Annotated in this window: 52 protein-coding genes (1 of these 52 running past the window's edge); 15 read left to right on the forward strand and 37 right to left on the reverse strand. The window is 40.9% G+C overall.

Translation table 11 applies throughout. From position 1 onward, the window contains the following. Nucleotides 1-340: 340 nt before the first annotated feature. Nucleotides 341-1768, reverse strand: a complete 1428-nt coding sequence (gene ccoG / locus H5181_RS13510) for a cytochrome c oxidase accessory protein CcoG (RefSeq protein ID WP_011639433.1) — start codon at nucleotides 1766-1768, stop codon at nucleotides 341-343. 76 nt (nucleotides 1769-1844) lie between these two features. Here ccoG and H5181_RS13515 point away from each other — a divergent pair, with 76 nt between their 5' ends. The 4 genes from H5181_RS13515 (at nucleotide 1845) to H5181_RS13530 (ending at nucleotide 6005) form a co-directional block, all read left to right on the forward strand. After that, on the forward strand, nucleotides 1845-2192 hold the full coding sequence (locus H5181_RS13515) for a hypothetical protein (RefSeq protein ID WP_011639434.1): 348 nt from the start codon (nucleotides 1845-1847) through the stop codon (nucleotides 2190-2192). Between the two features lie 99 nt (nucleotides 2193-2291). Then, nucleotides 2292-3206, forward strand: a complete 915-nt coding sequence (locus H5181_RS13520) for a 1,4-dihydroxy-2-naphthoyl-CoA synthase (protein WP_011639435.1) — start codon at nucleotides 2292-2294, stop codon at nucleotides 3204-3206. A gap of 197 nt (nucleotides 3207-3403) precedes the next feature. Continuing rightward, nucleotides 3404-3625 (forward strand): DUF2061 domain-containing protein, encoded by a 222-nt coding sequence (locus tag H5181_RS13525; protein ID WP_059746129.1) that lies wholly within the window; start codon nucleotides 3404-3406, stop codon nucleotides 3623-3625. A gap of 778 nt (nucleotides 3626-4403) precedes the next feature. Then, nucleotides 4404-6005, forward strand: coding sequence for a methyl-accepting chemotaxis protein (locus tag H5181_RS13530; RefSeq protein ID WP_182751290.1), 1602 nt, complete (start codon nucleotides 4404-4406; stop codon nucleotides 6003-6005). Nucleotides 6006-6023: 18 nt separating this feature from the next. Here the strand turns inward: H5181_RS13530 and H5181_RS13535 are convergent, their stop codons facing one another. The 3 genes from H5181_RS13535 to H5181_RS13545 all read right to left on the reverse strand — a co-directional run bounded on the left by H5181_RS13535 (nucleotide 6024) and on the right by H5181_RS13545 (nucleotide 8646). Next, nucleotides 6024-6785: a PepSY-associated TM helix domain-containing protein gene (locus tag H5181_RS13535; RefSeq protein WP_182751291.1), complete on the reverse strand. Its 762-nt coding sequence runs from the start codon at nucleotides 6783-6785 to the stop codon at nucleotides 6024-6026. Nucleotides 6786-6825: 40 nt separating this feature from the next. Next, nucleotides 6826-7356: an FMN-binding protein gene (locus H5181_RS13540; RefSeq protein ID WP_011639439.1), complete on the reverse strand. Its 531-nt coding sequence runs from the start codon at nucleotides 7354-7356 to the stop codon at nucleotides 6826-6828. 114 nt (nucleotides 7357-7470) lie between these two features. Next, nucleotides 7471-8646 (reverse strand): porin, encoded by a 1176-nt coding sequence (locus H5181_RS13545; RefSeq protein WP_011639440.1) that lies wholly within the window; start codon nucleotides 8644-8646, stop codon nucleotides 7471-7473. A 548-nt stretch (nucleotides 8647-9194) separates the two neighbouring features. On the opposite strand from H5181_RS13545, the gene H5181_RS13550 reads away from it, so the two are divergent. Both H5181_RS13550 and H5181_RS13555 read left to right on the forward strand, forming a co-directional pair. Next, nucleotides 9195-9860, forward strand: a complete 666-nt coding sequence (locus H5181_RS13550; protein ID WP_011639441.1) for a methyltransferase — start codon at nucleotides 9195-9197, stop codon at nucleotides 9858-9860. Nucleotides 9861-10348: 488 nt separating this feature from the next. Then, the gene (locus tag H5181_RS13555; protein WP_182751292.1) at nucleotides 10349-11542 is read left to right on the forward strand and encodes a class I SAM-dependent rRNA methyltransferase; all 1194 of its coding nucleotides are present in this window, start codon (nucleotides 10349-10351) and stop codon (nucleotides 11540-11542) included. A 148-nt stretch (nucleotides 11543-11690) separates the two neighbouring features. Here H5181_RS13555 and H5181_RS13560 read toward each other — a convergent pair whose 3' ends face one another. After that, nucleotides 11691-12032 carry a hypothetical protein gene (locus H5181_RS13560; RefSeq protein ID WP_182751293.1) on the reverse strand — a complete coding sequence of 114 codons (342 nt, stop codon included), beginning with the start codon at nucleotides 12030-12032 and terminating at the stop codon, nucleotides 11691-11693. A 428-nt stretch (nucleotides 12033-12460) separates the two neighbouring features. On the opposite strand from H5181_RS13560, the gene H5181_RS13565 reads away from it, so the two are divergent. After that, nucleotides 12461-12685 carry a hypothetical protein gene (locus H5181_RS13565; protein ID WP_182751294.1) on the forward strand — a complete coding sequence of 75 codons (225 nt, stop codon included), beginning with the start codon at nucleotides 12461-12463 and terminating at the stop codon, nucleotides 12683-12685. A gap of 5 nt (nucleotides 12686-12690) precedes the next feature. Beyond that, the gene (locus tag H5181_RS13570) at nucleotides 12691-13593 is read left to right on the forward strand and encodes a hypothetical protein (protein WP_182751295.1); all 903 of its coding nucleotides are present in this window, start codon (nucleotides 12691-12693) and stop codon (nucleotides 13591-13593) included. 163 nt (nucleotides 13594-13756) lie between these two features. Here the strand turns inward: H5181_RS13570 and glmS are convergent, their stop codons facing one another. The 20 genes from glmS to H5181_RS13670 all read right to left on the reverse strand — a co-directional run bounded on the left by glmS (nucleotide 13757) and on the right by H5181_RS13670 (nucleotide 35220). Continuing rightward, nucleotides 13757-15586: a glutamine--fructose-6-phosphate transaminase (isomerizing) gene (gene glmS, locus H5181_RS13575; RefSeq protein WP_011639445.1), complete on the reverse strand. Its 1830-nt coding sequence runs from the start codon at nucleotides 15584-15586 to the stop codon at nucleotides 13757-13759. Between the two features lie 37 nt (nucleotides 15587-15623). Further along, nucleotides 15624-16394, reverse strand: a complete 771-nt coding sequence (locus H5181_RS13580) for a DeoR/GlpR family DNA-binding transcription regulator (protein ID WP_102037443.1) — start codon at nucleotides 16392-16394, stop codon at nucleotides 15624-15626. A 187-nt stretch (nucleotides 16395-16581) separates the two neighbouring features. Then, a complete protein-coding gene (locus H5181_RS13585; RefSeq protein WP_182751296.1) occupies nucleotides 16582-18675 on the reverse strand; it encodes a TonB-dependent siderophore receptor in 2094 nt (697 codons plus the stop codon). Nucleotides 18676-18944: 269 nt separating this feature from the next. Further along, on the reverse strand, nucleotides 18945-20309 hold the full coding sequence (glmU, locus tag H5181_RS13590) for a bifunctional UDP-N-acetylglucosamine diphosphorylase/glucosamine-1-phosphate N-acetyltransferase GlmU (RefSeq protein WP_182751297.1): 1365 nt from the start codon (nucleotides 20307-20309) through the stop codon (nucleotides 18945-18947). Between the two features lie 148 nt (nucleotides 20310-20457). Continuing rightward, nucleotides 20458-20886: a F0F1 ATP synthase subunit epsilon gene (locus tag H5181_RS13595; protein WP_011639449.1), complete on the reverse strand. Its 429-nt coding sequence runs from the start codon at nucleotides 20884-20886 to the stop codon at nucleotides 20458-20460. Nucleotides 20887-20922: 36 nt separating this feature from the next. Further along, nucleotides 20923-22314 (reverse strand): F0F1 ATP synthase subunit beta, encoded by a 1392-nt coding sequence (gene atpD / locus H5181_RS13600; protein ID WP_011639450.1) that lies wholly within the window; start codon nucleotides 22312-22314, stop codon nucleotides 20923-20925. 35 nt (nucleotides 22315-22349) lie between these two features. Further along, on the reverse strand, nucleotides 22350-23210 hold the full coding sequence (gene atpG, locus H5181_RS13605) for a F0F1 ATP synthase subunit gamma (RefSeq protein ID WP_011639451.1): 861 nt from the start codon (nucleotides 23208-23210) through the stop codon (nucleotides 22350-22352). A gap of 53 nt (nucleotides 23211-23263) precedes the next feature. Further along, nucleotides 23264-24805 (reverse strand): F0F1 ATP synthase subunit alpha, encoded by a 1542-nt coding sequence (gene atpA, locus H5181_RS13610; protein ID WP_011639452.1) that lies wholly within the window; start codon nucleotides 24803-24805, stop codon nucleotides 23264-23266. 14 nt (nucleotides 24806-24819) lie between these two features. Continuing rightward, nucleotides 24820-25353, reverse strand: coding sequence for a F0F1 ATP synthase subunit delta (gene atpH / locus H5181_RS13615; RefSeq protein WP_011639453.1), 534 nt, complete (start codon nucleotides 25351-25353; stop codon nucleotides 24820-24822). A gap of 16 nt (nucleotides 25354-25369) precedes the next feature. Beyond that, entirely contained in the window at nucleotides 25370-25840 is a 471-nt protein-coding gene (gene atpF, locus H5181_RS13620) for a F0F1 ATP synthase subunit B (protein WP_011639454.1), read from the reverse strand. 37 nt (nucleotides 25841-25877) lie between these two features. Continuing rightward, nucleotides 25878-26129, reverse strand: coding sequence for a F0F1 ATP synthase subunit C (atpE, locus tag H5181_RS13625; RefSeq protein ID WP_011639455.1), 252 nt, complete (start codon nucleotides 26127-26129; stop codon nucleotides 25878-25880). A 65-nt stretch (nucleotides 26130-26194) separates the two neighbouring features. After that, on the reverse strand, nucleotides 26195-26989 hold the full coding sequence (atpB, locus tag H5181_RS13630) for a F0F1 ATP synthase subunit A (RefSeq protein WP_011639456.1): 795 nt from the start codon (nucleotides 26987-26989) through the stop codon (nucleotides 26195-26197). Nucleotides 26990-27001: 12 nt separating this feature from the next. Then, nucleotides 27002-27385, reverse strand: a complete 384-nt coding sequence (locus H5181_RS13635) for an ATP synthase subunit I (protein ID WP_086019818.1) — start codon at nucleotides 27383-27385, stop codon at nucleotides 27002-27004. A gap of 225 nt (nucleotides 27386-27610) precedes the next feature. Continuing rightward, a complete protein-coding gene (locus tag H5181_RS13640) occupies nucleotides 27611-28492 on the reverse strand; it encodes a ParB/RepB/Spo0J family partition protein (RefSeq protein WP_011639458.1) in 882 nt (293 codons plus the stop codon). 9 nt (nucleotides 28493-28501) lie between these two features. Then, nucleotides 28502-29290 (reverse strand): ParA family protein, encoded by a 789-nt coding sequence (locus tag H5181_RS13645; protein WP_182751298.1) that lies wholly within the window; start codon nucleotides 29288-29290, stop codon nucleotides 28502-28504. 62 nt (nucleotides 29291-29352) lie between these two features. After that, on the reverse strand, nucleotides 29353-29973 hold the full coding sequence (rsmG, locus tag H5181_RS13650; RefSeq protein WP_041413262.1) for a 16S rRNA (guanine(527)-N(7))-methyltransferase RsmG: 621 nt from the start codon (nucleotides 29971-29973) through the stop codon (nucleotides 29353-29355). Between the two features lie 112 nt (nucleotides 29974-30085). Further along, complete coding sequence (gene mnmG / locus H5181_RS13655; RefSeq protein WP_182751299.1) at nucleotides 30086-31975, reverse strand: tRNA uridine-5-carboxymethylaminomethyl(34) synthesis enzyme MnmG; 1890 nt, start codon at nucleotides 31973-31975, stop codon at nucleotides 30086-30088. Nucleotides 31976-32446: 471 nt separating this feature from the next. Further along, a complete protein-coding gene (gene mioC / locus H5181_RS13660; protein ID WP_182751300.1) occupies nucleotides 32447-32887 on the reverse strand; it encodes an FMN-binding protein MioC in 441 nt (146 codons plus the stop codon). Nucleotides 32888-33170: 283 nt separating this feature from the next. Continuing rightward, entirely contained in the window at nucleotides 33171-34016 is an 846-nt protein-coding gene (fghA, locus tag H5181_RS13665) for an S-formylglutathione hydrolase (protein WP_182751301.1), read from the reverse strand. Between the two features lie 73 nt (nucleotides 34017-34089). Next, nucleotides 34090-35220: an S-(hydroxymethyl)glutathione dehydrogenase/class III alcohol dehydrogenase gene (locus H5181_RS13670; protein WP_011639464.1), complete on the reverse strand. Its 1131-nt coding sequence runs from the start codon at nucleotides 35218-35220 to the stop codon at nucleotides 34090-34092. A 141-nt stretch (nucleotides 35221-35361) separates the two neighbouring features. Between H5181_RS13670 and H5181_RS13675 the strand changes: the two genes are divergently transcribed. Then, on the forward strand, nucleotides 35362-36228 hold the full coding sequence (locus H5181_RS13675) for a LysR substrate-binding domain-containing protein (protein ID WP_059746112.1): 867 nt from the start codon (nucleotides 35362-35364) through the stop codon (nucleotides 36226-36228). Between the two features lie 51 nt (nucleotides 36229-36279). Here H5181_RS13675 and H5181_RS13680 read toward each other — a convergent pair whose 3' ends face one another. The 6 genes from H5181_RS13680 to rpmH form a co-directional block, all read right to left on the reverse strand. Then, a complete protein-coding gene (locus tag H5181_RS13680; protein WP_059746111.1) occupies nucleotides 36280-36894 on the reverse strand; it encodes a PolC-type DNA polymerase III in 615 nt (204 codons plus the stop codon). Nucleotides 36895-36919: 25 nt separating this feature from the next. Further along, a complete protein-coding gene (gene mnmE / locus H5181_RS13685; RefSeq protein WP_182751302.1) occupies nucleotides 36920-38281 on the reverse strand; it encodes a tRNA uridine-5-carboxymethylaminomethyl(34) synthesis GTPase MnmE in 1362 nt (453 codons plus the stop codon). Nucleotides 38282-38362: 81 nt separating this feature from the next. Next, complete coding sequence (gene yidC, locus H5181_RS13690) at nucleotides 38363-39991, reverse strand: membrane protein insertase YidC (protein ID WP_102036188.1); 1629 nt, start codon at nucleotides 39989-39991, stop codon at nucleotides 38363-38365. A 3-nt stretch (nucleotides 39992-39994) separates the two neighbouring features. Next, nucleotides 39995-40249: a membrane protein insertion efficiency factor YidD gene (yidD, locus tag H5181_RS13695; protein WP_182751303.1), complete on the reverse strand. Its 255-nt coding sequence runs from the start codon at nucleotides 40247-40249 to the stop codon at nucleotides 39995-39997. Then, the gene (gene rnpA, locus H5181_RS13700) at nucleotides 40216-40572 is read right to left on the reverse strand and encodes a ribonuclease P protein component (RefSeq protein WP_011639470.1); all 357 of its coding nucleotides are present in this window, start codon (nucleotides 40570-40572) and stop codon (nucleotides 40216-40218) included. Before rnpA ends, yidD begins: the two co-directional genes overlap by 34 nt. Nucleotides 40573-40584: 12 nt before the next feature. Continuing rightward, nucleotides 40585-40722 carry a 50S ribosomal protein L34 gene (rpmH, locus tag H5181_RS13705; protein WP_006083827.1) on the reverse strand — a complete coding sequence of 46 codons (138 nt, stop codon included), beginning with the start codon at nucleotides 40720-40722 and terminating at the stop codon, nucleotides 40585-40587. A gap of 446 nt (nucleotides 40723-41168) precedes the next feature. On the opposite strand from rpmH, the gene dnaA reads away from it, so the two are divergent. The 5 genes from dnaA (at nucleotide 41169) to H5181_RS13730 (ending at nucleotide 48431) form a co-directional block, all read left to right on the forward strand. Continuing rightward, nucleotides 41169-42554 (forward strand): chromosomal replication initiator protein DnaA, encoded by a 1386-nt coding sequence (dnaA, locus tag H5181_RS13710; RefSeq protein WP_011635493.1) that lies wholly within the window; start codon nucleotides 41169-41171, stop codon nucleotides 42552-42554. Nucleotides 42555-42573: 19 nt separating this feature from the next. Beyond that, nucleotides 42574-43674: a DNA polymerase III subunit beta gene (gene dnaN, locus H5181_RS13715; RefSeq protein WP_182751304.1), complete on the forward strand. Its 1101-nt coding sequence runs from the start codon at nucleotides 42574-42576 to the stop codon at nucleotides 43672-43674. Nucleotides 43675-43762: 88 nt separating this feature from the next. Further along, complete coding sequence (gene recF / locus H5181_RS13720) at nucleotides 43763-44845, forward strand: DNA replication/repair protein RecF (protein WP_123882256.1); 1083 nt, start codon at nucleotides 43763-43765, stop codon at nucleotides 44843-44845. A gap of 15 nt (nucleotides 44846-44860) precedes the next feature. Further along, on the forward strand, nucleotides 44861-47278 hold the full coding sequence (gene gyrB, locus H5181_RS13725; protein ID WP_011635496.1) for a DNA topoisomerase (ATP-hydrolyzing) subunit B: 2418 nt from the start codon (nucleotides 44861-44863) through the stop codon (nucleotides 47276-47278). A gap of 100 nt (nucleotides 47279-47378) precedes the next feature. Beyond that, nucleotides 47379-48431, forward strand: coding sequence for an HDOD domain-containing protein (locus tag H5181_RS13730; protein ID WP_123882253.1), 1053 nt, complete (start codon nucleotides 47379-47381; stop codon nucleotides 48429-48431). Between the two features lie 136 nt (nucleotides 48432-48567). Here H5181_RS13730 and glyS read toward each other — a convergent pair whose 3' ends face one another. Next, nucleotides 48568-50652 (reverse strand): glycine--tRNA ligase subunit beta, encoded by a 2085-nt coding sequence (glyS, locus tag H5181_RS13735; protein ID WP_182751305.1) that lies wholly within the window; start codon nucleotides 50650-50652, stop codon nucleotides 48568-48570. Between the two features lie 9 nt (nucleotides 50653-50661). After that, nucleotides 50662-51567, reverse strand: coding sequence for a glycine--tRNA ligase subunit alpha (glyQ, locus tag H5181_RS13740; RefSeq protein ID WP_011635499.1), 906 nt, complete (start codon nucleotides 51565-51567; stop codon nucleotides 50662-50664). Between the two features lie 112 nt (nucleotides 51568-51679). Between glyQ and H5181_RS13745 the strand changes: the two genes are divergently transcribed. Continuing rightward, nucleotides 51680-52243, forward strand: a complete 564-nt coding sequence (locus tag H5181_RS13745; protein ID WP_011635500.1) for a DNA-3-methyladenine glycosylase I — start codon at nucleotides 51680-51682, stop codon at nucleotides 52241-52243. A 64-nt stretch (nucleotides 52244-52307) separates the two neighbouring features. Here the strand turns inward: H5181_RS13745 and H5181_RS13750 are convergent, their stop codons facing one another. The 4 genes from H5181_RS13750 to fadA form a co-directional block, all read right to left on the reverse strand. After that, nucleotides 52308-55490: an amidohydrolase family protein gene (locus H5181_RS13750; protein ID WP_182751306.1), complete on the reverse strand. Its 3183-nt coding sequence runs from the start codon at nucleotides 55488-55490 to the stop codon at nucleotides 52308-52310. Nucleotides 55491-55782: 292 nt separating this feature from the next. Next, entirely contained in the window at nucleotides 55783-56226 is a 444-nt protein-coding gene (locus H5181_RS13755) for an MOSC domain-containing protein (protein ID WP_102036114.1), read from the reverse strand. A 3-nt stretch (nucleotides 56227-56229) separates the two neighbouring features. Next, nucleotides 56230-56475, reverse strand: coding sequence for a sulfurtransferase TusA (gene tusA, locus H5181_RS13760; protein ID WP_102036113.1), 246 nt, complete (start codon nucleotides 56473-56475; stop codon nucleotides 56230-56232). Nucleotides 56476-56722: 247 nt separating this feature from the next. After that, nucleotides 56723-57671, reverse strand: the 3' portion of a protein-coding gene (fadA, locus tag H5181_RS13765; protein ID WP_011635504.1) for an acetyl-CoA C-acyltransferase FadA. 215 nt of this gene lie beyond the right edge of the window; the window shows 949 of its 1164 coding nt (coding positions 216-1164); its start codon lies off the right edge, out of view — the gene reads right to left on this strand; it ends in the stop codon at nucleotides 56723-56725.

Consider the following 57671-nt stretch of genomic DNA (forward strand, 5'->3'; position numbering starts at 1 on the left):
ACAGATTTCTTGTTTAGATTGTTAAAGAACGTTGATATCAATTTTTCAGACATCACCATAAGACGCTAGGTCGTTGGCTTGGGGTGCGTATTCTACGCTTTCCCGTGTTGGCGTCAAGTGTTTTTTCAAACTTTCTTTTCACCGTTGTAAACTTCAATTTGAACCTTACAACCTGTCAGCGACGTATGCCGTGTCAGTGGTTGCGCATTATAGGGAGCTTAATTATTTGTGCAAGCATAAATAGGCTAAATATTGCAAAAACATGACCGAGAGGTGCTTTTTCAATCGAAAAGAACAAAAAAGGGACTATCCGTCCCTTTTTAGGCTATTTCACTCGGTTCTAATCACCAAAGAATCGAGTTTCCTGTTTTATTTCTATTGGGCTACCATCTATTTGTGCAGTTATTTTGATATCGATTTTGGTGATACTTCTCTTCAACTCAATAGGATCAACTGCAATACTAATTGGCAGGGTTAATACTTCACCAGCTTCTATCGATACATGCTGTGGGCCAATCCATCTGGCATTAGGCAAACCTTCGACGCTTAGTTCGTATTCTTGTGGTTGCTCTGTTTTATTGAGAATTTTAATCGTAAAGGTATTTTCTGTATTGCCCTGGTTATTTTCTCGATAAAGTGAGTTTCTATCTCTAATGACATCCATACGTACCGGAGCAATCGTTGCGCTGGCATAAATGAATATTAATATCATCGCAGTCAGCACCACACCGTAACCAACTAACTTAGGTCGCAGTACCTTTTCTTGCACACCATCAAGTTTGTTTTCTGTTGTGTAACTGATTAACCCTTTATCGTATCCCATTCGTTCCATAGTGTTATCGCATGCATCGATACAAGCACCACAGTTAATACATTCGTATTGCAGACCATTACGAATATCGATTCCAGTTGGGCACACTTGTACACACAAGTCACAGTCAATACAGTCGCCTAAACCCATCTCTTTAGGATCTTGTTTACGTGTACGAGGACCACGGGTTTCACCGCGTTGGGTGTCGTAGCCTACTATATAGGTATTCTTATCAAACATGGCAGCTTGGAAGCGGGCATAGGGACACATGTGAATGCACATGATCTCACGCATCCATCCGGCATTACCGTAAGTAGCAATAGTGAAGAAAACCACCCAAAAATATATCCCGCCACCTGCATTAAGGGTAAAAAAGTCAATATAGAGCTCACGACTTGGAACAAAGTAGGATACAAAGGTAGTAGCTGTTAATAGTGATATTAATAACCAAGAGGTATGTTTTGCTGTTTTACGCCAGAGTTTATTCACACTCCACGGCATTTGGTCAAGCTTGATACGTTTATTACGCGCGCCTTCAAACTTTTCTTCAAACCATATAAAGATGAAGGTCCACACTGTTTGTGGGCATGTATAGCCACACCACACTCGACCGAGATAAGTGGTAACGAAAAACAGCCCAAATGCGGCTATCATAAAGAGTGCGGCAAGCAAGGTGAGATCTTGTGGCCAAATAGTTAAACCAAAGACGTGAAATTTTTGCTCAGCAAGATTAAACCAAACGGCTTGACGGTCTCCCCAGGGTAACCAAGGCAGAAGTAAGAAAAATAACATGGCTATCCAACCCATATAACGTCGTAAGGTTGTCCATAAACCATCGACAGCTCTTACGTAAATACGGTTGCGCGGATTGAAGCGGTCTGCTTTACTAGCATCTGGTTGATGGATTTGAATACGTTGTTGTTTGGAAAAGTCCTTGGAGTTGGATTCTGTCGTCATGTTACAGCCTTACTGCTTTAATATTGAACGATAACTAGCTTGTTATATAGGTAATAACACATTATTGGATAAAAAGATGAGAGGCTGGATAGGATTAGCAATAATCGCGGGGGTTATTTATTATTTCGCGACAGAAACAGACAAGCTTGATAAGCCCATTAATGACATTAAAACGATGTTTACTAAGGCAGATAAAAAGCTTGATTCGATGACAGGTACAAAAATCACTAAAATAGATAAACACATTCCACAAATTAAAACGGAAATTTATGAGCGTTTATCGACAATTGAAATTCGTGAATTAGATGGTGTATTTACCAGTAATGAAGCAATTAGCGAGTTTAAAAGCCAATACTGCCATAGTAGTGCTCGCCACCCTGTTTTTACTAAAGACAATCTGCAATTTATTTGCGATAAAATCTAATAACTCGAGATCGTTAACGATTTTATGGTAACGAATTGACCTAAGTATCAAATAAGCCTAGCCTTTGTGTAATATCTGCAATAGGGGCTAGGTTTTTTTATGACACAATCACAAGCTGAATCGGTATCTGACATCTTTGACCCTGAGCTATGGGATCTTGTCGAAGGATTCAATTTTGAAGACATCACTTACCACCGCGCAAAATCTCAAGGCACGGTGCGTATCGCAATAAACAGGCCTGATTGCCTTAATTCATTTCGCCCTAAAACGGTAGACGAACTCTATACAGCTTTAGACCATGCTAGACAATGGTCCGATGTAGGTTGTGTACTCATTACAGGCAATGGACCATCAGCAAAAGGTCAGTACTCATTTTGCGCAGGCGGCGATCAGCGTATTCGTGGTAAAGATGGCTATAAATATGAAGGTGCTGAAGAAGGTACACCAGATGTCGCTCGCATGGGGCGTCTGCATATATTAGAAGTGCAGCGAATGATCCGCTTCATGCCTAAAGTGGTCATTGCGGTTGTACCTGGCTGGGCTGTGGGTGGTGGACATAGTTTACATGTGGTTTGTGATTTAACGTTGGCGTCAAAAGAACATGCTGTTTTCAAGCAAACCGACCCTGATGTAGGCAGTTTTGACTCCGGATATGGCAGTGCTTATTTAGCCAAGATGATTGGTCAGAAGCGTGCCCGCGAAATCTTCTTTCTTGGGTTTAATTACTCTGCAGAAGAGGCATTTAACATGGGTATGGTAAACCGCGCCATTCCACATGCCGAACTAGAAACAGAAGCCTTAGCCTGGGCCAAAGAGATTAATTCTAAATCCCCCACTGCAATGCGTATGCTTAAATATGGCTTTAATATGGCTGATGATGGTTTGGTTGGCCAACAATTGTTTGCCGGTGAAGCAACACGCTTAGCCTATGCTAGTGAAGAAGCTCAAGAAGGTCGTGATGCCTTTTTAGAAAAACGAGATCAAGACTTTTCACGTTTCCCGTGGCATTACTAATCACAATATCTGTTGTTATCGCCTGAATTAATTCATGTTATTAACTGTAATGGAAGGCCATTTTTAGGGCCTTTATTGTTTTCAATATTAAAAATCACAAACGTAATCGAAATTTTCATTTGCAATAATCGAATCAACCCTCTTTACATGATAATGAGAACTGTTATCATTTAAATAAATCAAACAGGGGATTCATCATGAAAAAGACAATCAGCTTTGCCATTTTACACTTCAGTGTGGCTTTTACGATTACCTACCTATTAACCGGTAGTATTATTATCGGTGGTACCATTGCCCTGCTTGAGCCTGCCGTTAATACAGTTGTGTTCTACTTTCATGACAAAGTGTGGAAAAATATTGAGTTGAAAAAGATGCAACAAACTGAAATAACAACTGAGTCAATACAGCTTGTGAGCTAGAATGATGCTGACATTGATAACCATCATCTGACTAACATATGCTTGTTGCTATACGATGCGAGTTTAACGATAGCAATATCGTAAGCGGCAAGATTTGCCAGCCTAATACGTATTGATCTTATAACTCAATAGGACTGTTTGCGAATAACCTGCATAGTTAAACAGGTAAGCATACAGACCACACTGTACAAGCTGCATATATTTAGACGACTGAACTACGATTAGACCTAATGCTAATATTGTAAAGCTCTCAAATACAAAACATCAAAAGTTAATATCGTAATTAACCAAGATTTGATGACTTGCCACTGCAGGATTACGGCCATGCAGTGTTGAAACGACATGAACGCCACCTTCCAATATCCTTATCACCAGCACTGACTGTCAAACAAATGCAGATGCAGACTACAACCAATAACATGTATGGTTAATTTGAATTTGTAATCGCGATTATGCATCTGTTCAAGCTATTATTTATCTGTTTCAACGTTATTAAGACTATTTATCAATAGAATAATTAATCATGCTTTCCAAGATATAAGCACAACACTAGGCTATTATTGACACGAGTATGTACAAATTAGAGTCGATAGTCCTTTTGGCCACTAATCAGCTTATATTCACAATAAACGCAACTAGCATAATTTAACGATTCCTAATCAAGAATGTTAATACTGTGCCGATATGTTTAACATTAGAATAAAATGAACATAACTTCTCTTGTATCCGGTCTTAGTAACACTGAGATCAAAAAATGACCCGATTAAGGTATTAACCCATGTTTAACGCTTTTAATACTATCAAAGTTCGTATTCTTCTAGGCTATGCAGCTATTTTATTAATGACCCTAGTGGCTGCTGTTTTACTCAATAACAGCAACCAAACCGTAAAACAAGAAGTCGGTGGGTTTGTTGATGGCACATTACCAGCGCTTAACAGCATTACACGGGTGCAAAGCCTTGCCAAAGAATTGGTATTAATGGGTTATTCTTTATATGGCACAACTATCGATGTTACAGAATTTAGCCAGAATAAAGTTAAACTAGAAAAAAACCTTAACGAGCAATATCAACAATTAAATACCGTAACATCTACCCAATTAATGCCACAAATTGACGCGCTTAACGCCGCGTTATCGGCACTTGAAAACACCATGAGCAAATCATCGGTAGATTGGGACAATGCCCGTAATCATTTAAGCACATTAAATAACAGTGCTAACGAGCTCAAAGATCGTCTAGATGTTCTTGCTGAGGAAATCTCAACTCAAGCCAACCTTAATGCGATGAACATTCAAAATGAACTTGGCCATAATACTATGCTTATTTTTGTATTAGTCGGGCTCATGTTGGTTGTGGCTGCTGGGGCTTACTTAGCAGCACAAAAACAAATTGCTACGCCGATTCAGCAACTATCAAACGACCTCACCCGCATTGCCCAAAATCGTAATTTGAAAGCTAAATTGTCTGATGAATGTATCGTTGAAATTAGTAATGTGGCCACCAGTGTTAATGGCCTAATTAACGTATTCCGTTTAGGGATGAATGAAGTACATGATGCCATCGCCAGTATTAGCCAAACCGTTGCCCAATTAAGTAACACTACAGGTAAATCATCAGCATCTGTGGATGAGCTTCAACACACTATTGTGAGTTTAGTGGATGTAATGTCGCAACTTGAGCAACAAATGGAGCAAAGTGTCGAACACTCACAAAGTGCTTCAGACTCTGCTCAGCAGGGTGCGCAGAGTATGGTTGAAGGGCAAAAAGAAGTTAAACAAACAGCAGACAGCATTAGCGTACTGGCTCAAGACATAGAAACAACCGCCAGTATGTTACTAACACTGCAAAATTCAGGTAAACAAGTAGCGACAGTGGTTAAAACCATTGCCGATATTGCCTCACAAACAAATTTATTATCATTGAACGCAGCCATTGAAGCGGCTAGAGCAGGTGAAACCGGAAGAGGTTTTGCGGTTGTTGCAGATGAAGTTAGAACGCTAGCCTTACGCACGCATAATTCAACTGTAGAAATAAATACAATGCTGGCCAATATTGTCGATTCAATTCAATCTGCGGTCGACAATATGGCATCAAACCAACAAAAAGCACAACACTCAGTATCATTAGCAAATCAGTTAGTGATAACGCTTGAACAGAGCCGCCAACTTATTTTGTCTCTTGCTACCGTCAGCCAAGAATCTGCCATGCTAGCACAAGCTTCACAGCAGCAAGCGAATACCGTTAAACTTAAAGTGCAAGATTTCACGCTATTAGGTGAGTCAGTTTCTGAGGGTAATCATCAAATTAGCGAGGCTGGTAATTTGTTGAGTAATTTAGCTGACAAGCTAACCGACACAGTTGAGCAATTTGAACGCTAAACATAGTTATTGAATAGACTATCTCGGTGGTTTTTGTTTTAACCAAATCCAAAAGCCGCTGAGAGATACCATTAACAATGCTAGCGCAAATAAGTCCCACAACCAAACCGTTAAATGACCAAATAAACGTCCACTATGTAAATCGAGTATCACACGTTGCCAATGCAAATTAGCACTGCGAGCAAGATTAACAACCTCTTTGTCTACAACGTCACTTTCACTCAGCCAAGCGACTGGTGTTGTTAACGGCGCAATAGCTTGCCAATCGATGAGTTGTTCGTCGGCTTGATACACGCCATTGTCGGTATTTAACCACACCCGCCCATCTACAATCGCTAGCGCTAACAAACCAGATGGAAGACCAGTGCTGGCATTTTGAGTTTCTTGCAATTGACCAAGATCATTAAACAAATACAATTGCTGTGCATCTATGGCCACCAGCATGTTAACGACATAGCTGGCACTGATTAAGGTCGTATTTGCCTCTAAAATCATATGTTGGTTTTGCCACAACAAATTATCGGTAATATATAATGCAGACGGTGCAACACCAAACTGAGCAACATGAGAAGGTGCAGCAATACCATAATAATCAAGCAACCACGACTGGGTAACTGGTGTTTGGTCTAAACCAAAATCATCGCTGTGGTTTATTGCTACGCCTGTAAGCACTAACAATAAGATAAACAACGCACTCACTAATCCTAAGCGACGATGCCAAGGACGAAGGGCTCGTAAAATCTTAAGTCTAAAACGGTTACGTCGAGATGTTTTAGTCACACTAACCTGCTTGAAATGATCCGCTTGAATTGAACGTGGCTTAGTGCACCACATGCGCATGAAGTAATAATGCAATGCGCGATAACTTAGTTAACGCTCTTACTGATAATGTCGCACCAGTAATCCCGTCTATATGCTTATCAAGCTGATGTTGATCATCTAACTTGGCCAGCTTAAATTGGTCTGTAAAAAAATCATGACGAACCTCGTCACCGCGACTTTCACGATAAACCAACACTTTAGTCCGCACAATTTGATGGTCTTTAATATGAATAGCGACCGTAATCGGCGACTCTTTGCCTATTTCGTCCATTATCCAAACGGTTTCATCATTGTGTTGCCAGTAGCGCATACGCATTTTATTAAAACGATGGGCTAAAATAGCTTCTATGGCTTGCTTTAGATCATCGTCTAACCACAACACTTTAGACTCGCCAGCATTGCCATTAAATGCTTGGTTAATAAAGGCGTCATTTGACTGATACTGTGTTGCTACAGCACTAAACGCCGACGAATAAACAGCTAATCCCATCATAAATAGCATCAAATATGATCGTAATATTGCCTGCATATCAATCCTTAGCCAAGAGTAAAAATAAGGGTGCCGACAATATACACTGTTGGCACCCATAATTTTACCGATAATCTGTTTTATCGGAGTGTCTTTTTACTGAATGCTCAGCAATTAGAACTGGTAACCAACACCTAGGTTGAAACCGTCTGAATCTGCAGCTCCACCAATGTTTTCGTAATCAGCTTTAAACACTACGTTTTCGTGTAACCAGTAGTTAACACCCACGTTGGTTTGTTTTTTCTTGGTGTCAGCGCTATCACCGGCATTGTTGTCCCACTCGTTATAACGAGCAAACACACCAAACTGTTCATTAATGCGGTAAGAAGGCTCAATATAGAAACCATTTTGCTTATCGCGACCTAATGCTTCAGCTTCTTTACCATCAATATCCCACTGGGCGAATAAAGCCTTAACAGTAAAGTTTTCAATGCTGTAAATAGCGTGTGCGGTTAACAATGTAGCAGAAGCGCTATCAACACCAGCAGTACCTTGAGTTAAGTCAGACTGGTACTGAACCGTGGCAGCTAATTCTAAACCCGGTACTGCAGTGTATTTTACACGACCGGTATAAGCTAAATCTTCGCCTTTTGCTTCAGATACTTTTTGACGACCGTTACGGATTTTATAGCCTGAGCTTTCATCCAAATACAAACCAGATGTCACTGCAGTGTCAAACGCTAAACCTGGAGCCGCTTTAATATTAAGGTTTAAACCACCTTCCCACCATGTTGCAGGAATAATGTCTTTTTCTACTGGGTTACGCTCAACACCGTAAAATACTGTTGGTTCGTGAGTTTCGTTGATAATACCCACTGGCATTAAAAATAAACCTGCTTTAGCGGTAAGCATCTCATTAAAGTCGTGCTCGATATAAGCTTGCTCTAGCTCAACTTCGCCTTTTTTACTCTCACCGGCAATTGAGTGCTCAACTTCTAGTTCAGAGAAAAAACGAGTAGTGCTGTTAAACTCGTGACCTACAAATAAAACGAAACGGTGGAAGTCGAATTCTTTCTTGTCGGTACCCGTTTGGTTATTGCTAATGTTGTTATAGTGTAATTCACCATAACCACCAATAGTGGTTGCCGACTTGCTTGATGCAGTTGCTTCTACTACATCTGCAGTAGTTTCTACACGCTTTTCAGTTTGCTCAAGACGCTTTTCAAGATCTTTAAGCACTTTCTGCTGCTGCTCAATAATCTGGCGTAGTTCAGTTGTTTCGTCAGAAGCCATAGCTTGATTACTAGCCAAAAGACTAAATAGTGTTGCAGCAATTAACGTTTTTTTCATATTCCATCCCGATTAGACAATGTAAACAACTACTGTGTTGTGTAAACCAATGTAAATTTTCGTGAATTATACATAACGAATATGTTAATGCAAACCATTATCATTAAGTTTATGATAAGTATGTCACATATTTAACAATCACGAATAACGATTAAATGTCACAACGAAAAACAATAATTAACCTAAAAAATTCAAACTGAGATGGGCCTGCAAAATGCTATAAACTGATATATATGAGGTTTTATTGGAGTAACGATAGAGGTGTCAATCTGGTGCAATCATGAGTAAAACCTAGCGGTTTACGTTGATTTTATCCGTTATGAAGGAGTTAATGTTTGAATAGAGCATTAATCCAATTGAATTCCAAAGCGTAGTTAAAAATACAATACTATGATGCTTTTAACAAAAATATGAGTCGAATAAAACCTGACCGTTAGTTAAATACATTGCCTTTCTAACGAACTGCTATAACCTAACTAAAACCTCTTCGTTTTGTCATTTATTTGTCCTCGATAGCTGGCTGAGCGCTCAATTTTTGAGACGGCCCAATGACAGCTCTACGCTTAAGCTACCAAACAGTTGAATTTGGTGACATAGATGTTCATCTATGTACCTTACGTAATAATCAAGAATTTTATGACCCTACAGGCATAGCTGAAAAACTCGGAATATCCTCTGCGAGCTGGCCTATTTTTGGCATTGTATGGCCATCAAGTTTAGTGCTGGCTAACTATATGTTGGATTACAAAACCGAAGGTAAAAGAATTCTAGAAATAGGCTGTGGAATAGCGCTATCAAGCTTACTTCTTAACGAAAAACATGCCGATATAACCGCAACCGACTATCACCCAGAAGTTGAGCAGTTCCTTAATCGAAACACAAAACTCAACAATGGTAAAAACATTGCTTTTGAGCGAGTAGATTGGGCCAATGATACCAGCAAGCTGGGACTCTTTGATGTCATCATCGGCAGTGATTTATTGTACGAAGATGAGCATGTGCAGTTATTGGCTTATTTTATTAAAAACCATGCCAGTGAAAAATGTGACGTCATTATCGTAGACCCAGGCCGAGGCCGAAAAAATAAACTCAGTGTAAAATTAGCAGAGTTCGGTTTTATCAGCAGCCATTTTAAACCAATACACACCGACTATTTAGCACTGCCCTTTAAAGGCTACATTCTGGTTTTTTCGCGTGGTAATGTCATTGCCTAATCAAGTATCATTGTCACTATCTAGTACCAATAATCAGTGTGTTCAAATACTGGGGGTCAGCAACGCTTAGCATCGTTGCCGCTGAATGCTTGTTGGGTTGTTTTAGCTGTGAGCAAAAGCATCTCGTTAATCAGTCGATCATCACTATCATTACAAATATGTAGCCATACTTGATTGTGCATCAACCTTTAAGCTCACTCCAACTCAACAAAAAACCGTTAATACATGATGGAATAAACAATAATTATTAATTCAATCATCAGAATTGACGTTAACCATACAACTCTAGGCTTACCATTTAATTATTTGTCAGGTTTTTAGGCTCAAAACAGGCTATGATCCCACTTCGTCGCCCCCAGGCTAATGCATTCAATTATTGAGTCATTACCCCCAAGTAAATAATGAATTACGATTAGGTTTATATGCCATCGTTATCGGGAGCGCGGTAACTCTTTTTACCCCTTTTATACTTTACATTAGGCAATACCATGGCTATCAGAATTAAACTTAAACCTGGCCGCGAGCGTTCGTTAGAGCGTCGCCACCCTTGGATATTTTCCAATGGAATTCACAACGTCAATGGCGGAAAACCGCAAGCTGGTGACACTGTTGAAGTAGTGGCGCACGACGGGCATTGGCTCGGACGCGGTGCCTGGTCGCCAGAATCTCAAATCCAAGTGCGGATATGGACCTTCGACAAAGAAGAAACTATCGATGCCGATTTTTTCGCCCGACGCATTAAAAGAGCCCAAGCGGGTCGTGATGATTTGATCCGCGAACAAGGTCTAACGGGCTATCGCTTAATTGCCGCTGAATCGGACGGTTTACCCGGTATCACCATAGACCGTTATGCCAATGTTCTGGTATGTCAGTTATTGAGTACTGGTGCTGAAAAGTGGCGCGACACTATCGTTGAGCAACTGGTTCTTCAATATCCGGACTGCGCTGTCTATGAGCGTTCAGATGTTGACTCGAGAAAGAAAGAAGGCTTAGTTCCTGTAGTAGGATTACTGCACGGGGAGTTACCTGCTATGCCCGTGATCATCGAAGAAAACGGTATTAAGATTGCCGTTGATGTTGTTAAAGGTCATAAAACAGGTTTCTATCTGGATCAGCGTGACAACCGTGCTATGGCGGCCCGTTTTGTCAAAGGTAAATCAGTGCTTAACTGCTTCTGTTACACCGGTACTTTTGGCTTGTATGCCGCCAAAGCTGGCGCTGCGAGTATTGAAAACGTCGATGTATCAACCTTAGCGCTGCAAACTGCTCGCGATAATATGGCCATTAATAACCTTAATGATGACCATGTAAATTATAACGAAGCAGACGTATTCAAATTACTACGCCAGTACCGAGATGAAGGTAAAACCTTTGATGTTATTGTTTTAGACCCACCTAAGTTTGCCGACAATAAGTCACAACTCGATGGCGCATGTCGTGGTTATAAAGACATCAATATGATTGCGATGCAATTGCTTAATCCAGGTGGAATATTACTGACGTTCTCGTGTTCAGGCTTAATGCAGTCAGACCTATTCCAAAAAGTGGTTGCCGATGCTGCACTTGATGCCAAGCGTGAAGTGCAATTTATTGAACGCATGCACCAAGCAAGCGACCATCCAATTAGTAGCACATTTCCAGAAGGTTATTACCTCAAAGGACTCGTTGCTCGCGTTTGGTAATAGCTAAATGGATCTAATCAAAAAGGGAACAGTATCTGTTCCCTTTTTTGCTTAATGTAACCCAATAAAATAAAAGAGAGCACACTAACTAAGCTAAGAATTCTGAAAATCCTAACAATCAAGGTACTCTATAGATATGCCAAACGGCTTAAACTCTAGATAAGAAGTAAACGACATTGAGTATAAAAATACATAAAACAAGAAGAGCCGCACTCAAAACAGGCAAAAAACTATACTTAAAAGCCAACTGAAAATTTTCAATGCTGAGCGACTTACTTTTAGTGAGGTATAACGCTGAACTAACCATAGATACAATCATGTAAATCGTTAATAAATAATTTTCTAAGAAAAATTCGAATGGGAACCCAGCGCTTGAAACGGTAATCGCAATTAAACACCCAGCAACAGGAACGCAATAAATAAACATATGTATTGAAGAAACGATAAAGGCAAAACCTAAATAATCCGCTTTGTTTTTAATCTGATACACAAATCTAACTCCTTTAGATAATAGATCACTAAAACTCATCAACGCTAATCAATAAATTACCATTTACCAGACACGATATTGATATAAACCCCAACAACAATAATCGCCAACATAGATGCAATAAAAGGAGTTTCATTCGCTATCATAAAAGTAGTACCGAGCGCAGTACCTAAACATAACGTTACAGCAGCAAGCTTCTCTCGTCCGAGATTGTTTTTTTAACTTCATGCAAACTCCTCATCTATTGAGTAATTTTTATGGTGATAGTAAACCAAGTTTAAATTTACAGTAAATACTCATACAAAACACCCGCTTAATGGGCTAATAAAAATCGATAATTACAAACAGAAAAAGCCTAGCTAATACCTATTGTGAACTGAGTATTAAATCTGCAGTATGGGCTGGTAATATTCAAAAAGGACTGTTTAATGAAACAAAAATTTGTGTTTGTCGGTACAGCATTACTTGTAGTTGCGCTATTTTTTATTTTTAATAAAAATAAAACTCCGACTGCAAATGTGTTGCAAGTTAAAACCGATGATGAGCGGCAACCATCCACATTGCAAAATTATCAATACTCGCAAACCATAAATCAAACTGATAGTGCCCCGAAAAATATCCCCCCCAAGAAATGGTGCGCTGTAATGGTATAGCAGAAATGTTTACTGACCCTATAATTGAGGATAGCGTTAATCAGTATTCGGCTAACCAAGACTCTATTTTCGACAATATTAAACAACAGCAAACTCAACAAGCACGTATTGCTTCGGTTTTTATCAACAGGAATAAATCGATTGAAGTCGATATAGAAAATTTAGACAAACTAACACAAACATATCCAAGCAATAAGTTATTAGCTTTTAACCTTATGCTACTTTGCAGTAATTCCACAGCAACAGTCTGTGATGAAGTTATGATGCAAAGAGCGTTAAATACCGATAACCAAAACGGCGCTCTATTGTTGCAAATGGCATTATATCAGCTGAAGTCAGCAAATATAGAAAAAGCAAAAACGTCACTGACCCAGTTTACTCATTCTCAACGTTATAACGAATATTCCGGAGACTATTTCTCAACAGTCGATTTAGCCCTTAAAGAAGCGGGAGCGAATGATGATTTTTCGCTAAAAATAGCGGTGCTTGGTATTGCAGCAACAAGATATAAAACAAATTATGCACCACTTGCTAAGTTATGCAAAAAAACTGATACCGACAATGCTGTATTATTGAATATATGTTTAGAAACCAGTGAAAAATTAATTGAATCAAAAGGTGGGCTATTAACTCATCAAATGGGTTTATCTATGCAAAAGAATGTGCTGGAGAAATATGATGATTCTGAAGGAGTAGCTGAAAACGCCTCTGCACAAAAAGCATTAGATACATTTAATGAAGAAGCAAACATTGCCATGAACATGGTGCTTCGTAGTCGAAAAAGAACAGAATACTGGTTATCGCTAAATGTAGATTATGGTGAGATGGGGGCATTCGAATACATTATTGATCAAGCAAAGCAGACCTCAGAAAATAACCAACAAGATCCTTGCGCCATAAACTGGTAACACAAAAATGTAGCCATGTTTATACTAGCAGCCCCAAACAAAAAAGCGGCAACTCAATGAGTCAGCCGCTTTTTAATTTAGTTTCTAACTTTTCAGTTAGTCGCTATATTCATTGCAAGTTTTGAAGCCTACTAAAATACAAATTTCATTTTAAATCAAAATCTTACTCAACCGTTACGCTTTTAGCCAAATTTCGAGGTTGGTCTACGTCGGTACCTTTAATTAATGCCACATGATATGACAATAATTGTAATGGAATGGTGTAAATCAACGGTGCCATGAACTCATCGCAGTGTGGCACTGGAATGACTTTCATAGTCTCATCTGACTCAAACTCAGCATCAACATCGGCAAACACATACATTAGTCCGCCACGAGCACGCACTTCTTCAACGTTTGATTTAAGCTTTTCGAGTAATTCATTGTTCGGTGCAACCACGATAACTGGCATATCTGCATCAATCAAGGCTAATGGACCGTGCTTTAACTCACCAGATGCGTAAGCTTCGGCGTGAATATATGAAATCTCTTTTAGCTTTAATGCACCTTCCATCGCGATTGGGTATTGATCACCACGACCTAAGAATAATGCATGTTGCTTGTCGGCAAAGTCTTCTGCTAATTCTGCAATTGCATCATTTAAGCCAAGCGCTTGTTCCACTTTAGCTGGCATTGATAACAAGCTTTGAGTAATAGCTGCTTCCATGTCGCTAGACATGCCATTATGACGACCAATAACTGTTGTTAACATTAACAAGCCAGCAAGTTGTACAGTAAAGGCTTTAGTTGATGCGACACCAATTTCTACACCAGCTTTCATCATATAAGCCATGTCAGATTCACGTACTAACGATGAACCGGCTGAGTTACAGATAGTTAAGGTGGCTTTGTAGCCCATTTCTTTTGCTAGGCGCATTGCAGCTAACGTATCTGCTGTTTCACCAGATTGTGAAATAGTCACTAACAAGCTATTTGGGAACAGGTGCGACTTGCGGTAACGGAACTCAGATGCAATTTCAACATTACACGATACGCCAGCCCAATCTTCTAACCAGTAACGCGCAGCCATGCCAGCATGGTAACTGGTACCACAGGCAATGATTTGCACGTGTTTAATGTCTTTTAAAAATTCAGCGGCATTTTCACCAAAGGCTGAATCTAAAACCTTACCACCCGCAATACGACCTTCTAAAGTATGCGCAATTGCCGTTGGTTGTTCGTAAATCTCTTTTAACATGTAGTGACGGTATTCGCCTTTGTCACCTGCATCATGAGTCACTTCCGACTCTTTCATTTCGCGCTGAACTGCATTGCCATTAATATCAAAAATGTTAACTTCGCGACGCGTAATTTCTGCGACATCACCTTCTTCTAAAAAGGCAAATGAACGTGTTACAGGTAGTAATGCTAATTGATCTGAGGCAACAAAATTTTCACCTAAACCATAACCAATGACTAATGGGCTTCCGCTACGGGCAACAACCATGCGTTCGCTATCACGACGGTCGATAACAACTGTACCGTAGGCACCTTCAAGCTGTTTTACTGTCGCTTGTACTGCCACTAATAAGGTAGCAGCTGTTTTTAGTTCATGATGAACAAGGTGACAAATAACTTCGGTGTCTGTGTCAGATGAAAATACGTAACCTAAACCTTTTAGCATCTCGCGCAATTTACTGTGGTTTTCAATAATACCGTTATGAACAACAGCAATATCACCTTCAGATAAATGTGGATGTGCATTGCGTTCGCTTGGTTCACCATGAGTAGCCCAACGAGTATGGGCAATACCAGTGCCACCGCTTAACGGTGCAGCATCTAGTGCCGATGACAACTCTTGTACTTTACCAACACGGCGAGTACGGCTTAACTCACCTTGATGGATAACAGCAACACCAGCTGAGTCATAACCACGGTATTCTAGACGACGTAAGCCTTCTACTAAAATTTCTGCAACATCCCTTTGCGCCACTGCGCCTACGATTCCACACATGTTTGTTGTTTCCTTTACTGTTTCAATTTAATTTTGTTTACTTAGCGTATGGTGCGAGGATTACTCTGACACCATGTGCTGAAATAGTGTTAACGGCTTCTTGGGTGATGTTATCGTCGGTAACTAAGACATTAACCACATCCCAAGGTAATTCTAGATTAGGGATCCGTCGGCCAATTTTAGTCGACTCTAATAACACCACGACTTCACGAGACATTTCAGCCATTACTTTACTTAAGCCGGTTAGTTCGTTAAATGTGGTGGTGCCACGATCGAGGTCGATACCATCGGCACCGATAAAAAGTTGGTCGAAGTTATATGACCGTAATACTTGCTCTGCCACTTGGCCCTGAAAAGACTCTGAGTGAGGGTCCCAGGTGCCACCGGTCATCAATAATGTCGGTTCATTTTCAAGTTCATGAATAGCGTTTGCCAGTTGCAGCGAATTCGTCATCACCACCAAGCCACGCTTGTCATTAAGCTGCTGAACAATTCCGGATGTAGTGCTACCACTGTCGATGATGATCCGGTTATGGTCGCGGATCAGCTCGGCGGCTTTAGCGGCAATAGCTTGTTTATTTAATGATAGGTTTTCGCTGACTATTTGGGTCATTTCTTGTGGTACAGGCACCGCACCACCATAACGTCGTAATAATAGTCCATGAGTTTCAAGCATGGCTAAGTCTTTGCGAATAGTGACTTCTGAAGTGGCAAATAGATTCGCCAACTCATCGACACTGACTTCGCCTTGTTCATTAACCAATTTAATGATCGAATGACGACGTTGTTGGGTGTTACGTTTAGTCATTTAAATTAGCTATCTTTCAAATAAGTTTCGAAACGAAAGATATTTTAGCATCAAATGAAACTTTATCTAGATCTTATCGCTCAAAAATTGAAATAAAAGTACAAAAAAAAGCCTCTGACATATGCAGAGGCTTTTAATTGATTAATCAATACACGTTAGTTTTTAAAATATAAAACCTTCGTTAATATTAGAATTTAACTTCGGCGGCAACACTGAAATTACGATCTTGGCCAATGGTGACCATATTATACTGACCACCTTCAATACAGTCGGTATCGAATAGATTTCTGACATTGGCGCGTACACTGACGTCTTTCCCCATAACATCCATAGTATAAGCTGCGCCGATATCGAAACGGATATAACCGTCTTTACTAATACTGTTATCGGTGTTGGCAAAACGCTCACCAACATAGATAGCACCAAAGTTTATCGCAAAGTCTTCAGTCATTTCATAGCGAGTCCAGATATTAGCCGACCATTCCGGTGCATCAACAGGTGTTTTACCTTCACGTTCATCACCCGTGTGATATTCAGCATCAAGGTACATCATTGAAGATGTCATGAACCAATCGTCACTTAACTGACCTTGAGCGCCCACTTCAAATCCACGATGTTTCTGCTCACCACCTTGGGTAGTGATATCAGTATAGGAATCTATTGGAGTCGGTAATACTTCAGATATAGTAATATTCTCAACAGTGATATCAAATACAGCCGCAGTGAGTAATAAGCTATCGTCAAACAGTTCCCATTTGGTACCCACTTCGTACTGAATACCATATTCAGGTTTTAAATCCAGTTCATCGTTAACGTCAAATTGATTATTAACAGCACCTTGTGGAGTAAAACTTTTTGAATAGTTAACGTAAATACTGCCATTTTCCATTGGCGAATAAATAGCCCCAAACTTAGGCGATACCGCATAACTGTTCTGACCCAAGCCGTCTTTCTTTTGCTCGTCATAACGTACACCAGCAAGCAACTTCCACTGTTGATTTACAGTCATTAAATCTTGTAAATAGAAACCATAATATTTGTATTCGCTCGGATCACCTTTGCTACTTAGATGATAATCAAGATCAGGCTTAATAACTGACTGACCAGGAATAACTATTTGGCTTGTTCCACGCTGGATCTGTTGTTGATAGAAATAATCTAGATAGTTTGCACCTATCAATAACTGGTGTTGAATTCCTGCAAAATCAAATTCGCCAGTAAAATCGATATAAGCGGTTTTATGTTGCCAATCATCATAGCGATCAAATGGTTTAATGCTGTAACCGTTGCTAAAAGGATCGGTAGTATATTGTGGCGCAGAGTCGAAACGTTGACGATTGAATTGCTGATCGTTATAACCGGCTTTAATTTTCCAGTCGTCACTAATATGCCAAGTAAGATCTGCACCTAAATTTGAAACCGTATTATCGGTAAAGGCCCAAGGAGCATCCCAAATAGTTTTATTATTACCTATAACATGACCTTGAGAGTCTAACCAACCACCCGCATCAATACCGGCTTTATCTTGAGTGTGATCGTATTTAACAGATAGCAATACATCATCTGTTAAATCAAATTCCATATTAAGATAACCTAACCAACGATCACGATCTTGGTTTTCTTCAGTGGTTGAATACTCACGCCAATATGTTGTGTCTTGCTTCACTAACACACCACGATAACGAATACTTTGGGCATCATTTAAACTGCCTCCAGCATCAATCTGTGCACGGGTAGAACCGTAACCATCAGTGTCGACACCTACATTAAGCATAGAATCATAAGTCGGCTTTTTGGTGACCATATTCACCAAACCACCTGGACCAGATTGGCCATACAACATACTAGAAGGACCTTTCAGCACTTCAACTTGTTGTAGGGTTTCAATAGGCTGTATGTAGTGAGACCATTGCTGGTGGCCATTAATTAAATAACCATTGCCAGAATCTAATTCAAAGCCACGGATACTGAAAACCTGGCGGTTCCAGCGTGTAGTCCCTGCCGTTACACTTGAATCATTAACTAATACTTCAGCAAGGTTAGTTGCCAATTGTTCATCGGTAACAAAATCGGGGATAACATTGACTGACTGTGGGGTATCCATTAGGTCGATATCACCGCGCATAGCACCAGATGCTGTACCGACTTTATAATCGTTAAAAGTTCGACCCACAACATTAATACGTTCTATGTTTGTATCACTAGATACTTCAGCCATTACTGGCATCGTCATTAATGCTGAACCAACTGCTAAACCTATAACTGAATATTTAAATACCATTTACAACTCCTCAATGAAACCTCTACTCCAACAAACGAGAGTAATATAAATGAGAAGCGTTTCCATTTAAACTTCTTTTTTAATATTTACAATTGACTGTGATATAGATCAAAAATATATAGAAACCAATGCATTGAGCCAACATACTAAAATGAATTTAAGCTTAAATTATCTCTTTTTGTGATTTTATTTGGTAAGTTTAATATTCATAGTCTTTAAGACAATAAAAAAGCGACCAATGGCCGCTTTAGAATAATCAGTATAAAAATCTACTTTTTAATTTTAATCGGCCGTTGCCAACCCGTAATATGACGCTGTTTAACGCGCGTAATCACCAGTTCATTTTCTGCTACATCTTTGGTTATGGTTGAACCAGCACCTAAAGTAGCATTTTTACCGATTGTCACAGGTGCAACAAGTTGGGTATCGCTACCGACGAATACACCATCTTCAATAGTGGTAATAAACTTATTGGCACCGTCATAGTTACAGGTAATCGTACCGGCACCTATATTAACCCCAGCACCAATTTGTGCATCGCCTAAATAGGCTAAGTGACCAGCTTTAGAACCTTTACCTAATACGCTCTTTTTAATTTCAACAAAGTTACCAATATGAGCATCTTCTTTAAGCTCTGCCCCTGGGCGTAAACGAGCAAAAGGTCCAGCACTGGCAGCTTGTCCAAGCTTAGCGCCTTCAACGATAGTATAAGGTTTAATTTCTGCATTATCGGCAATGTCGCAATCAATCAAAATCGCGCCGGCTCCAATTGTCACGTTATTACCTAAGGTTACTTTACCTTGAAAAATAACGTTAACATCAATCATCACGTCCATACCAACAGACACGTCGCCACGAATATCAATACGAGCAGGGTCGCGTAAATTAGCGCCTTCAAGCATCATTTTTTCAGCAGCTCGAGCTTGATAAGCTCGCTCTAATTGCGCAAGTTGTACGCGGTTATTAGCGCCTTCGACTTCAATAGCTGATTGTGGTTGTGAGGTGGTAATTTCAACACCATCAACATTAGCCATGGCGATAATGTCAGTCAAATAGTATTCGCCTTGAGCATTATTATTAGATAAACGATTTAACCATGCTTTTAACTGCTTACCTGGTACCGCCATAATGCCGGTGTTCACTTCGTTAATAGCTAACTGCTCAGCGTTAGCATCTTTTTGTTCAATAATTCCGACTACTTTACCCTGTTCACGAACGATACGACCATAACCGGTAGGGTTAGGTAAATTGACAGTCAAAATAGCAAGACCATTTGTAGGACGAACAGTCAATAAAGCTTCTAAGGTCGATTGTTGAATTAGCGGCACATCACCATAAAGAATTAATACCGTGTCGTCGTCGTTAATATTTGGGTTAGCTTGGGCAACGGCATGGCCGGTACCGAGTTGTTCTGCTTGCAATACCCAATTTAATGCTTGCTCACCTAAAGCCGCTTGTAATTTATCTGCACCATAGCCATACACTAACTGAATAGCCGATGAACCTAAAGAATTGGCAGTATCGATAACGTGTTGCACCATACTTTTATGGGCAATGGGATGCAGCACTTTAGGCAGATCTGAGCGCATCCGAGTTCCTTTTCCTGCAGCTAAGATCACAACATTTAACGACATTGAGCATTCCTTTATTGAACAGATAGAGATTTGCGGTCATTTTAGCGGAATATCAACCAAAGGGAAAACAAAGGCGCTAAGTTAGCCAGTAATAGGCAATAAAAAAGGCGACTCGTAAGAGTCGCCTTTTAAGCGTCAAATAATCAGATTATCTGGTGATATTTTTCTTGATGCATTCAACAACACGTAGTTGAGCCAAAGATTTGGCTAACTCGATTGTAGCAGCTTCATAATTGAAGTCAGTACCGGCATTAGCAATTGCTTGCTCTGCACGTTCTTTGGCTTCTAAAGCAGCTTTTTCATCAATATCATCGGCACGTAATGCTACATCAGCAAGCACTGAAATTGCAGTAGGTTGTACTTCAAGTAAACCACCTGATAAATACAACACTTCTTCACTGCCATCTTGCTTGATAAAGCGCGCCATACCAGGCTTGATTTTTGTCAGTAACGCAACATGGTTAGGCATAATACCTAACTCACCTTCAGCACCATTAACTTCTAAAAAGCTAACTTGGCCATGGAAGATGCTGTTTTCTGCACTAACAATATCAAGTTGGACTGTTTTGGCTGCCATCAAGTTCTCCTTAAAGAACTAAGCTTTACGGCCTAGTTATTTCTTTTTGTTAGCTTTTTCGACAGCTTCATCGATAGAGCCAACCATGTAGAACGCTTGCTCTGGGATGTGATCGAACTCACCATCCAAGATACCCTTGAAGCCACGGATGGTGTCTTTAAGAGAAACGTACTTACCAGGAGAACCAGTGAAGACTTCTGCTACGAAGAAAGGTTGAGATAAGAAACGCTCAATCTTACGTGCTCGGAATACCATGGTTTTGTCATCATCTGACAATTCATCCATACCCAAGATAGCAATAATGTCTTTCAGCTCTTTATAACGCTGTAATACAGTTTGTACACCGTTTGCAACATCATAATGCTCTTGGCCAACAACCTGTGGATCTAACTGACGTGAAGTCGAATCCAATGGGTCAACCGCTGGGTAAATACCCAAAGATGCAATTTGACGAGACAATACAACAGTCGCATCTAAGTGAGCGAAGGTTGTTGCTGGTGACGGATCAGTTAAGTCATCCGCAGGTACATATACTGCTTGTACAGAAGTAATCGAACCAGACTTAGTTGAAGTGATACGTTCTTGAAGAACACCCATCTCTTCAGCTAGTGTTGGCTGATAACCTACTGCAGAAGGCATACGACCTAATAGTGCAGACACTTCAGTACCCGCTAGGGTGTAACGGTAAATGTTGTCCACGAACAACAATACGTCACGACCTTCGTCACGGAACTTTTCAGCGATACTCAGGCCAGTTAACGCTACGCGTAAACGGTTACCTGGAGGCTCGTTCATCTGACCATAAACCATGGCTACTTTGTCTAATACGCCTGAATCTTCCATCTCGTAGTAGAAGTCGTTACCCTCACGAGTACGCTCACCAACACCAGCGAAAACAGAAAGACCAGAGTGAGCTTTAGCGATGTTGTTAATCAGTTCCATCATGTTGACTGTTTTACCAACACCAGCACCACCGAACAGACCGACTTTACCACCTTTAGCGAAAGGACAAACAAGGTCGATAACCTTGATACCTGTCTCTAATAGCTCAGTTGAATTTGACTGATCTTCGTATGAAGGGGCTGCACGGTGAATAACATAACGCTCTTCTTCACCAATAGGACCCGCTTCATCGATAGGCTCACCCAATACGTTCATAATACGGCCAAGGGTTGCAACCCCTACCGGAACAGTAATTGGTGAACCTGAGTTTGCTACCTCTAGACCACGACGCAGACCATCAGAAGAACCCATAGCGATGGTACGAACTACACCACCACCTAGTTGCTGCTGAACTTCCAGCACCAAACCATTACAGGCGCCTTCACCAGTGATCTTCAGAGCGTCATATACTCGAGGTACAGAATCTTGTGGAAACTCTACGTCCACAACCGCGCCAATTACTTGGACAACAGTACCTGTGCTCATGATTAATCCTCTAAACTTGATTTCGTTACCTAAACCTAAACCGCTGCAGCGCCTGATACAATTTCCGACAGTTCTTGCGTAATCGCAGCCTGACGGGCCTTGTTATAGACGAGTTGCAAATCATCGATCATTTCGCCAGCGTTGTCTGTTGCCGCCTTCATAGCTACCATACGGGCAGCTTGTTCAGAGGCAATATTCTCAACAACACCTTGATATACTTGTGACTCTACATAACGAGTTAACAATAGGTCCAAAACTTCTTTTGGATCTGGCTCGTAAATGTAATCCCAAGGATAACTAGCTACTTCTTCATCTGACTTAGGTAAAGGTAGCAGCTGTTCGATCACCGGAGTCTGGGTCATTGTATTAACAAATTTGTTAAACACAATGTACAGACGATCCAATTTACCTTCGTTGTAAGCTTTTAACATGACACGTACAGTGCCAATCAAATCAGCAAGTTTTGGCGCATCGCCTAAACCTGATGCATGGGCGGAAACTTCACCACCAAAGCTTTTAAAAAACTGAACAGAACGGGCACCAATTGGGCAAAACTCAACGTCTGCACCCTGTTCTTTCCATTTTTTAACGTCTGACACAACCTTTTTAAAGAGGTTGACGTTCAAACCACCACAAAGGCCACGGTCGGTTGCTACAACAATGTAACCAACCCGCTTGGCATCTCTCACCTCTAAATAGGGGTGTTTATACTCGAGAGTACCTTGCGCTACGTGACCGATCACCTTACGCATATTTTCTGCATATGGACGGCTCGCTGCCATGCGTTCCTGCGCTCTGCGCATTTTGCTGGCGGCAACCATTTCCATAGCGGAAGTGATCTTCTGAGTATTTTTAACACTCGCGATCTTGGTTTTAATCTCTTTAGCGCTGGCCATCTCTACTCTCCAATCTGGGACCTGAGGTGCCTAATGACACCCCGTGTTCATTATTACCAGGTTTGGGTTTCAATGAACTTGTCCATGCCTGCCTTTAACTCACCTTCGATATCAGCGTTATAATCGCCAGTAGCATTGATGGTGTTCATTAGGTCAGTATGTTGACTGTTCATGTATGAAAGCAGAGAGGCCTCGAAGCGACCGATTTCATTTAAAGCAACACCTTTAAGGTAGCCTTTTTCAGCTGCGAAAATAGACACAGACTGGGCAGCAACGCTCATAGGAGCATATTGCTTTTGCTTCATTAATTCGGTTACACGCTCACCATGCTCAAGTTGAGCACGAGTTGCATCATCTAAATCAGACGCAAACTGTGAGAACGCAGCAAGCTCTCGATACTGTGCAAGTGCAGTACGAATACCACCAGACAGTTTCTTGATGATTTTAGTCTGCGCAGCACCACCAACACGAGAAACAGAAATACCTGGGTTAACTGCTGGACGTAGTCCTGAGTTAAACAAATCAGTTTCAAGGAAGATTTGACCATCTGTAATAGAAATTACGTTGGTCGGTACGAACGCTGATACATCACCAGCTTGGGTTTCAATAATAGGTAAAGCGGTTAACGAACCAGTTTGACCTGTTACTGCACCTTTAGTGAACTTTTCTACATAATTCACGTTTACGCGTGAAGCACGCTCTAATAAACGAGAGTGTAGATAAAAAACGTCACCTGGGTATGCTTCACGTCCTGGTGGACGCTTCAATAGTAATGAAATTTGACGATAAGCAACTGCTTGCTTAGACAAATCATCATATACGATTAAAGAATCTTCACCGCGGTCACGGAAGTATTCACCCATAGAACAACCAGAATATGGCGCTAAGTATTGCAGTGCAGCAGCTTCAGAAGCTGAAGCAACAACAACAATAGTGTTAGCTAATGCACCATGTTCTTCAAGCTTGCGTACTACGTTAGCGATGGTAGAAGCTTTCTGACCAATAGCTACATAGACACACTTAATGCCTGATTCTTTCTGGTTGATAATTGCATCGATTGCCATCGCTGTTTTACCAGTCTGACGGTCACCAATAATCAATTCACGTTGACCACGACCAATAGGGATCATGGCATCAACGGCTTTATAACCAGTTTGAATTGGTTGTGATACTGACTTACGTTCAATAACACCAGGGGCAATCACTTCAACAGGAGAGAAACCATCGTTGTCGATAGGTCCTTTTCCGTCAATAGGCTCACCTAGAGTGTTAACAACGCGGCCAAGTAGACCACGACCCACCGGTACTTCAAGAATACGACCAGTGGTTCTTACTTTATCGCCTTCTGCTAAATTAGCATAAGGCCCCATCACTACGGCGCCGACAGAATCACGTTCTAAATTCAACGCGATTGCAAAACAGCCACCAGGCAGTTCGATCATTTCACCTTGCATTACATCGGCTAGGCCGTTAATGCGAATGATGCCGTCACTTACTGCAACGATTGTACCTTCGTTGCGAGCTTCACTAACGACGTCGAACTGCTGGATCCGCTGCTTAATCAGATCGCTGATTTCAGTGGAATTCAGTTGCATGCTCAAACTCCCAATTACGACTGCAGCTTTTCAGACAAACGCGATAACTTACCGCTTACCGAGCCATCAATGACTAGGTCGCCTGATTTAATAATTACACCGCCAATAAGCGATGCGTCGATGCTGCAATTCAGCTTAACTTTGCGTGCGAGACGTTTCTCTAAAGAAACACTAATTTGCTGCTGTTGCTCAGAGCTTAGCTCAGTAGCAGAAACCACATCGGCTTCAACTTCTTTTGCCCACTCATTACGGTATTCAGCAAAAAGTAGCGATACTGTTGACAGTATCCCTAAACGACCGTTTTCAGCCATTACCTTTATCAGGTTTTGACCTTGCTCATTGACTTGCTCACCGCATACTTTTATAAACAGTGTGGCAAGCTGTGTACTCGCGAGAGTACCATTAAGCAGTGGCTTTATTGATTCGTTTTCACTTACCAATGAAGCGAAAGTTAACATTTCTGTCCAACTTTCTACTGCTTTATGCTCAACAGCAAAATCAAAAGCTGCCTTTGCGTAAGGGCGAGCGATGGTGCTTAATTCAGCCATAACTCAACTCCCTTAATCAAATTTCAGCAACAAGTTTATTAACAATGTCACTGTGGGCTTCTGGATCAATCGTACGTTCAAGAATTTTCTCTGCACCAGCGATAGCTAGTAGAGCAACTTGCTTACGCAAATCATCTTTCACGCGATTACGTTCGTTTTCAATTTCTGCTTGACCCTGAGCGATAATTTTAGCGCGCTCAGTTTGTGCTTCAACTTTAGCTTCTTCAACGATTTGAGCCTTACGCTTATTAGCTTGCTCAATAATTTCGTTGGCAGTTACTTTTGCTTCTTTAAGTTGCTCAGTAGCTTTAATTTGTGCTAACTCTAGATCTTTTGCTGCACGGCCGGCATCAGCCAGACCATCAGCAATTTTCTTCTGGCGTTCTTCGATGGCATTCATCAACGGAGGCCATACAAACTTCATGCAAAACCACACGAAGAGAATAAAGGCAACCGTCTGACCGAATAGGGTAGCGTTGAAATTCACAACAGCCTCCTAGTTAGATTAAAGACAGAAGCGTTAGTTAAAGCATTGCACCCAATGGGTTAGTAAATAGCATAAATAGCGCAATACCTACACCAATCATAGTTACGGCATCTAAAAGACCCGCTACGATGAACATTTTAACTTGTAACATAGGCGCCATTTCTGGCTGACGAGCTGCACCTTCTAAAAACTTCCCACCTAAAAGGCCGAAACCAATAGCTGTTCCTAATGCACCCATACCAATGAGTAGAGCAACAGCAATAGCCGTCATTCCTAATACAGTTTCCATATCTATCTCCAATATTCTAAATCGTTGTTATTAATGATTTAGGTCAAAAAAATTTTCGGTTACCCTTAATGATCTTCATGCGCCATGCTTAAATAAACAATGGTCAACATCATGAAAATAAATGCTTGTAAAGTAATAACTAAAATATGGAAAATTAACCAACCTAGTTGTAATCCTACACCTAGAGCAGATAACGCCACGTTAGAACCGTACATCAATGCAATAAGGATAAATATCAACTCACCAGCGTACAAGTTACCAAATAGTCGAAGAGCCAATGAAATCGGCTTCGCAACTAGAGTTACTGTTTCTAATAATAAGTTGACGGGTATCATTGCCCAATGGTTAAAAGGCTGAAATGTTAGTTCTTTAACAAAACCTGAAACACCTTTGACTTTAATGCTGTAATAAATAATCAGCACAAACACACCAAGAGCTAAGCTGAAGGTAATGTTAACGTCTGTAGTCGGAACAACTTTTAGGTATGGAACACCAGCTAATAAAGCCAATGAAGGTAACCAATCGACTGGGATCATATCCATGAAGTTCATCATGAAAATCCAGACGAAAATTGTCAGAGCTAAAGGCGCAATAACAGGATTGCGGCCGTGAAAAGTTTCTTTCACACTGCTATCAACGAACTCAACAATGATCTCGACAAAACATTGAAATTTGCCAGGAACGCCTGTGGTCGCTTTTTTGCCGGCACGGTAAAACAGCCATAAGAACAACATTCCAAGCCCAACCGAAAAGAGCAACGAATCAATGTTCCAAGTCCAAAATCCTTCACCAACGGTTAAATTGGTAAGATGATGTTGGATATAGCTCTGCTGTGTCATTTCTTCACCAGTTGCAGACATGATTCATCCCACTTAACTTTGCTTGAAATATAAAGGTGCTATCCAATGTACAACTAACACTAATGAGTAACAGGTAAAAAGCGGCATAAATCCAACTTTTAGATTGATAAACACTAACGAAAATAATGCAATGGTTAATAGCATCTTTACCGCTTCCCCCCAGTAAAAGCTTTTAATCACTTTTGCTGCAGAGCTTGCCCCACTATGTGAGAAAGCTAGGGTTGCGAATACAAAATTAGGAAGTACAGCAATTACGCCACCTGCAAGAGCAGATAGGCCATACTGTGCTCCCCACATAACGAAAAATAGTGTTGAAATAATACTCGCGACTGCCGCTTGTACCAGCACTAATTTATAGGCTGCTAACCTGCCACGACGCGCTAAAACATTACCCAACTTCATATCTCCGCATTATTGCCTTTCGCGATCCTAATGTTAAATTTAATATATTAAACTAGCCTTAAGATTCAAAAAGCCTGCAAAGTATACCTTTTCGCGCTTTGTTTGCAACTTTGATGATAGTAAAACAACGATTTTACGCACGATTCAGCGCTAAATAATCAAAAACTAAAATTAGACCTATGTCACAAACTTACTAATGAAATTGGTTTGTTCCACATTTTAGCGAATTTTACTTAAAATTCCGTCTAATTCAGCGAGATTCTGGTAATTTATTACAATTTTGCCTTTACCTTTACTACCATGATTGATAGCAACCTTGGCACCGAGTCTTTCAATTAACTCTTGTTCTAAACGACTAACATCATGATCTTTAGCTGGTGTTTCGGCGTCTTTAGCCGGATTTAGGGCTTTATTAACTAATCGTTCAGTTTCTCGAACAGTCATTTCTTTTGAGGCTACTAATCGAGCTAAATTTGTCTGTTCATCGCCTTCTACCGCCAATAAAGCACGGGCATGGCCCATGTCGATATCACCGTTTTCTAACAAACGTTTAACAGGTTCATTAAGGCTATTTAAACGCAATAAATTAGACACACTAACACGAGATTTACCAACAGCATCAGCCACTTGTTGATGTGTTAATTCAAATTCTTCTAATAATCGCTGTAAGGCAATGGCTTCTTCCATTGCATTTAAATCTTCTCGCTGAATATTCTCAATTAGCGCGATAGCGACTGCAGCGTCATCAGCCACTTGCTTTACAATACACGGGACTTTATCAAGTTTAGCGAGTTGAGCAGCACGCCAACGACGTTCACCGGCAATAATTTCATAATTAGTTGCAGAAATTTTACGTATAACAATAGGTTGTATAACACCTTGAGCACGAATTGATTCTGCTAGCTCTTCTAGTGCTTCCGGCGACATATCTTTACGTGGTTGATACTTACCTGGTTGCAACAAATCAAGATCAAGGTGAAGTAAGTCATTTAACGATGCAGATTGCTGCTCTTCTGCTTGATCATTTTTACGACTAGCAGTATTACTGTGGCTTAACAAGGCATCCAAGCCTTTACCTAAACCGCGTTTTTTTAAGGTCATTTTTGTATCCTACGCTTGTTTGGGTTGATTTTGCTGTTCTGCACGACGGATTATTTCACCTGCTAGGGCTAAATAGGCTTTAGCTCCAGCACTTGATTTGTCGTAATACATGGCAGGTGCACCAAAACTAGGTGCTTCAGCTAAACGAACATTTCGCGGTATGACAGTGCGATACACTTTCTCACCAAAATGCTGTTTGAGTTGGTCTGATACATCATTAGATAAACGATTACGCGGATCATACATAGTCCGCAAAATGCCTTCTATACTTAATGTAGGGTTAACCATGGCGCCTAGCTTGGTAATGGTGTCAATTAACGCGGTTAAACCTTCTAGGGCATAATATTCACATTGCATTGGCACAAGCACTGAATCAGCAGCAGACATGGCATTTACAGTTAACATATTGAGAGATGGCGGGCAGTCGATAAAGATAAAGTCATAATCATCTTTGATCGGTGCTAATGCATTGCGTAAACGGATCTCACGCGCATAAAATTCCATTAATTTAATTTCAGCAGCAGTGACATCACCATTACCCGCGATCAAATCATATTTACCAATGGTATTTTTAATCACTATTTCGGCAAAGGGTTTTTCTTCGACTAATAATTCATAAGCGGTGTTTTCGACTTCATATTTATCGACACCACTGCCCATAGTCGCATTACCTTGAGGATCTAAATCGATCAACAACACTTTACGCTTTGTGGCGGCAAGTGATGCGGCTAAATTAACGCAAGTCGTTGTTTTTCCAACGCCACCTTTTTGGTTGGCTACGGCAATGATTTTACCCACAATGTCATCCTGTCTTAAAGTTATTGATGTCCGGTTAGCTTAATTAGCGAAAGAAATGCGAGTTATTGCTTAGCAATTTTTAATAAATGTCGCTGTTCATCTAACATTGGTACATGCAATACAATGGTTTCTACCAACGAAAATCCTGTTGGCATCTCTTGTAATTCTTGCTGATTTAACTGGCCTTTTAATGCATAAAAAGTGCCTTTCTCGGTCGGTAAATGATGACACCAACTGAGCATATCTTGAATTGATGCAAATGCTCGGCTTAACACACCATCAAATTTAATCTCTGGGATATAAGCTTCAACTCGACTTTCTACCGAAGTAATATTATTGATTTTTAATTCAAACTGAACCTGTTTTTGAAAACGGATTCGTTTACCTAAACTATCTAGCAATACAAACTGCTTATCTGGATTCATAATCGCTAATGGGATCCCTGGTAAACCGGGGCCAGTTCCCACATCGATAAAACGTTGTCCTTCAAGATAAGGAGAAACGGTCAAACTGTCCATAACATGACGGATTAACATTTGCTCAGGATCGCGAACAGCGGTGAGATTATAAGCCTTATTCCATTTATCAAGCATTTCAACAAAACCTATTAATTGTTTTTGTTGTAATTCAGTGGCCGACATATTCATTTCAGCTAAATAGGTTTTAAGTTGGGCAGATAACACAGAAAGCCTCGTAGGTTGCATGATAAAGACGGCAGTTATTATGAAGCCGTAAAAGCACTAAGGGAAGCCTTATGGCTTCCCTTGTGGTATTGAGTTGTAAAAATAACTAGATTTATGCGATTTTTCGCAATAAACCTCGTTTTTTCAAATGTACTAGCAAAATTGAGATAGCTGCAGGGGTAATACCTGAGATCCGTGATGCTTGTCCAACAGTGTCAGGTTTATGATTATTCAGTTTTGCGATCACTTCATTTGATAAGCCTGGTACTTCCTGATAATCCAGATCAAGGGGCAATAATGAATTTTCATGACGGATCGCTTTATCAATTTCATCTTGCTGACGTTGAATATAACCAGAGTACTTAACTTGAATTTGCACTTGTTCAGCAGCTTGTTGATCTTCAAGTCCAGGACCAAAACCTTCTAATGACATTAGCTTTGCATAATCCATTTCAGGACGGCGTAGCAAATCTTCAAATGATGCTTCACGCGAAATAGGAGTGTTTAATTGTGGATTAAGTACACCTAATAAAGCAGAATTTGGGTGGACCCATTGACTGCGTAAGCGCTGAAGTTCTAATTCGATCGATTCTCTTTTGGCAATAAATGATTCCCATCGCTTATCATCAACTAAGCCTAATTCACGGCCTTTTTCAGTCAAACGTAAATCGGCATTATCTTCACGAAGTAATAAACGGTATTCCGCACGGCTGGTAAACATGCGGTACGGTTCTTTTGTACCTAAGGTTGATAAATCGTCAACTAAAACTCCTAAATAAGCTTCATCACGACGAGGACACCAAGCTGCTTTACCTTGAACTTGCAGTGATGCATTCATTCCAGCAAGCAAACCTTGAGCTCCGGCCTCTTCATAACCAGTAGTACCGTTAATTTGACCAGCGAAATAAAGTCCTTCGATGGCTTTAGTTTCTAATGAGTTTTTAAGATCGCGTGGATCAAAATAATCATATTCAATAGCATAGCCAGGACGCATAATTTCGGCATTTTCCATGCCTTTAATTGAGCGGACTAAATTTAATTGAACATCAAACGGTAAACTGGTTGAGATACCATTTGGATAAATTTCATTAGTACTTAGTCCTTCAGGTTCAATAAATATCTGATGTGACGATTTGTCTGCAAAACGATGGATTTTATCTTCGATTGACGGGCAATAACGTGGTCCGATCCCTTCTATAACGCCTGAGTACATTGGGCTACGATCTAGTCCTCCACGAATAATGTCGTGGGTTTTCTCGTTAGTATGAGTGATAAAACATGAAACCTGTCTTGGATGCTGACTAACATCACCAATAAATGACATTACTGGAAGTGGTGTGTCACCTTTCTGCTCAGTCATTTGTGTAAAATCAATGGTATTAGCATCAATACGTGGAGGTGTACCGGTTTTTAAACGGCCAACACGGATATTTAATTCACGTAAACGATTCGCTAATGCAATTGCTGGTGGATCGCCTGCACGGCCACCACTGTAATTTTGCATACCAATATGGATTTTACCGCTTAAGAATGTACCCGTTGTTAATACAATTGCAGGTGCTTCGAAAGCTAAACCCATTTGTGTTACTACACCAATAACTTTATCGTTTTCAACAACTAGGTCATCAACAGCCTGTTGGAAAATACGTAAATTAGGTTGGTTTTGTAAAATATGCTGGATTTTTTGACGATATAGCGCTCTGTCTGCTTGTGCACGTGTTGCACGAACAGCTGGGCCTTTGCTTGAATTTAATGTTCTAAATTGAATACCGGCAAAGTCAGTGGCAGTTGCCATTGCACCACCTAAGGCATCAATTTCTTTTACCAAATGGCCTTTACCAATCCCGCCAATAGCAGGATTACAAGACATTTGGCCAAGTGTGTCGATGTTATGGGTCAACAATAATGTTTTTGAGCCCATTCTTGCAGCTGCAAGTGCTGCTTCAGTTCCGGCATGACCACCACCAACAACAATTACATCAAACCGTTCATGAAAATGCATTATCTGACCTTTGATAGCTAAGAAAGTTAAATTCGAATTTAATCTTTTTTCGATTGGATCATTTTAGCACTTGCTTGTCTGAACGTGAACGATCATTTTTCACTGATTGATCAAGATGCGGTTTGCTTAATAGATCTTAAGATCTTTATATAGATCTTTTTATTATGTTTATTATTAGGATCGGACTTTTCTGTTGATAACTTTTATTTCTTTTTAAAATCAATAATTAAAGTCAAAATTAACCTGTGATCTGATCGAGATCAAACTCAAGATAACATGGGGATAGATCGGGTAGTTATCCACAAGGGTGATCATTGAGCAGATCGGACTGTGAATAGTACAGAGTTATGATCGCTAAAAATAATAGCTTATCCACAAACTTATACTAATAAGTAATATATTGTGGATAAGTATGATCTAATCTGTGAGTTGATCAGGATTTATTCAGGATATGATCGGATCTATATAGGCTTAGATAAGATGCTGCCATTGCAATAACCACGCTAGAGCAGGTTCTTCAGGTATTGGATCTCGTTGCACGTCTATTTGGATCTTATCCACAATAGCGTTACATCCATTCTGTAAAAGTAGTGAGGTTATTTTTTCAGGTCCTTGGCAGAAAGTATCGTAACTAGAGTCGCCAATTGCACATAAAGCGAACTTGATATGGTTAAGATCGGGCATTTCGATCATTAATTGCTTATGAAACGGAACTATATTGTCGGGAAGATCGCCTGCTCCATGAGTAGAACATACAAGGATCCACACTGGAAAATCAGCTAATTCATCTATATTAGGCTCAATAAAGACCTCTGTTTGATGGTTTAACTCAGCAAGTTGAGCCGCCATTTCATCGGCAACATATTCTGAACCGCCTAATGTTGTGCCTACTAATAATGCTACTTTTGCCATCTTGACTCCAAATTATCTGTATATTTCATTATTGCATACCTGTTTTGATCGCTGTGGGGCGATGTATTTGGCTATTTTACTCGTTCAATTGCGATTAATGTTGGCTTATTTGTGTTTATAAAGGGGGATAACTGTGTAAACAACTGTGCTTTAGGCGTTTTTAAGTGCTTTTATTTAGGCTTTGTTTATTGGTTAACATGAGTTTTTAATGTTTTCAGCATAAAAAAACGAGCCTTATAAGGCTCGTTGATATGGAGTTAATACTGCAGTATTACTTGGATAACTAACTTAATGACAAATACTTTGCATGAAAACGCAGATGGTCTTCAATAAATGTCGCGATAAAATAATAGCTGTGGTCATAACCAGGCTGCATTCTTAGCTCAAGCGGATAACCTTTGTCTTTTGCTACTTTGACTAAGTCTTGTGGCTTTAATTGCTCGTTCAAAAAATTGTCATTACAGCCTTGGTCCACCAGCGCAGGCACAAATTGTTGGCTATTGGCCATTAACTCGCAGCTATCGTATTGTTTCCATTGTTGCTGGTCATCACCTAAGTAACCGCGGAATGCTTTGATGCCCCATGGGCTGTCCATTGGATGACAAATAGGACTGAATGCAGACAAGCTTTTATATTTATTAGGATTTTTTAATCCGATAGTTAACGCGCCATGTCCACCCATTGAGTGACCGCTAATACTACGTTGTTCTGTTACCGGAAAATGAGCTTCAATCAATGCAGGCAATTCGTTTACCACGTAATCATACATTTGGTAATGCTGACTAAATGGTGGTTTAGTGGCATTTAGATAAAAGCCTGCGCCTAAACCAAAGTCATAAGCGCCGTCAGCATCATCTGCGACACTTTCACCTCGTGGGCTGGTATCCGGTGCGACAATAGCCATGCCTAGCTCTGCTGCTATTCGCTGTGCACCTGCTTTTTGCATAAAGTTTTCATCAGTACACGTAAGCCCTGACAACCAGTATAAAACCGGTACTTTTTGGCTTTCGGCTTGTGGTGGTAAGTAAATAGCAAACCGCATGGTGCAATTTAGCGCACTTGATTGATGACTGTATTGTTTATGCCAACCACCAAATGCTTTGGTACTGCTGATACTTTCAATGGTCATTATGTGTCCTTATTTGTCAGACCGCAGTTAAGTTGTTTAACGCTTAACTGCGTCTGTCATGATAAATTAAGCGTTACTTGGCAAAGTGGATCACGCTGCGAATACTTTCACCTTTGTGCATTAAATCAAATGCATCGTTAATGCCTTCAATACCCATGGTGTGAGTAATAAAGTGGTCAAGTTTAAATTCGCCAGCTAGGTATTGCTCAACAATACCAGGTAATTCACTGCGTCCTTTTACACCACCAAATGCACTACCACGCCATACGCGACCAGTAACTAACTGAAATGGACGGGTTGATATTTCTTGGCCTGCACCGGCTACACCAATAATGACTGACTCGCCCCAACCTTTATGACAGCATTCTAATGCACTGCGCATTACATTGACGTTACCAATACATTCAAATGAGAAATCGACACCACCGTCGGTCATTTCTACAATCACTTCTTGAATAGGCTTATCAAAGTTTTTAGGGTTGATGCAATCGGTTGCACCTAATTTTTTGGCAAGTTCGAATTTAGACTCGTTAAGGTCAATACCAATAATGCGGCTCGCGCCAGCCATGGTGGCACCAATAATTGCTGATAGACCGATACCGCCTAAACCAAAAATAGCGACAGTATCACCTTTTTGAACTTTAGCTGTTTTCAATACAGCGCCCATGCCGGTAGTCACACCACAACCTAATAAACAGACTTCTTCTAAAGGCGCATCTTTACTGACTTTGGCTAATGATATTTCGGGTAATACGGTGTACTCAGAAAATGTTGAACAGCCCATGTAGTGAAAAATTGGCTCACCATCTTTAAAGAAACGCGTGGTGCCGTCTGGCATTAATCCTTTGCCTTGAGTTTCACGTACTGCACTGCAAAGATTAGTTTTACCAGAAGTACAGAATTTACATACTCCACATTCTGCTGTGTATAACGGAATAACATGATCGCCGACTTGTACGCTAGTAACGCCTTCACCTACCATGTGAACAATACCGCCACCTTCATGACCAAGAATCGCTGGGAATACCCCTTCAGGATCATCACCTGAAAGCGTGAAAGCATCAGTATGACAAACACCAGATGCCACAATACGTACCATGACTTCACCTGCTTTTGGGTACATGACGTCGACTTCTTCTACCGATAGTGGCTGGCCAGGTCCCCAAGCAATAGCGGCTTTTGATTTAATAAATTGTGCTGACATAAATGATTTCCTTAACATTAACGACCATGGTCAACATGGTTAAGAGGTATGACTACAGTGTAGTGTATTTAGCCATTGTATTTGTTTATCATAGAATGATAATTAGCTTATTTTGCAAATGACTTTTACGAGAATGTAATAATGATGAAGTGGGAAGGCATTTTTGAATTTGTGGCGGTGGCCGAAACGGACAGTTTTACTGTGGCTGGCAAGCGTTTGAGTATTTCTACCGCGCAAGTGAGTCGACAAATTAGTCAGCTTGAAAACCGTTTAAACACTAAATTATTTTATCGCACCACTCGTAAAGTATCGTTAACCGAAGAAGGTACGGTCTATTATCAGCATTGTCGCCAGGTATTAAACAGTCTTGATGAAGCAGAACGCGCTATTTCAAGTTTAAAAGATAAGCCACAAGGACTTATTAGAATTACTGCACCAGTGACTTACGGTGAAAAGTTTATCATGCCGATAGTGATTGATTTTATGCAGCAATATCCTGATATTGAAGTGATTTGTGAGCTGACTAATCAGCAACTTGACTTAGTGGATGGTGGTTATGATTTGGCTATTAGGTTAGGGCGGTTAACTAATTCTACTATGATGGCAAAGCGGCTTACGAGTCGAAGCCAATATGTGTGCGCAGCCCCGAGTTATATCGCTAAATACGGTACGCCTTATGCGTTATCGGAGTTAAGTCAGCATAATTGTTTAATCGGCAGTCAGTCACATTGGCATTTTGTTGAGCAAGGTAAACCTAAGACGGTAAAAGTGCATGGGTCTTTAGCTTGTAGCAGTGGTTTGAGTTTATTGAATGCAGCTATATGTGGTTTGGGGATTGTGCAGTTACCAGGATATTACGTCAATGATGCTATAGCAGAGGGGCAGTTAGTGGTATTGCTTGCTCCTTTTCAACAACCTAAAGAAGGTATTTGGGCTTTGTATCCGCATAATCGCCATTTATCACCCAAAGTCAGATTGCTGGTCGATAAGTTATCGCAAGAGTTGTAACTATATGCTGTTTTTCTCGAACCAATGTTAACGATGGAAGTTAACAATACTCTAGCTCATAGTTCGCAAATAACGTGCAATTTGAGCTTTTGGAAGGCTGGATATTTTATTGATAATATCAATGGTAATAGCTTGTTTGGGCAGCTGTAGTTGTAATAGATCTATTTGATGTAACCATAAATGGCTGGTCATGGTGGCATCAGCCAAGGCCCGGTGAAACACGCCATCGTTAGGTAATTGGTGATGATTTACAAGCGTGCCAAGCTTATGATTGGGGGCATCTTGGCTTATCCGCCTTGATAATAACAACGAGCAAGCAAATTGACCGCTGTAATGCAGTTTGCTATGGCTAAACTCGGCATCGAGAAACTTTTTATCAAAGCTGGCATTGTGTGCCACCAAATTAAAACCATCAATAAACTTAGCAAACTGCCCCATGACTTGTTTGGACGCAGGGGCATGTTTAAGCATATCGTTACTAATACCAGTGTATTGCTCAATAAAGCTATTGACTCGCCGACCAGGATTAATCAATTCCTGAAAAGTATCGACTATTTGACCATTAACTAACTTAACCGCCCCAATTTCTATGGCTCGGTCACCGTTATCTGGTGATAGTCCTGTGGTTTCAAAATCGAGTACCACAACTTGGTTAGCGAGTTTCATCAATTTACACCTATTTATCGATACACTATTTACCAATACAGAATGAGCCAAAAATCTTGCCCAATAGATCATCTGATGTGAATTTACCGGTGATTTCAGATAAGGCCATTTGTGTCATGCGCAGTTCTTCTGCTAGTAACTCTCCAGCTAAATACACTTCAAGTTGTTCTTTGCCCAGTTGTAAGTGATTTGCGGCAAGCTCGAGCGCTTCTAAATGACGGCGACGGGCAATAAATCCCCCCTCTAAGTTACTTTGGTAACCCATTAATGATTTAAGATGCTGCTTTAACTCATCAACACCTAAACCTGTTTTAGCTGATATCCGGTAAACACAACTGCCTTGTTCTTCGGTTTTATCTAAGGCTTCATCCGTTAGATCTGCTTTATTTCGTACTACCGTTACCCCTAGTTTTGCAGGTAAACGGTCGATAAAGTCGGGCCAAATTTCGTGAGGATTTACAGCATCGGTTGTGGTGCCATCGACCATAAACAAGACTCTATCGGCACTGGCTATTTCTGCCCATGCGCGTTCGATACCTATTTGTTCAACAGTATCGAGTGTGTCTCGTAACCCAGCCGTATCGATAATGTGCAGTGGCATACCGTCTAAGTGGATATGTTCGCGAAGTACATCGCGAGTCGTTCCAGCAATTTCAGTCACAATGGCTGATTCCTTACCGGCTAATGCATTAAGTAAGCTTGATTTACCGGCATTAGGGCGGCCGGCAATCACAACTTTCATTCCTTCGCGGATGATTGAACCTTGCTTGGCGCTAGCTTGTACAGTGTCTAGTTTACTGATGATTTTATATAACGCGTTGGCAATTTTACCGTCGGATAGGAAGTCGACTTCCTCATCGGGGAAGTCAATCGCTGCTTCTACATATAAGCGCAGGTTGGTGACTTGGTCGACAAGCTCGTGTACTTCTTTTGAAAATTCACCCTGTAGTGATTGCAAGGCACTTTTTGCTGCTTGTTCACTGGTAGCATCAATTAAGTCAGCAATCGCTTCTGCTTGAGTTAAGTCGAGTTTATCGTTCATAAAGGCTTGTTCGCTGAACTCACCTGGTCTAGCAATGCGAATACCGTCTATTTCCATGACACGCTTAATTAGCATGTCGAGCACGATTTGACCACCATGACCTTGCAGTTCTAGGACATCTTCGCCGGTAAATGAATTTGGTCCTTTAAAAAATAGCGCAATCCCTTGATCAATCACCTGACCGTCAGCATTGTTAAAGTCACAATATTCTGCGTAACGAGTTTTAGGCACATGGCCAATAATCGCTGTTGCTACATTAGTGGCTAAATCACCAGAAATACGAATGATGCCTACGCCACCTCTTCCTGGGGCGGTGGCTTGTGCCACAATAGTGTCTGTTGTCACGGTATTACCTATAAAATGGATAAAGGAAAAGGCGGCTAATCAGCCGCCTTTTTAATCAGTTATACAACATTGAGCTTAGGCTTATTTTATGCCATTTTTCTCAAGGCCAGCATAAATAATTTTCTGCTGTGTGATTGCAACTAAGTTACCCACTAACCAGTAAAGTACTAGACCAGCTGGGAACCATAAGAAGAATACGGTAAAGATAACTGGCATCCACTGCATCATTTTCACTTGCATTGGATCCATTGTTGGCGCTACCGGTTGCATTTTCTGCATCAAGAACATTGATAAGCCCATTAACAATGGCAATACATAGTATGGATCTTGAACTGATAAGTCAGTAATCCAAAGCATGAATGGCGCGTGGCGTAATTCATAGCTTTCTAGTAGTACCCAGTATAATGCGATGAAAATTGGCATCTGTAACAGAATAGGTAAGCAACCGCCCATAGGGTTTACTTTTTCTTTCTTATACAGTTCCATCATAGCTTGACCCATCTTTTGACGGTCATCACCAAAGCGTTCTTTCATCTCTGTCAATTTAGGCTGCAGATTACGCATTTTGGCCATAGAGGTATATTGCTTTTTAGTCAGCGGATATAGACCTCCACGAACGGTGAGGGTGATCAAAATAATAGCTACACCCCAATTACCCACAAATGATTGATAGAACATCAATAACCAGTGGATTGGAATGGCTAACCACCATAAGAAACCGTAATCAACAACCAAGTTTAAGGTTTCAGAAATAGCTGAAAGCTCTTTTTGGTTTTTTGGACCAACATAAAACTGCGAGCTAATTTCTTGAGTCGCGCCAGGAGCAATATCATATACCGCACCACGGAAACCAATATTAGCCATTCCACCAGCACTCATACTTGAAAAAATGGTGTTTGAATCTGTTGCTGGCGGCACCCAAGCTGACACAAAGTAATGTTGTAGCATTGCTGCCCAACCACCGAGTGTTACTTTAGCGAGATTTTTGTCAGCCATATCGTCAAAGTTATATTTCTCATAACGAGTATCTTGAGCCGAGAAAGCACCACCACGATAGGTTGGCATCATCATGCTGCTTTCAGATTCTTTAATCGTTTGCTTAATTTGACCATACATCTGCACTTGTAACGGTGCTGCTGAAGTATTGCTGATGCTGTAATCTACGCCGACATCATATTGACCACGAGTGAACGTAAAGGTTTTTACGTAGGTGACACCGTTGTCTGCTGTATAAGTAAATGGCACGGTTAATGTGTCTTTACCATCAGCTAAAGAATATGAATTGGTTTGAACACTATAAGCTGCTCGACCATTGGCACTACTATCAATACCATCACGACCAATAAGTCCGCTTTGGGCGATATAAGTGAAATTGTTCTTTTGCTCTAAAATGACAAATGGATCACTACTGTCGATTTCGCGTTTATGTTCCACTAATGCGGCATAAACTATGTCACCACCGATCGGGCTGATTTTAATATCAAGCTGATCAGTTTTAACGCTAATAAGGTTTTTATTTGCAGGTAATTCTACTGGTACCCCAGAGATATCTGCTTCTGGAACGTCAGCACTGTGTTGTGAGGCGGCGTTAGTTTGAGTAACAGTTTGTGCTGTTGCTGGTTTTGGTGCTTTATCTGTTTGCCATTGTTGCCACATTAAAAAGCTGACAAACAGCAGACCGATTAGCAATATATTGCGTTGAGATTCCATAGCCTATTTATTACACCTGTCATTTTTAGGGGGGACGGGATCACTACCGCCGGGATGTAAAGGGTGACATTTTAATATGCGTTTCATTGCAAACCAACTACCTTTTACTGTTCCATGTGTTTTTATTGCTTCTATAGCATAATAAGAACAAGTTGGATTAAACCGACAACGCGGTCCCAATAAAGGGCTGATAATAATTTGGTAACCACGGATAACCGTGGTTGCTAGCCATTGTAACGGCGACTGAGTTTGCGCCATAGCTTTTCTATTAATTTGTGTAGTTCTGCATTTTCCATTTCCATCACGCCATTTCTGACTAATACAACGATATCTATATCTGGGATGTCGTGTTGATGTAAACGAAAACTATCTCTTATCACACGTTTAATACGATTACGTTGGTTTGCACGTTTAACAAAACGTTTGGCCACAGTTAATCCTAAACGAGGATGTTGCTCTGAATTTGGAATTGCGAGCAGAGTTATTTCAGCAGAGGATGCTTTGATTGGATTGGAGAATACAGATTTAAATTGCGCGGGAGTTAACAAACGTAACTCCCGCGAAAAGGTATAGCTAGTCACCTAGTTATCTACTTACGCAGATAAACGAGCGCGACCTTTCGCACGACGACGTGCAAGGACCTTACGGCCGCCTACAGTAGCCATACGAGCGCGGAAGCCGTGAGAACGCTTGCGCTTCAGGTTGCTAGGTTGAAAAGTACGTTTACTCATGATGGCAATCCGTCTTTGTTAGTGAATTTACCTTATCTCCAACATTAGAGGTAAGGGCAAAAAAGAGGCCGAATTGTAATCACTTTAAGTAGCCTCGTCAATAACGAAAGTACTTATATGACAAATTTCTGCCAATCTTTATTTGAAGCTACTATCGATTAAGCACCAGAAGATGTGGATAAGTCTGTGTACAGACACTATATCTTGTGGATCTTTCGTTGTTTCAGTAGATCAAAGAAATGCTATTATAGATCAAGGTGGATCGGTTAATAAAGCTGGATTTGCTTGAATTTTGCAATTAATGGATCGATTTTGATCTTCGCTGATCACAGATATATACACAGAATGATCCCGCTGGGGATAATTCTTCTTTATAAGGATAGCGATCATTGTGATCTCCCTATAGAATACACCTCCTTTGATTAAAGATATTTGGGGATAAATAAGTGGCGGTTTCACTTTGGCAACAATGTATCGGCAGACTGCAAGACGAGTTATCAGCACAGCAGTTCAGTATGTGGATCCGTCCGTTACAGGCTGAAATGGATGGTGATACTTTGGTTTTGTATGCGCCAAATCGTTTTGTGCTGGATTGGGTACGCGATAAATACATCAATATCATTAATCAATTTTTTACTGAACAAATGGGCAGTAATGCACCTAAGTTACGTTTTGATATTGGTAGCCGTCCTTCTGCTCGTCCGGTTGCGCCAGCTCCTGTAGCGGCTAAACCTGTTAATCGCCAAACTAAAGCCCAGGTAGGAACCACGTCCTTTAATACCCAGGCTGAACCGATTATTAACCCTAATCACCGCAGTAATATTAATCCTACTTACCAATTTGATAACTTCGTTGAAGGTAAATCGAACCAGTTAGGTAAAGCTGCTGCATTGCAAGTTTCTGAAAATCCTGGTGGTGCTTATAATCCGTTATTTTTATATGGCGGCACTGGTTTAGGTAAAACTCACCTTTTACACGCGGTCGGTAATGGCATTATTAAAAATAATCCCAATGCCAAAGTGGTGTATATGCATTCTGAACGTTTTGTTCAGGACATGGTAAAAGCGCTGCAAAATAACGCGATCGAAGAATTTAAACGTTATTACCGTAGTGTCGATGCGCTATTTATTGATGACATTCAATTTTTTGCCAATAAAGATCGTTCGCAAGAAGAGTTTTTCCATACTTTTAATGCATTGTTAGAAGGTAATCATCAAATTATTTTAACCTCAGACCGTTATCCAAAAGAGATCGACGGGGTAGAGGATCGCTTAAAATCACGCTTTGGTTGGGGCTTAACGGTTGCTATTGAGCCACCTGAATTAGAAACCCGCGTAGCGATTTTAATGCGCAAAGCACAAGAGAGCGGAATAAACCTACCTGATGAAGTGGCATTCTTTATTGCCAAGCGGTTACGTTCAAACGTACGTGAATTAGAAGGTGCACTAAACCGCGTGATTGCTAATGCTAACTTTACTGGCCGTCCAATTACTATTGACTTTGTGCGTGAAGCATTAAGAGATCTCTTGGCACTACAAGAAAAATTAGTCACTATAGATAATATTCAGAAGACTGTTGCTGAATACTACAAAATAAAAATGGCAGATATGCTGTCTAAACGCCGTTCTCGCAGTGTGGCAAGGCCTAGACAAGTTGCAATGGCGCTATCTAAAGAACTTACTAACCAAAGTTTACCGGAAATTGGTGATGCTTTTGGAGGTCGTGACCATACGACAGTATTACATGCTTGTCGTAAAATCGCCCAATTGCGCGAAGAAAGTCATGATATTAAAGAAGATTATGCTAACTTGATTAGAACTTTGTCTTCTTAATTCAGGGAATGTAGACACGATGAAATTTTCAATTGATAGGGACGCCCTATTAAAGCCGTTGCAGTTAGTGTGCGGCGCAGTAGAACGCAGACACAACTTACCTATTTTAGCCAACTTATTAGTTGAAGTTAGTGAGTCATCACTTAAGCTAACGGGCACTGATTTAGAGGTTGAGTTGGTGGGCCAAGCGGCTATTCATGGTGACATTGATATCGGTCGTACGACGGTTCCTGCTAAAAAGCTACTGGATATTGTTAAGTCATTACCAGAGCAGAGCGAATTAAAGGTCGAACAACAAGATAATAAATGGTTGTTGCGTTCAGGTCGCAGCCGTTTTTCATTGGCAACATTACCCGCTGAAGATTATCCCAACGTTGAAGAATTCCAAGCGGATATCGAATTTAGCTTAAAGCAAGGCGTGTTGAAGTCGATTATTGATTCAACTCAGTTTTCAATGGCTAACCAAGATGTCCGTTATTATCTCAACGGTTTGTTATTTGAAACGGAAGGCAATGTATTACGTGCTATTGCTACCGACGGACATCGTTTAGCCTTAAGCCATCGTAAGCTTGATGTTTCATTACCTGAAAAACAAGTGATTGTGCCTCGTAAAGGGGTGGTTGAAATGGCGCGCTTGCTCGACAGTGACGATCAGGATATTACCATTGCCATTGGTGATAATGCCATTAGAGCGATTACCAGTTCTGCAGTATTTACCAGTAAGCTTGTTGATGGCCGTTTCCCTGATTACCGCCGTGTGTTACCTAAGGGTGGCAACAAAGTGGTTATCGCCAGTCGCAATCAACTAAAACAAGCGTTAACTCGTGCTTCTATCCTATCGAATGAAAAATTCCGTGGAGTACGTATTCAGCTTGAAACTGGTTTATTAAAAATTACTGCCAATAATCCAGAGCAAGAAGAAGCAGAAGAGATTATTGATGTTGAATATGACTCTGACAATCTAGAAATTGGTTTTAACGTTAGTTACCTGCTTGATGTATTAAACAACTTAGCCAGTGATGAAGTGCGAATTACTTTAATTGATGGTAATTCCAGTGCCTTGATTGAGAACCACAAAGAAGAAGATTCTATGTATGTGGTGATGCCAATGCGCCTGTAATGCGTTATTGTGTTATTGCTATATCAAAGGTGCTGCAAAGCACCTTCTTTGTCTCTAGCGTTTTATTGGGTTATCACAATAGGTCTTCATGAGTTTATCACGCATTAACATTGGTTCATTTCGTAATATTACCTCTGCTTCATTACAGCCTTGTGATGGCTTAAATTTGATTTACGGTCAAAATGGCAGTGGCAAAACCAGTATTCTTGAAGCTATTTATTTTTTGGGTATGGGCCGTTCGTTTAGAAGCCATTTATCCCAACGTGTGATCAATAATGATGATGATAAACTGACCTTATTTGCGCATTTAATAGATGCAGATAGAGATTGTAAAATAGGCTTACGTCGTCATCGAAGTGGCGAAATCGAAGTTAAAATTGATGGCGAGAAAGTGAAGCGTTTATCAACCCTGGCCGAAACATTACCCATTCAAGTTATTACTCCCGAAAGTTTTTCTTTATTGTTCGAGGGACCTAAAGCCCGTCGTCAATTTATCGATTGGGGTGCATTTCATTCTGATCCACATTTTTATCAAGCTTGGGTGAATACTAGAAAGGTATTAAAGCAACGAAACCAATTGCTTAGAAATCAATCTTCCTATAACCAAATACAGTTTTGGGATAAGGAGTTGGTGCGGTATGCTGAACAGGTTACCGATATACGAAATCAATATGTAGACTCGTTAAATGTGCTACTAAAGGGTATAATCGGAGTGTTTTTACCTCAGATTGATATTAAGGTTTCTTTTACTCGAGGATGGGACAGTAAAACGGATTTTGCCCAATTACTTGAAAACCAATACTCAAGAGATTTAGCCGCTGGAAATACGGGCAGCGGCCCCCACAAAGCAGACTTACGTTTGCGTGTGGGTAATTTGCCAGCGCAGGATGCGTTGTCCCGTGGACAATTAAAATTATTAGTCTGTGCACTGCGTATTGCACAGGGAAAGTTGCTCAAACAACAACTAGATAAAAATAGTATTTATCTAGTCGACGATTTACCGTCGGAGTTGGATGCACAGCATAGGCAGCTATTGCTACAGCAGTTAACCGAAACCGGTGCACAAATTTTTGTCACTGCGATCGATCCGCAAGCAATAGTCGATTCGTTATCTAGCCCTCCAAACAGGATGTTTCATGTGGAACAAGGGCTGGTAACGGTTATTGAATAACAACGAGAGATAAATATGTCAGAGAATAGTTACGATTCTTCGAGTATCAAGGTATTAAAAGGCCTTGATGCAGTCCGTAAGAGACCTGGTATGTACATTGGTGATACTGATGATGGCACAGGTCTTCATCACATGGTATTCGAAGTGGTCGATAACTCTATCGATGAAGCTTTAGCAGGCCATTGTAGTGATATCACCATTAGCATTCATTCAGATGGTTCAGTCTCAGTAAAAGACGATGGTCGTGGTATTCCTGTTTCGATACATGAAGAAGAGGGTATCTCTGCCGCTGAAGTTATTATGACCGTACTTCATGCTGGCGGTAAGTTTGATGATAACTCTTATAAAGTCTCTGGTGGTCTGCACGGTGTGGGTGTATCTGTAGTTAACGCGTTATCGCAAAAACTGCAGTTAACCATTCGTAGAGCAGGTAAAGTCTATGAGCAGTTTTATACTCATGGTGTACCCGATGCGCCTATCAAAGAAATTGGTGATGCGGTTAAAACCGGTACCGAACTCCGCTTCTGGCCAAGTAGTGACACGTTTACTGATGTTGAATTTCATTTTGAAATTTTAGCCAAACGCGTACGCGAACTATCATTTTTGAACTCTGGTGTAGGCATTCGTTTAGTTGACGAGCGCGACGGTAAAGATGAGTTCTTTAAGTATGAAGGCGGTATTAGTGCTTTTGTTGATTACTTAAACCGTAACAAAACGCCGATTAACAAAGATGTTTTCCATTTTTCTCATGAACGCGAAGACGGTATCACCGTTGAAGTTGCTATGCAGTGGAACGATGGTTATCAAGAGAATATTTTTTGTTTTACCAATAACATCCCACAACGCGACGGTGGTACTCACTTAGCCGGTTTCCGTGGTGCATTAACACGTAACTTGAATAACTACATGGAACGTGAAGGGTTTAACAAAAAAGGTAAGACTAGTGCCACAGGTGATGATGCGCGTGAAGGCTTGACCGCGGTTATTTCAGTAAAAGTACCTGATCCAAAGTTTAGCTCGCAAACTAAAGACAAACTTGTGTCTAGTGAAGTGAAAAGCGCGGTTGAACAAACAATGGGTGAGCAGTTAAATGATTACCTATTAGAAAATCCAGCCGATGCTAAATTAATTGTTGGTAAAATTGTTGATGCAGCACGTGCTCGTGAAGCGGCGCGTAAAGCGCGTGAAATGACACGTCGTAAAGGCGCGCTAGATTTAGGTGGTTTGCCAGGTAAGCTAGCTGACTGCCAAGAGAAAGATCCTGGTCTTTCTGAAATATATATAGTGGAAGGAGACTCTGCTGGTGGATCAGCCAAGCAGGGACGTAACCGTAAAAACCAAGCGATTCTTCCGCTAAAAGGTAAGATCTTAAACGTAGAAAAAGCGCGCTTTGACAAGATGTTATCTTCACAGGAAGTGGCAACGTTGATTACTGCATTAGGTTGTGGCATTGGCCGCGATGAATATAATCCAGATAAGACTCGTTATCACAACATCATCATCATGACCGATGCTGACGTCGACGGCTCACACATTCGTACTTTGCTGTTGACCTTCTTCTTCCGTCAAATGCCTGAATTGATCCAGCGTGGCTATATTTATATTGCTCAACCACCACTTTTCAAAGTGAAAAAAGGTAAGCAAGAACAGTATTTGAAAGATGAGCCAGCATTGACTGAGTATTTAACCACTCAAGCTCTTGATGGTACCAATATTTATCCAAGCCCAGGTGCTTTTGGTATGTCTGGTGAGCCATTAGAGCGTTTAGTGGCACAGTATCGTGAAGTTGAGCGCATTATTAAGCGCCTAGAAAAACGTTACCCGACCAACCTACTTGACCGTATGTTGTATCACCCTGAAGTGACTGCCGCAGTGTTAAGTGATGAAGCGCAAATGACCGAATGGTGTAATGGCTTCATTGCAGATTTAGTTGAACGTGAAAGTAGCGGTATTATTTTTACTGCCAATGTAATGCTTGACCCTGAGCGCAAGGTTTACACCCCTAGCGTGACAATCCGTAAGCACGGTATCGATACTAACTATCTATTTGGTTATGACTTCTTCACTTCATCTGATTACCAGCGTATCGCTAAGTTAGGCGCGGCATTAGAGGGTATGATTGAAGAAGGTGGTTATGTACAACGTGGTGAGCGTGTTAAAGAAGTTGAAAGCTTCTTAGAAGCATTAGATTGGACTATTAGTGAAGCGAAACGCGGCCTGTACATACAACGTTATAAAGGATTGGGCGAAATGAACCCTGAACAATTGTGGGAAACTACAATGGATCCGGAATCACGTCGTATGTTACGCGTTACTATTGAAGATGCGGTAGCTGCTGATCAGCTATTCACATGTTTGATGGGTGACCAAGTTGAGCCGCGTCGTGAGTTTATTGAAACTAACGCGCTTAATGTGGCCAACTTAGACGTATAACATAAGTTTTGTGTAAAAATGGGTGCCTTTGGCACCCATTTTTGTTTTTAGTGCTATGGTTATAATCGTATTTACTTAACACTTCATAAGGCTATTTATAGTGGTTATTGGTTTCTTTAAAAAATTGTTTAATGTTCGTGACCGCAATGAACAGGCTAAATTCACTGGCATTACCACCGCAGAAAAACGTCAACAAGCCAAACCACAGACACCTGTACCTGCAATTGAGGTTACGGAGCATCAAGCTGTTGAATCACAATTAGATCTATCGGCTTTATTTTATAGTTTATTGTTTGCAACTCCATCCACTACGACCACAGGTATTGCCAATAATCTTGAACGTAGTGTAATGCAAAATATTGAACAGGCATTAAGCTCACCGCAGTCGATTGCAGAAAACGTATTAAAGCTTCCCAGTAAAATACTCGAGCTTGATAAAAAACTTGGCGACGACAATATTGAAACCCAAGAGTTAATACTACTTATTGAGCAAGACCCTTTGTTGTGTGTTGAAGTGCTCAAGTTATGTAACTCGCCCGCTTTTAAACGAGCGGATACCGATGTTAGCAGTATTCAACAAGCGTTAGTACAAGTGGGCAGGCAACAATTAAGGCAATTTATTACCGCGTGTTTAGCCCGTGAGTTAATCGATATAAAGCCAATTTACTTTAGACGCTTTGGGGCTGAAATCTGGCGTCATTCTATGCAAGTGGCTTTTTTGGCTAGCGAGTTAGCGAGCAACGAGCAACGAGACAGTGCTTTTCTATTAGGCTTACTGCATGATGTAGGTAAAATTGCGATTTTTAAAATGCTGGTGGACGCTTTTTATCAAGCTGAACCAGGAGAACAACCCAATTCAATACTTTTTAAGCAGGTGATGACCACAAAATCGTTAACCTTAAGTGCATTGTTAGCGCGCAGTTGGCAACTCTCACAACACTTTGAAACACCGTTAACGTTATTGGCCAATACTAATATTAAACCAACTGATGGCATGACACTGCTTATTTGGAAAGCCAATATTATTAGTGAATGTTCAATGCTGTTACAAGTCGACAAATTGCCTCAACCAGCACTAGCGGTATTGTTAGCTCAGGTAGAGTGTAGTGAAGAAGATTTTATAGAATTACATCAAAAGCTTATCCAGTTTTAAATTGTTTTCAATGCGGGTAAGGTCTGTCTCAATCCTTTATAGCCCCAAGTTGTGGCTGATACTCTTAAGCTATAAAAAAGTAAGTCATAAAAAAAGCGCCTTACGGCGCTTTTATCTCAACTGCAGCTAATTTACATTATTGCAGCAACGAAATGTCTGCAACGTGCAAGAACTGCTCACGAAGATTGGTTAATAACGCTAAGCGGTTATTTTTCAATGCTTCATCATCTGCCATTACCATCACATCTTCAAAGAACTGATCGACATTTTCGCGTAAGTCAGCCAATAGCGTTAATGCTTGTTGGTAATTGCCATCAGCAAACAGTGGAGCTAACTGTGGTTGTAACTGTACAAGCTTATCAGCTAACGCTTTCTCTGCTGGTTCTGTTAATAGAGCTGAATTGATGGTTGCGGGTAATTCGCCTTCAACTTTAGCCAATATATTAGAAACACGCTTATTTGCCGCTGCTAGCGCTGTAGAAGCTTCTAAGCCACGGAAATGTGATACAGCTTTAACACGACTGTCAAAATCAGCAGGTTTTGTTGGACGACGAGCCAGTACAGCTAAAATAACATCAACTTGAATGCCTTTATCTTGGTACCAAGCTCGGAAACGTGCGAGAAGGAATTCAAGCACATCATCACTTGTATTGGTGTTAGTAATATTGGGCGCATGCAAAGCTTGTGCTTTAGCAATTAACTCAACTAAGTCGAGTGGCAGTTTGTTTTCTACAATAACGCGCAAAATACCAATGGCCGCACGGCGAAGTGCAAATGGGTCCGCTGCACCTTTTGGTGCTTGGCCAATGCCAAAAATACCCACTAGCGTATCTAACTTTTCAGCTAGTGCAACCGCACACGATACTGTAGCCGTTGGTACTGTATCACCAGAAAATTTAGGTTTGTACTGTTCTTCAAGTGCAATAGCAACAGCTTCTGTTTCGCCATCTAGGCGGGCGTAATGCATGCCCATAGTGCCTTGAGTATCAGTAAATTCCATTACCATGTTGCTCATTAGGTCTGTTTTAGACAATAAACCGGCACGGCTAGCATCTACATTGCTGGTCTCAACACCGTTGTTGTTCATTTGCGTCGCAATGAAACCTGCTAACTCAGAAATACGTTCAACACGCGCTTTTAACGTACCAAGTTGTTTTTGGAATACAACTGTTTCTAAACTGGCAAGACGAGATTCAAGAGTGTTCTTTTTATCGGTATTAAAGAAGAACTCAGCATCCGCTAAACGTGGGCGAACTACTTTTTCGTTACCTGAAATAATCTGTTGTGGATCTTTAGATTCAATGTTGGTGACAAAGATAAAGTTAGGCAGTAATTTGCCGGCTTTATCAAATACTGGGAAGTATTTTTGGTCACCTTTCATGGTGTAAACCAACGCTTCAGAAGGTACGTTTAAAAACTTTTCTTCAAAGCTTGCTGTTAACACTATTGGCCATTCAACTAGAGAAGCGACTTCTTCAAGTAGGCTATCTTGGATATCGGCAATACCACCTAATTTAGCTGCTGCTGCTTCAGCATCCGCTTTGATTAGCGATTTACGTAATTCATAATCTGCTAGAACTTTACCTTGCTCTTTTAGCGCGGCTAAATAATTGTCAGCATGATCCAGCTCAAAGCTGGCTTTACCCATAAAGCGGTGGCCACGAATAATGCGGTCAGATTTAATACCAAGTAACTCACCAGTAACTAATTCGCTACCTAATAACATTGTCACGGTGTGAACCGGGCGAATAAACTGAGTTTTGTTGTTACCCCAACGCATTGGCTTAGGGATTGGTAACTTATCGAGTGCGCGCTGTGCCATGTCAGCTATTAAGCTTTTGGTTTCAACGCCAACCACTTTAGCTTGATGGACTAACCATTCACCTTTATCGGTGACTAATCGCTCTGCTTGCTCAACCGTAATACCGTTACCACGAGCCCAGCCTTGTGCTGCTTTAGTTGGGTTACCGTCAGCATCAAATGCTGAGCTAACCGCGGGGCCGCGTTTTTCAACGACTTTATCAGCTTGTGCTAATGCTAGACCCAACACATTAATCGCTAAGCGGCGAGGGGCGGCATACCAAACTGCAGATTCATAAGGTAAATCAGCTTTAGTTAATTCATCTGTAAAGCTCGTTAAAAATGATTCAGCTAACGTGCGCAGCGCTTTTGGTGGTAATTCTTCGGTACCAACTTCAATGAGTAAGTTTTCAAAATTCATTCGTTACCTCTACTTACACATTGGGAAGCCAAGAGCTTCACGTGCTTGATAATAAGATTCTGCAACACCTTTTGCCATAGTTCGAACGCGAAGGATATAACGCTGACGTTCAGTGACTGATATAGCATGGCGAGCATCAAGTAAGTTAAAAGCGTGTGATGCTTTCATTACTTGCTCGTAAGCAGGTAGTGGTAATGGCTTTTCTAGTGATAGTAAGTGCATGCACATTTTTTCACATTGATCGAATAGGGTGAACATAAAATCGACATCGGCATGTTCGAAGTTATAGGTAGACTGTTCTACTTCGTTCTGATGGAAAATGTCACCATAAGTGACACGACCAAGTGGTCCGTCAGTCCAAACAAGATCATATACGCTATCAACTTCTTGAATGTACATGGCTAAACGCTCAAGCCCGTAAGTGATTTCACCTGTAACAGGGCTACATTCAATTCCGCCAACTTGTTGGAAGTAGGTGAACTGAGTGACTTCCATACCATTAAGCCAAATTTCCCAGCCTAAACCCCAAGCACCTAATGTTGGCGACTCCCAGTTGTCTTCAACAAAACGAATGTCATGTACTTTGGTGTCGATGCCAAGCGCTTCAAGTGAGCCTAAGTAAAGCTCTTGAATGTTATCTGGAGATGGCTTTAGCACTACTTGAAATTGGTAGTAATGTTGCAGGCGGTTTGGGTTTTCACCATAACGTCCATCAGTAGGACGGCGAGACGGTTGCACGTATGCACTGCTCATTGGCTCAGGGCCTAATGAACGTAAGAACGTCTGCGGGTGGAAAGTACCAGCGCCAACTTCCATATCTAGAGGTTGAACAATTGCGCAACCTTGCTGCGCCCAATATTCCTGAAGGGTTAGGATGAAACCCTGAAATGTCTTTACGTCGTGTTTCGTCGTCATGTCTACTACTGTCAGGCTATTAATAGAAAATGTTAATGATTATACCTTGTAGAGCAAGGCAGATGTAGGTTATTTTTTAACGTACTAATAAAAACGTTAATGGAACCATACCATGCAAGTTAACCGATGTGGCTGGGTAAGTGAAGACCCTTTATATCAGCATTACCACGATACAGTATGGGGACGTCCAGAGTTCGATGCCAAACAGCTTTTTGCTAAGTTGTGTCTTGATGGTCAACAAGCTGGATTATCTTGGATTACGATTCTTAAAAAGCAACAAAACTACCAGCAACTGTTTGCTAATTTTGAGCCGAGTATTATTGCACAGTACGATCAAGCTAAAGTGGAAGCGTTAATGCTAGAACCGGGTATTGTACGCAATCGTCTTAAAATAAACTCGATCATCAGAAATGCTAAAGCTTATTTAGCCTTTGTTGAGCAGGGTGATGATTTCTCTAAGTTTTTATGGGGATTTGTTGGTGGTGAACCGAGAGCAAACAACTTCAGTTCATCAAGCCAAGTTCCTGCACAAACGGCAGAATCTGAAGCTATGTCTAAGGCATTAAAAAAGCTTGGTTTTAATTTTGTTGGCCCAACAATTTGTTATGCTTTTATGCAAGCGGTTGGAATGGTAAACGATCATACGACAGATTGTCATTGTCACGGTCAGTATTGATTTTATTAAAAGTATAAAAAGGGTGTTCCACGTGGAACACCCTTTTTATTGTCTTACTTAATTGTTAGATTTTTTCAAAGAAAAATGGCTTACGTTTATGTTTATCACCATTTAGCTGATTCATGGTTTCTGAATTAAATAACTTACCATTGACCATGGTGTAAGTGACTTTATCAGTCGTTCTTATATCAGCTAATGGATCGCCATCAATCACTATTAAGTCCGCTAATTTACCCACTTTAATAGAACCCAGTTGATGATCCATACCGAAGGTGACGGCAGGGTTAATAGTCGCTGTTTTTAATACTTCCATATTACTCATACCGCCTTGAGCAAACATCCACATCTCCCAATGTGCAGCCAATCCTTCTCGTTGACCGTGAGCACCAATATTGGGTTTAACGCCAATGTTGTTTAACTCATTTGCTACGCGGGCAACATTAAAATGGTTGTAATGTTCGTCTGGCGCGGTAGTGCGGCGCATTGAACGGGCATCAAGAATATCATGCGGGACATACATGCTTAGACGAGGGTGAGCCCAAACGTCAGTTTTGTCATACCAGTAATGCTCGCCAGAAATACCACCATAAGCGACAACTAAGGTTGGTGTGTAGTGAACATCAGTTTGGCTCCAAAATTGTTTGATGTCATTATAAATAGAAGCCGCTGGCAACGAATGTTCTACCGTGGTGTGACCATCCGCTATCATCGATAAATTGTGCTGCAGCAAACTGCCACCTTCAGGGACTACCATCATTTCGAGTTCTCGTGCAGCAGCAATTATCTGTTGTCGTTGATCTCGACGTGGCTGGTTGTAACTCTTAACACTAAACGCACCGACTTTTTTAAGACGCTCTAAATGGAACTTTGCGTCATCAAGTGAATCTACATGCGATGTATAACCTGGTAAGTTGGCGCCGTATAAAATCGTCCCCGTTGAAAAAATACGTGGTCCAACAATATTGCCTGCTTTTTGTTGTTCAGAAGCAGCAAAAATTTCAGTTGTGTCATTCGATGGATCATGAATAGATGTTACCCCAAGTGATAAGCCAGAATATAAGGCCCAGTTTTGCTGTGGAATAATTTCATCATCTGCTTGGCCGCCATGTGCATGGGCATCAAATATGCCAGGCATAATGGTTTTACCGCTAATATCGATGACTTGAGCATTTTTAGGAATAATCGTATTGGCATCACCGACAGTGACAATTTTATTGTCTTTAACGATAACAACGCCATTATCAATAACCTGATCATTCTCCATAGTGAGCACTTTACCGCCAGTAAACACAACTGTTCCACGTGGAACATCGGCCTTATCTTTAAAGCCAATAGAGGTTATTTTAGGATCAACGTTGGTTTCAGATTTTGTATATTGAGTGTCGACATCTGCTTGGTACAAATCAGGGCCCAATGTCCAATACAGTTGGTTATTTTTACCGTTCCAGCTAATGCTTTCGCCGGCACGAGCACTTAGTTGGGTAATGGGTAAGTTGCTTGCTTTAGGTCCAATAGCAATGGTTTCGCCGTGTTTCGCAAAAGGAGTGACATACACTCTAAAGCGCTCTGCAAAAGCTAGGTGCTCACCGTTTGGTGATAAACGAAACTCGGTAGCGTGGTCGCTAGTGTAATGGGTTCGTTTTTCAAAACCGTTCATGCCGATTGATGCAAACTCTGGTGTCTCACCTGAATCCATAAAGTAAACTCGGTCTGAGTCGTCACCGAATTGTGGCTGATGGCCACTGGCCGTTAGTTTAGTGCTTTGCTTTCCTTTGATATCGACTTTATATAAACCCGGTTCTTGTGACCAAGTTCGTGGTGTCATGTATCCACCGCGAGCTTTTCGATAAACAATATATTCGCCATCAGGCGAAAAAGTTGGCTCTACATATTTGCCAGGCTCGTTGGTTAACACCTTGGCTTTACCACCTCTGGCGCTAACCACACTGACGGTGCCTTGCTGTTGATCATTCCATGTAGTGAACACGATATCTTTACCATCTCGTGACCACTGTGGGAATAGCTCATTGATGTCATCATCTAAACGGGTTAATCGTTTATGTTTTCCTTCTTTAATATCACGAACCCAAATTTTACCTAAGGCTTCAAATACCACTTTTTCGCCATCTGGTGATACTTGTGCCATACGCAGCATTTTTACATCAAATTCATCTTTATCTAAGTTTTGAGTAAAGCGGACCGATGGCTGAATATCTCTTTGAGTGCTAACACTGAATTGAATGTCTGTTACTTGTTTACTGTCGACATCAAGTTTATTGATTTTACCTTTAGCCCAAAATACGATGTGCTTGTTGTCTTTGGTCCACGACATTGTTGGATAAACACCGTGAATAGCCCATGTTTCTTGCATGTCACGATCGAGTTTGTCATACAGCTTGGTTTCTTCACCAGACTTTAAGTCTAGGGTATATAAGGTCGACTGGAATCCATCGCGTTTGATGTAGGCAAGGGTTTTGCCATCAGGATTCGGTGTCGGTCTAATTGCACCACCGGTGCCCTCAATCAATACTTCAATATCGCCTGTTTGGGTGTCATAACGCTTAATCTTATAAATGCCTTTCACAGAATCTTTTGAATAATGAAAGGTCTTGCCTGGGGTCGAATCTTGGCTAAAGTAGATATAGCGTCCATCTGGCGAGTAGGCTGGTTCACCCAAATCTTTTTGTTCATTAGGGCGTTCAGTGAGTTTAACGCCTTCGCCACCAGCAACGTGAAACATCCACACTTCCCCAGCACCTAAACTGCGAGTACCAGTGAAGTGTTTTCTTGCCACTAAATACTGTGAGTCAGGACTCCAAGCCGGGCTGTTGAGTAAGCGAAACGTTTCTGTCGTTATTGCATGTGGATTGGTACCATCGGCATTCATTATCCAGATATTGTCGCCACCATCTTCATCAGAGGTGAAAGCTATATACTTACCGTCTGGGCTATATACTGGCTGCATTTGCCAAGCGATACCTTGTGCCAGTGGTTTAGCTTCTCCTCCTGCTATCGGTATTTGATAAATATCACCTAATAAATCAAATACAATGTGTTCACCATCAGGTGATACATTGACGTTCATCCATGTTCCTTCGGTAACATTGATATCTATTTTACTTAATGGCGCATTTTCAGGAGCATTTACATGCCATTTTACTTTGTCATCTTCGGCATAAGCAAAACCAGAAATACCAAGGGTCAGTGCTATTGCGGTGTAAAGTGGGGTGAGTTTTTGAGTCAACATAGAGTAGATTATCCGTTGTCGTTTTTATTTTCAGTGGATTTAATCAAGCCTATACTCATTTAGTTCATATCATTTGGCATGATTAGATGACCTGAAGAGTATTTGGCTTTACTGCGTTTGTCGGTTTGAATGGATCCTTTATCGCATAAATTACCGATAAGGTGTACAACAAATCTGTATCAATTAATGACAGACATTAACACGTTTGTTTGTTATTAATTAACAAACAACGAGTGCTATAGTGATAGATTTTAATATGAAAGGCTTAAACGAAAATGATTTATCGGTTTTACTAATCTATGTTTACCGAGTCATCTGGTTGTATTAACCCAGCTTGAATTACGCGGCAGGTAACACCACCACGCCAGTCTGGTGTTAATGCTTGTTCCAGTCCTGTGTGAGCCATTTCCATTTTTTTACACGGATCAGTTTCGCCTGTAATTTGTAATTTAAGTTCAGCGCCGATCGAGATTATTTTGCCAACATCTGCAGCGCTAAATTCATAGCCACTGATCAATAAATTCGCTCTTCGAGTTAACCAGTCTAAATCGGCATTAATTTGTTGGCAGACTGTTTGCCACTGCTGTTTTGACATTACAGTAACTTGACGTTTTCCTGGTCTGCCAAAAATATCATTTTCGACACCTCGTTCTAAGGTCACATTGGCACAAAAGGCTGGCTTCATTATGCCGCGCTTCGCTGTTTTATATGCGATAGCTTCCAATGTGATGGTCATTAGTTAAAGTCCTTTTTTGAGTAAATATTGGTATGGCGTTTTGCTGGTATCACTGGCAATTAACGTGTGATCCATAAATTCACAAAAACTCGGAATATCACGAGTGGTGGCAGGATCATCTGCAATGACTAATAAGGTTTCACCTTCTGCCATTTTTCGTACTGTTTTTCGAATCATCATCACTGGCTCGGGGCATCGAAGACCGAGAGCATCGAGTTGGTGTTGTGCTTGGGTATAAATATCGTTCATGAAATGCTGTCTATTTTTATCTATCGAATTAGCGCTAATGTTACTCTTGTCATTAAAGCTTGCCAAGTTTGCTTGGTTTTAAAGTTATATTGAGTTTTATTATTATTTTTTAATTTTCATAAAACATGTTTCACGTGGAACATTAGCCAAAGTAGAAGAATTTTAAAATAAAAAAAACGAGCCAATTTGGCTCGTTTTTACAACTCACGTCATACAACTGAAAAGTATCAGCTTGGTATGAGAACGATTAAACGCGTTCGAATACAGTTGCGATACCTTGACCTAAACCGATACACATAGTGGCAAGACCAAGCGTTGCATCTTTTTCTTCCATCAAGTTGATCAGTGTTGTCGAGATACGTGCGCCAGAACAACCTAGTGGGTGGCCCAATGCAATTGCGCCACCGTTCAGGTTAATTTTTTCATCGACAACATCTTGCAAGCCAAGATCTTTAACACAAGGTAATGACTGTGCAGCAAACGCTTCGTTTAATTCGATAAGGTCTAAATCGGCAACCGACAAGCCCGCGCGTGCTAATGCTTTTTTGGTGGCAGGTACTGGACCATAGCCCATAATTGCAGCATCACAACCGGCAACAGCCATTGAACGAATACGTGCTCGGATAGTTAAGCCTAAAGCACGTGCTTTAGATTCTTCCATCACTAACATTGCAGAAGCACCGTCAGATAATGCAGATGATGTACCTGCAGTCACCGTGCCGTTAACTGGGTCGAATGCTGGGCGTAAACCCGCAAGTGACTCTAGTGTCGTTTCTGGACGAATGACTTCGTCGGTCATCACTTTAATTAGTGCGCCGTTGGCATCGTGGCCTTCAATGCCCCAAATTTCTTTAGCAAAGCGACCTTCGATTGTTGCAGCATGGGCACGTTGGTGAGAACGTACAGCAAACGCATCTTGTTGCTCACGAGTGATACCGTGCATTTTACCTAACATTTCAGCGGTTAAGCCCATCATGCCAGATGCTTTTGCTACGCGGTTTGCAAGGCCTGGGTGAAAATCAACACCGTGGTTCATTGGTACATGACCCATGTGCTCAACACCACCGATAATGAAGGTATCACCTTGGCCAGTCATAATGGCGCGAGCTGCTTGATGAAGGGCGTCCATTGACGAACCACATAAACGGTTTACCGTTACTGCGCCAGCCGTTTTAGGAATACCAGCTAACAATGAT

Origin of the sequence: Shewanella sp. SG44-2 (assembly GCF_014164215.1) — a bacterium.
Classification (GTDB): domain Bacteria; phylum Pseudomonadota; class Gammaproteobacteria; order Enterobacterales; family Shewanellaceae; genus Shewanella; species Shewanella frigidimarina.

Coding starts and splice junctions, on each gene's coding strand:
- ccoG (WP_011639433.1), bottom strand. CDS start 1,768: ATGACGACAGAATCCAACTCCAAGGACTTTTCCAAACAACAACGTATT.
- H5181_RS13515 (WP_011639434.1), top strand. CDS start 1,845: ATGAGAGGCTGGATAGGATTAGCAATAATCGCGGGGGTTATTTATTAT.
- H5181_RS13520 (WP_011639435.1), top strand. CDS start 2,292: ATGACACAATCACAAGCTGAATCGGTATCTGACATCTTTGACCCTGAG.
- H5181_RS13525 (WP_059746129.1), top strand. CDS start 3,404: ATGAAAAAGACAATCAGCTTTGCCATTTTACACTTCAGTGTGGCTTTT.
- H5181_RS13530 (WP_182751290.1), top strand. CDS start 4,404: ATGTTTAACGCTTTTAATACTATCAAAGTTCGTATTCTTCTAGGCTAT.
- H5181_RS13540 (WP_011639439.1), bottom strand. CDS start 7,356: ATGCAGGCAATATTACGATCATATTTGATGCTATTTATGATGGGATTA.
- H5181_RS13545 (WP_011639440.1), bottom strand. CDS start 8,646: ATGAAAAAAACGTTAATTGCTGCAACACTATTTAGTCTTTTGGCTAGT.
- H5181_RS13550 (WP_011639441.1), top strand. CDS start 9,195: ATGACAGCTCTACGCTTAAGCTACCAAACAGTTGAATTTGGTGACATA.
- H5181_RS13555 (WP_182751292.1), top strand. CDS start 10,349: ATGGCTATCAGAATTAAACTTAAACCTGGCCGCGAGCGTTCGTTAGAG.
- H5181_RS13565 (WP_182751294.1), top strand. CDS start 12,461: ATGAAACAAAAATTTGTGTTTGTCGGTACAGCATTACTTGTAGTTGCG.
- H5181_RS13570 (WP_182751295.1), top strand. CDS start 12,691: ATGTTTACTGACCCTATAATTGAGGATAGCGTTAATCAGTATTCGGCT.
- glmS (WP_011639445.1), bottom strand. CDS start 15,586: ATGTGTGGAATCGTAGGCGCAGTGGCGCAAAGGGATGTTGCAGAAATT.
- H5181_RS13580 (WP_102037443.1), bottom strand. CDS start 16,394: ATGACTAAACGTAACACCCAACAACGTCGTCATTCGATCATTAAATTG.
- H5181_RS13585 (WP_182751296.1), bottom strand. CDS start 18,675: ATGGTATTTAAATATTCAGTTATAGGTTTAGCAGTTGGTTCAGCATTA.
- glmU (WP_182751297.1), bottom strand. CDS start 20,309: ATGTCGTTAAATGTTGTGATCTTAGCTGCAGGAAAAGGAACTCGGATG.
- H5181_RS13595 (WP_011639449.1), bottom strand. CDS start 20,886: ATGGCAGCCAAAACAGTCCAACTTGATATTGTTAGTGCAGAAAACAGC.
- atpD (WP_011639450.1), bottom strand. CDS start 22,314: ATGAGCACAGGTACTGTTGTCCAAGTAATTGGCGCGGTTGTGGACGTA.
- atpG (WP_011639451.1), bottom strand. CDS start 23,210: ATGGCCAGCGCTAAAGAGATTAAAACCAAGATCGCGAGTGTTAAAAAT.
- atpA (WP_011639452.1), bottom strand. CDS start 24,805: ATGCAACTGAATTCCACTGAAATCAGCGATCTGATTAAGCAGCGGATC.
- atpH (WP_011639453.1), bottom strand. CDS start 25,353: ATGGCTGAATTAAGCACCATCGCTCGCCCTTACGCAAAGGCAGCTTTT.
- atpE (WP_011639455.1), bottom strand. CDS start 26,129: ATGGAAACTGTATTAGGAATGACGGCTATTGCTGTTGCTCTACTCATT.
- atpB (WP_011639456.1), bottom strand. CDS start 26,989: ATGTCTGCAACTGGTGAAGAAATGACACAGCAGAGCTATATCCAACAT.
- H5181_RS13640 (WP_011639458.1), bottom strand. CDS start 28,492: ATGACCTTAAAAAAACGCGGTTTAGGTAAAGGCTTGGATGCCTTGTTA.
- mnmG (WP_182751299.1), bottom strand. CDS start 31,975: ATGCATTTTCATGAACGGTTTGATGTAATTGTTGTTGGTGGTGGTCAT.
- mioC (WP_182751300.1), bottom strand. CDS start 32,887: ATGGCAAAAGTAGCATTATTAGTAGGCACAACATTAGGCGGTTCAGAA.
- fghA (WP_182751301.1), bottom strand. CDS start 34,016: ATGACCATTGAAAGTATCAGCAGTACCAAAGCATTTGGTGGTTGGCAT.
- H5181_RS13670 (WP_011639464.1), bottom strand. CDS start 35,220: ATGTCAGCACAATTTATTAAATCAAAAGCCGCTATTGCTTGGGGACCT.
- H5181_RS13675 (WP_059746112.1), top strand. CDS start 35,362: ATGATGAAGTGGGAAGGCATTTTTGAATTTGTGGCGGTGGCCGAAACG.
- H5181_RS13680 (WP_059746111.1), bottom strand. CDS start 36,894: ATGAAACTCGCTAACCAAGTTGTGGTACTCGATTTTGAAACCACAGGA.
- yidC (WP_102036188.1), bottom strand. CDS start 39,991: ATGGAATCTCAACGCAATATATTGCTAATCGGTCTGCTGTTTGTCAGC.
- yidD (WP_182751303.1), bottom strand. CDS start 40,249: ATGGCGCAAACTCAGTCGCCGTTACAATGGCTAGCAACCACGGTTATC.
- rpmH (WP_006083827.1), bottom strand. CDS start 40,722: ATGAGTAAACGTACTTTTCAACCTAGCAACCTGAAGCGCAAGCGTTCT.
- dnaN (WP_182751304.1), top strand. CDS start 42,574: ATGAAATTTTCAATTGATAGGGACGCCCTATTAAAGCCGTTGCAGTTA.
- recF (WP_123882256.1), top strand. CDS start 43,763: ATGAGTTTATCACGCATTAACATTGGTTCATTTCGTAATATTACCTCT.
- gyrB (WP_011635496.1), top strand. CDS start 44,861: ATGTCAGAGAATAGTTACGATTCTTCGAGTATCAAGGTATTAAAAGGC.
- glyS (WP_182751305.1), bottom strand. CDS start 50,652: ATGAATTTTGAAAACTTACTCATTGAAGTTGGTACCGAAGAATTACCA.
- glyQ (WP_011635499.1), bottom strand. CDS start 51,567: ATGACGACGAAACACGACGTAAAGACATTTCAGGGTTTCATCCTAACC.
- H5181_RS13745 (WP_011635500.1), top strand. CDS start 51,680: ATGCAAGTTAACCGATGTGGCTGGGTAAGTGAAGACCCTTTATATCAG.
- H5181_RS13750 (WP_182751306.1), bottom strand. CDS start 55,490: ATGTTGACTCAAAAACTCACCCCACTTTACACCGCAATAGCACTGACC.
- H5181_RS13755 (WP_102036114.1), bottom strand. CDS start 56,226: ATGACCATCACATTGGAAGCTATCGCATATAAAACAGCGAAGCGCGGC.
- tusA (WP_102036113.1), bottom strand. CDS start 56,475: ATGAACGATATTTATACCCAAGCACAACACCAACTCGATGCTCTCGGT.